The 48,057-nt window shown below is 71.2% G+C and carries 35 protein-coding genes, 1 tRNA gene and 2 rRNA genes; 24 read left to right on the top strand and 14 right to left on the bottom strand.

Annotation, left to right across the window (positions count from 1 at the left end):
- From AC069T_RS14180 to AC069T_RS14165, 4 genes are all read left to right on the top strand, one after another.
- Positions 1–96: ribosomal RNA gene (locus tag AC069T_RS14180) — 23S ribosomal RNA — on the top strand; the annotation flags it as partial.
- Between the two features lie 90 nt (positions 97–186).
- Positions 187–303: ribosomal RNA gene (rrf, locus tag AC069T_RS14175) — 5S ribosomal RNA — on the top strand.
- Between the two features lie 114 nt (positions 304–417).
- The gene (locus tag AC069T_RS14170) at positions 418–1,080 is read left to right on the top strand and encodes a DegT/DnrJ/EryC1/StrS family aminotransferase (RefSeq protein WP_478782997.1); all 663 of its coding nucleotides are present in this window, start codon (positions 418–420) and stop codon (positions 1,078–1,080) included.
- Between the two features lie 84 nt (positions 1,081–1,164).
- A tRNA-Thr gene (locus tag AC069T_RS14165) sits at positions 1,165–1,240 on the top strand.
- 94 nt (positions 1,241–1,334) lie between these two features.
- Here the strand turns inward: AC069T_RS14165 and AC069T_RS14160 are convergent.
- Positions 1,335–4,082 (bottom strand): SpoIIE family protein phosphatase, encoded by a 2,748-nt coding sequence (locus AC069T_RS14160; RefSeq protein ID WP_478782987.1) that lies wholly within the window; start codon positions 4,080–4,082, stop codon positions 1,335–1,337.
- A 343-nt stretch (positions 4,083–4,425) separates the two neighbouring features.
- On the opposite strand from AC069T_RS14160, the gene AC069T_RS14155 reads away from it, so the two are divergent.
- The 9 genes from AC069T_RS14155 to AC069T_RS14115 all read left to right on the top strand — a co-directional run bounded on the left by AC069T_RS14155 (position 4,426) and on the right by AC069T_RS14115 (position 19,150).
- Positions 4,426–9,921 (top strand): HAMP domain-containing protein, encoded by a 5,496-nt coding sequence (locus AC069T_RS14155; protein WP_478782986.1) that lies wholly within the window; start codon positions 4,426–4,428, stop codon positions 9,919–9,921.
- A gap of 338 nt (positions 9,922–10,259) precedes the next feature.
- Positions 10,260–10,943: a response regulator gene (locus tag AC069T_RS14150; protein ID WP_478782985.1), complete on the top strand. Its 684-nt coding sequence runs from the start codon at positions 10,260–10,262 to the stop codon at positions 10,941–10,943.
- Between the two features lie 179 nt (positions 10,944–11,122).
- Complete coding sequence (locus AC069T_RS14145; protein WP_478782984.1) at positions 11,123–13,876, top strand: DNA translocase FtsK; 2,754 nt, start codon at positions 11,123–11,125, stop codon at positions 13,874–13,876.
- Positions 13,877–14,140: 264 nt separating this feature from the next.
- Positions 14,141–14,995: a helix-turn-helix domain-containing protein gene (locus AC069T_RS14140; RefSeq protein WP_478782983.1), complete on the top strand. Its 855-nt coding sequence runs from the start codon at positions 14,141–14,143 to the stop codon at positions 14,993–14,995.
- 92 nt (positions 14,996–15,087) lie between these two features.
- On the top strand, positions 15,088–16,563 hold the full coding sequence (gene rimO, locus AC069T_RS14135; RefSeq protein ID WP_478782982.1) for a 30S ribosomal protein S12 methylthiotransferase RimO: 1,476 nt from the start codon (positions 15,088–15,090) through the stop codon (positions 16,561–16,563).
- Positions 16,560–17,258, top strand: coding sequence for a CDP-diacylglycerol--glycerol-3-phosphate 3-phosphatidyltransferase (gene pgsA / locus AC069T_RS14130; RefSeq protein ID WP_478782981.1), 699 nt, complete (start codon positions 16,560–16,562; stop codon positions 17,256–17,258). The genes rimO and pgsA overlap by 4 nt, the downstream gene beginning before the upstream one ends.
- Positions 17,255–17,800 (top strand): CinA family protein, encoded by a 546-nt coding sequence (locus AC069T_RS14125; protein WP_478782980.1) that lies wholly within the window; start codon positions 17,255–17,257, stop codon positions 17,798–17,800. Before pgsA ends, AC069T_RS14125 begins: the two co-directional genes overlap by 4 nt.
- A 109-nt stretch (positions 17,801–17,909) precedes the next feature.
- The gene (locus tag AC069T_RS14120) at positions 17,910–18,287 is read left to right on the top strand and encodes a helix-turn-helix domain-containing protein (RefSeq protein WP_037620346.1); all 378 of its coding nucleotides are present in this window, start codon (positions 17,910–17,912) and stop codon (positions 18,285–18,287) included.
- 392 nt (positions 18,288–18,679) lie between these two features.
- Complete coding sequence (locus AC069T_RS14115; RefSeq protein ID WP_478782979.1) at positions 18,680–19,150, top strand: Dps family protein; 471 nt, start codon at positions 18,680–18,682, stop codon at positions 19,148–19,150.
- Positions 19,151–19,914: 764 nt separating this feature from the next.
- Here AC069T_RS14115 and AC069T_RS14110 read toward each other — a convergent pair.
- The 3 genes from AC069T_RS14110 to AC069T_RS14100 form a co-directional block, all read right to left on the bottom strand.
- The gene (locus AC069T_RS14110; protein WP_478782978.1) at positions 19,915–20,676 is read right to left on the bottom strand and encodes an SDR family NAD(P)-dependent oxidoreductase; all 762 of its coding nucleotides are present in this window, start codon (positions 20,674–20,676) and stop codon (positions 19,915–19,917) included.
- A gap of 219 nt (positions 20,677–20,895) precedes the next feature.
- Positions 20,896–21,741, bottom strand: a complete 846-nt coding sequence (locus AC069T_RS14105) for an Fpg/Nei family DNA glycosylase (protein WP_478782977.1) — start codon at positions 21,739–21,741, stop codon at positions 20,896–20,898.
- 51 nt (positions 21,742–21,792) lie between these two features.
- Complete coding sequence (locus AC069T_RS14100; RefSeq protein WP_478782976.1) at positions 21,793–26,916, bottom strand: ATP-dependent helicase; 5,124 nt, start codon at positions 26,914–26,916, stop codon at positions 21,793–21,795.
- A 238-nt stretch (positions 26,917–27,154) separates the two neighbouring features.
- Between AC069T_RS14100 and AC069T_RS14095 the strand changes: the two genes are divergently transcribed.
- The 3 genes from AC069T_RS14095 to AC069T_RS14085 are packed head-to-tail and all read left to right on the top strand — an operon-like array spanning position 27,155 to position 29,354.
- Complete coding sequence (locus tag AC069T_RS14095; RefSeq protein ID WP_478782975.1) at positions 27,155–28,210, top strand: AraC family transcriptional regulator; 1,056 nt, start codon at positions 27,155–27,157, stop codon at positions 28,208–28,210.
- An 11-nt stretch (positions 28,211–28,221) separates the two neighbouring features.
- Positions 28,222–29,049, top strand: coding sequence for an AzlC family ABC transporter permease (locus AC069T_RS14090; RefSeq protein ID WP_478782996.1), 828 nt, complete (start codon positions 28,222–28,224; stop codon positions 29,047–29,049).
- Positions 29,046–29,354 carry an AzlD domain-containing protein gene (locus AC069T_RS14085; RefSeq protein ID WP_476750181.1) on the top strand — a complete coding sequence of 103 codons (309 nt, stop codon included), beginning with the start codon at positions 29,046–29,048 and terminating at the stop codon, positions 29,352–29,354. The genes AC069T_RS14090 and AC069T_RS14085 overlap by 4 nt, the downstream gene beginning before the upstream one ends.
- A gap of 86 nt (positions 29,355–29,440) precedes the next feature.
- Here AC069T_RS14085 and AC069T_RS14080 read toward each other — a convergent pair whose 3' ends face one another.
- Positions 29,441–30,397 (bottom strand): hypothetical protein, encoded by a 957-nt coding sequence (locus tag AC069T_RS14080; RefSeq protein ID WP_478782974.1) that lies wholly within the window; start codon positions 30,395–30,397, stop codon positions 29,441–29,443.
- A gap of 80 nt (positions 30,398–30,477) precedes the next feature.
- Here AC069T_RS14080 and AC069T_RS14075 point away from each other — a divergent pair, with 80 nt between their 5' ends.
- The 4 genes from AC069T_RS14075 to recX all read left to right on the top strand — a co-directional run bounded on the left by AC069T_RS14075 (position 30,478) and on the right by recX (position 34,439).
- Complete coding sequence (locus AC069T_RS14075; RefSeq protein WP_478782973.1) at positions 30,478–30,672, top strand: DUF3046 domain-containing protein; 195 nt, start codon at positions 30,478–30,480, stop codon at positions 30,670–30,672.
- 192 nt (positions 30,673–30,864) lie between these two features.
- A complete protein-coding gene (locus AC069T_RS14070; RefSeq protein WP_478782972.1) occupies positions 30,865–32,112 on the top strand; it encodes an AI-2E family transporter in 1,248 nt (415 codons plus the stop codon).
- Positions 32,113–32,435: 323 nt separating this feature from the next.
- Positions 32,436–33,557 carry a recombinase RecA gene (gene recA / locus AC069T_RS14065; RefSeq protein ID WP_478782971.1) on the top strand — a complete coding sequence of 374 codons (1,122 nt, stop codon included), beginning with the start codon at positions 32,436–32,438 and terminating at the stop codon, positions 33,555–33,557.
- A 3-nt stretch (positions 33,558–33,560) separates the two neighbouring features.
- Entirely contained in the window at positions 33,561–34,439 is an 879-nt protein-coding gene (recX, locus tag AC069T_RS14060) for a recombination regulator RecX (protein WP_478782970.1), read from the top strand.
- Positions 34,440–34,681: 242 nt separating this feature from the next.
- Here recX and AC069T_RS14055 read toward each other — a convergent pair whose 3' ends face one another.
- The 8 genes from AC069T_RS14055 to AC069T_RS14020 form a co-directional block, all read right to left on the bottom strand.
- Positions 34,682–35,149 (bottom strand): rhodanese-like domain-containing protein, encoded by a 468-nt coding sequence (locus AC069T_RS14055; protein ID WP_478782969.1) that lies wholly within the window; start codon positions 35,147–35,149, stop codon positions 34,682–34,684.
- A complete protein-coding gene (locus AC069T_RS14050; protein WP_478782968.1) occupies positions 35,146–35,673 on the bottom strand; it encodes a cupin domain-containing protein in 528 nt (175 codons plus the stop codon). The genes AC069T_RS14055 and AC069T_RS14050 overlap by 4 nt, the downstream gene beginning before the upstream one ends.
- Positions 35,674–35,748: 75 nt before the next feature.
- Complete coding sequence (locus AC069T_RS14045) at positions 35,749–35,820, bottom strand: putative leader peptide (protein WP_311710492.1); 72 nt, start codon at positions 35,818–35,820, stop codon at positions 35,749–35,751.
- Between the two features lie 380 nt (positions 35,821–36,200).
- On the bottom strand, positions 36,201–38,045 hold the full coding sequence (locus tag AC069T_RS14040; protein ID WP_478782967.1) for an FAD-dependent monooxygenase: 1,845 nt from the start codon (positions 38,043–38,045) through the stop codon (positions 36,201–36,203).
- A 418-nt stretch (positions 38,046–38,463) separates the two neighbouring features.
- Entirely contained in the window at positions 38,464–39,366 is a 903-nt protein-coding gene (locus tag AC069T_RS14035) for an amino acid ABC transporter permease (protein WP_478782966.1), read from the bottom strand.
- Positions 39,363–40,031, bottom strand: coding sequence for an amino acid ABC transporter permease (locus AC069T_RS14030; RefSeq protein WP_358851435.1), 669 nt, complete (start codon positions 40,029–40,031; stop codon positions 39,363–39,365). Before AC069T_RS14030 ends, AC069T_RS14035 begins: the two co-directional genes overlap by 4 nt.
- A 114-nt stretch (positions 40,032–40,145) precedes the next feature.
- Positions 40,146–40,988 carry a glutamate ABC transporter substrate-binding protein gene (locus AC069T_RS14025; protein ID WP_478782965.1) on the bottom strand — a complete coding sequence of 281 codons (843 nt, stop codon included), beginning with the start codon at positions 40,986–40,988 and terminating at the stop codon, positions 40,146–40,148.
- Positions 40,989–41,044: 56 nt separating this feature from the next.
- Positions 41,045–41,821, bottom strand: coding sequence for an amino acid ABC transporter ATP-binding protein (locus AC069T_RS14020; protein WP_478782964.1), 777 nt, complete (start codon positions 41,819–41,821; stop codon positions 41,045–41,047).
- A 284-nt stretch (positions 41,822–42,105) separates the two neighbouring features.
- On the opposite strand from AC069T_RS14020, the gene AC069T_RS14015 reads away from it, so the two are divergent.
- Positions 42,106–42,792 carry a response regulator transcription factor gene (locus AC069T_RS14015; RefSeq protein ID WP_478782963.1) on the top strand — a complete coding sequence of 229 codons (687 nt, stop codon included), beginning with the start codon at positions 42,106–42,108 and terminating at the stop codon, positions 42,790–42,792.
- A 9-nt stretch (positions 42,793–42,801) separates the two neighbouring features.
- On the top strand, positions 42,802–44,211 hold the full coding sequence (locus AC069T_RS14010; protein ID WP_478782962.1) for a sensor histidine kinase: 1,410 nt from the start codon (positions 42,802–42,804) through the stop codon (positions 44,209–44,211).
- A 71-nt stretch (positions 44,212–44,282) separates the two neighbouring features.
- Here AC069T_RS14010 and AC069T_RS14005 read toward each other — a convergent pair whose 3' ends face one another.
- Positions 44,283–45,281 (bottom strand): TAXI family TRAP transporter solute-binding subunit, encoded by a 999-nt coding sequence (locus AC069T_RS14005; RefSeq protein ID WP_478782961.1) that lies wholly within the window; start codon positions 45,279–45,281, stop codon positions 44,283–44,285.
- Between the two features lie 164 nt (positions 45,282–45,445).
- Here AC069T_RS14005 and miaB point away from each other — a divergent pair, with 164 nt between their 5' ends.
- On the top strand, positions 45,446–46,972 hold the full coding sequence (miaB, locus tag AC069T_RS14000) for a tRNA (N6-isopentenyl adenosine(37)-C2)-methylthiotransferase MiaB (RefSeq protein WP_478782960.1): 1,527 nt from the start codon (positions 45,446–45,448) through the stop codon (positions 46,970–46,972).
- A 133-nt stretch (positions 46,973–47,105) separates the two neighbouring features.
- Positions 47,106–47,825 carry a class III extradiol dioxygenase subunit B-like domain-containing protein gene (locus tag AC069T_RS13995; RefSeq protein ID WP_478782959.1) on the top strand — a complete coding sequence of 240 codons (720 nt, stop codon included), beginning with the start codon at positions 47,106–47,108 and terminating at the stop codon, positions 47,823–47,825.
- Positions 47,826–48,057 lie beyond the last annotated feature (232 nt).

The following is a 48,057-nucleotide window of genomic DNA, read 5'->3' as shown; positions in this document are numbered from 1 at the left end:
TAAGGCTCCCAGTAGACGACTGGGTTGATAGGCCAGATCTGGAAGCACCGCAAGGTGTGGAGGTGACTGGTACTAATAGGCCGAGGGCTTGTCCTCAGTTGCTCGCGTCCACTGTGTTGGTTCTGAAACCACGAACAACCCCGTTGTCGGGCCACGGCAATGGTGCGGTTGACAGTTTCATAGTGTTTCGGTGGTCATAGCGTGAGGGAAACGCCCGGTTACATTCCGAACCCGGAAGCTAAGCCTTACAGCGCCGATGGTACTGCAGGGGGGACCCTGTGGGAGAGTAGGACGCCGCCGAACAAATTTTGACAGAGCTGGTCCCCGAACTTCGGTTCGGGGACCAGCTCTTTTTTGTTGTGCGTCACTTGCAGTTCACGTTGCGCGACCACCATCCGGGGCATGGGTACTGCTGCAATGCTCAGGGCCGCGGGTGTCGGAGCTGGCGACGAGGTCATCGTGCCGGCTTTCGGGAACGTCGAGGTCGCCGAGGCCGTGACCCTCGCCGGGGCGATACCGGTGTTCGCCGACATAGATCCGGCGACGTACTGCCTGGACGCCCTCGCGGTCGAGGACGTGGTGACCCCGCAGACCGCTGCCGTGGTCGTCGTGCACCGCTTCGGGCGGCCGGCCGGCATCGCCCGCCTGCACGAGATCGGACAGCGGCACGGCCTCCTGGTGCTGGAGCAGGGCGAATCCGACGCACCGTACGACGAGATGCCGCAGCGCAGGGCGCGGGCCGCCTACCTCGACGCGCGACTCAGCGGAGTACGGACACCGGACGGCGCGGACGGGCACACCTACCAGCAGTACGTGGTGCGCGTGCCCGGCAACGGGCGGCCTGACCGGGACGCCTTCGCGCGGGCGGTGCGGGCCAAGGGCGTCGACTGCCGGGTACCGGTGAAGACGCCGGTACACCGCATGCCCGGGTTCCGCCGCGACGTCTGTCTCCCGGAGACCGAGCGCGCCGCGGACGAGACACTCGCCCTGCCCGTGAACGCGTCGCTGACCAAGCGCGAGATGCAGCGACTGGTCTCCGCATGCAATGCACTCGGAGGACTGCTGCAACCCGCCTTCTGATCACGGCGGACTGGTTGGGTCCACGGTTCTGTTCGGGGTATGATCTATTCCGTTGCCGCGAGGGAAACCTCGAAAAGGCGACAGGCCCCCATAGCTCAGTCGGCAGAGCGTCTCCATGGTAAGGAGAAGGTCAACGGTTCGATTCCGTTTGGGGGCTCCACACGAAAAGGCCTCCGCCCATCCGGGCGGGGGCCTTTTCTCGTTTCAGGGCTTCCGACGAATCGGACTTCCGGGTTTTTCGGACAATTCGTCGGTCAGTCCGTCTGCAGGCCCGGGACGCGCATCGCGAGAATCGCCATGTCGTCCGACGGGGCGTCCGAGGCGAAACGCTCCACCGCACGCATGATGCGCGCCGCCACCGCACCGGCCGTCAGCCCCGTACAGGTGGTGAGGACATCGGCCAGACCGTCGTCGCCGAGCATGCGGGTGCCCTCACGGCGTTCGGTGACCCCGTCCGTCACGCAGAGGAGCACATCGCCGGGATCCAGCGTCACCGTCTCCTCGTACAGCTCCAGGTCGTCCATGACCCCGAGCAACGGCTGCGGTTCCGCGGCCGGTTCGACCGTGCCGTCCTGGCGCAGGCGCAGCGGCAGCGGATGGCCCGCGCAGACCACCTTGAGGATGGCCGAGCCGTCTTCCTGCGGCCACAACTCCCCGTACAGGAGCGTCAGGAAGCGGCTGCGGGCGCCCTCGTCGAGGATCGCGGAGTTCAGGCGCTCCAGGACGGCCGGGCCGCCGAAGCCCTCGCGCGCGAGGAGCCGCAGCGCGTGCCGGGCCAGGCCCGTGACCGCCGCCGCCTCAGGGCCCGTACCGCAGACGTCGCCGATGGCGAAGCCGTAGGCGCCGTCGCGGATCGGGAAGACGTCGTAGAAGTCGCCGCCCACCTCGTTGCCCTCGCCGGCCGCGCGGTAGATGACCTCGACCTCCACGCCGTCGATCACGGGGAGTTCGGGCGGCAGCAGGCTGCGCTGGAGGGACTGGCTGATGGCAGTGCGCTCCGAGTACAGGCGGGCGTTGTCCAGCGCGAGCGCGGCCCGGCGGCTCAGGTCCTCCGCCAGCTCCAGGATCTCCTGGCGGAAGTGCTCGTCCGACGGCTTGCCGAGCGTGAGCATGCCGATGACACGGTTGCGGGCCACCAGCGGGAGGACGACGGTCTCGCCGCCGACCGCGGCGGCGGTGGCGAGGGTCGTGCCGATGCCGGAGCCCGACGACGGGGACTCGCCCAGGCCGAGACTGCGCATCGAGGTGCGCAGCGCCGTCTGGTGGGCCGCCTCGGCGGGGGCCGACCAGACGCGGGCGCCGGGAGTGGGGACCGGATCGGGCGGGGAGATCTTGGACAGCAGGGCCTTGAGACCGTCGATGCGCTCCTCGTCCTCGTGCAGGACGTACGAGAGATACGGGTCCGAGGACTGGTCGGCGATCGTGTAGACGGCGCACCAGGTGGCCAGCGTCGGGACCGTCATCTGGGCCATCAGGGCCAGCGTCTGGTCGCGGTCCAGGGTGCCGGCGAGGAGGTCGGAGGCCTCGACGAGGAAGGACAGGGAGCCGCGGCGCAGGCGTTCCAGCTCGCCGAGGCGGGCGGACTCGACGGCCAGCGCGATGCGGTCGGCGGCGAACTGGAGGCGCAGCGCCTCCTCGTTCGAGTACCTGCCGGGCGCTTCGGCGGCGACGCCGAGGGAGCCGGTGAGGCGGCCCTCGACCTTCAGGGGGACGGTGACGACCGAGCGCATCCCGGTGCCGTTCAGCAGGGGGACGGCACCGGGGACGGCCGCGAGGTCGTCGTGAACGGCCGGCATGCGGGCCGAGCCGTAGCGGCCGGGGCCCGCCTCGACGGGGACGCGGGCGAAGCGCTGACGGGCGGAGGGCAGGCCCGTCGAGGCTCGTACCTCCAGTTCCGTCTCGTCGTCGGTGGCGAGGAGCAGGAAGGCGGAGTCGGCGTCGAGCATGTCGCGGGCGCGCTCCACCGTGCGCTGGAGGAGGCCGTCCAGGTCGTCCGGGGCCGGAGAGCCGATGAAGACCTCGAACGGGTCGGTGGTCTGGCCCTCGCTCATCGTGCCGGAGTCGGCGGAGGCGCCGCGCAGCGGGGTCTGCAGGACGGCGCGTTCGTGATTGCGCACCAGGAGGCAGACCGTCGAGGGTTCGCCGGCCGTGTCGCGGACGCGCAGGTGGGACGCGTACACGGCGATCACGCGGCCGTCGGCGCCGCGGAGGCCGTAGCTGCCCTCCCAGCGCGAGAGCTGGAGTGCCTCGACGATGCCGGTGCTGGTCCCGGGGGTGTGCGGCCAGGCGGCGAGGTCCGTGAGCGGCTTGCCGGTGACCTGCTCCGCCGTGTATCCGAAGAGCTCCCCTGCGTCCTCGTTCCAGGCGGTGATGGCGCCGGTGCGGTCGATCTGGACGACGGCGACGCGTACCCGGCCGTCGGCGAGGGGGAGCAGCGCGGCGGGGAGGGCGGGACCGGCCGTGCGGGTGCCCACCGCGCGCTCGGGCAGGTCGAGCTGGAACCACACCCGCTTCCGGGTGGGCGTGTACTCGACGCCCCAGCGGTCGGCCAGGGCCCCGCAGAGCTGCAGGCCGCGGCCGCCCTCCCGGTCGGGGCTGCCCATGCCCGCGGAGGTCCCCTGGAGTGGGATCTCGCGTTCCGGGTAGCGGTCGGCCACCTCGATGCGTACGCCGTCGTCACTGCGCAGACACAGGACGTCGGCGGACGTGCCGGCGTGCACCACGGCGTTGGTGACCAGTTCGCTGGTGAGGACCACGGCGTCGTCGACGATGTCGGCGAAGCCCCAGCCCTGGAGGGTGTCACGAACGAAAGCGCGGGCGGTCGCGACCGATCGCCCCAGGGGCTCGAAGGTGGCGGCCGCGCGCGCGGTGATCACAGAACTCCTTGTCCGGTTGTCGGCGTGCAGGGCTCCGTGGTCTACCCGCTCCTGCCGGGGCAGGGGCTGGTCCCCCGTGGGCCGGGGATCCCGGGGTGCTTCCCCGGGATGCAGTCCGGTGGTCATGGTGCGGCGCCCCTCCGATGCCTGCCCGCTCGTGCTCGTGCCACCGCCCAGTCCGGACGGAACCGGCGTGGCTGGACAGCCGCATGCAAGGTTACTTACCTTCGCGGTCCGTGCGGATGCCGGTCGCCGGTGTTTCCGTCCGGAGGGTGTGCGGACGATGTGCGAAGCTGCCGAACTGTTATGGCCTGGTTCGGTCGGGGTGAAACACTGGGGAGGCTCCCTGGGAAGATCCGGGCAGGCAGAGGACCTTCCGAGTATGCCGGGCAGAGGTACGCCCGGTACGCCGAGCGGAAGTACCTGAGCACGCAGAGCAGTAATGGTCGACCCCTGCGGGAGGGACACAGTGGAGTCTGGCGCAGCGACGCGGGGCACGAGGACGCGCGCGAAGGACGGACAGTCCCCGAGCGGCGGGCGTACACCGCGCGGTGGTACGACAGCGGTGGACACGGCCGCCCTGAACCGGCTGCTGGCCGCCCTGGTCTCGATGCGGGACGGCAACTTCCGCAAGCGGCTGACGGTCTCCGGCGACGGCGTGATGTCCGAGATCGCGGCGGTCTTCAACGAGGTGGCCGACCGGAACCTCCAGCTCACCGGCGAGCTGTCGCGGGTGCGGCGCATGGTCGGACGTGAGGGCAAGCTCACCGAGCGGCTGGAGACGGGGGCCTGCGAGGGTTCCTGGGCGGCCGCGATCGACGCGTCCAACGCGCTCGTCGACGATCTGGTACGGCCCGTCTCCGAGGTCGGCCGGGTGCTGTCCGCGGTGGCCGAGGGCGATCTGTCGCCGCGTATGGAGCTGCGGGCGCAGGCTCCGGACGGCAACGGCCATCCGCTGCGCGGCGAGTTCCTCAAGGTCGGGCGCACGGTCAACAACCTGGTCGACCAGCTGTCGACGTTCACCGACGAGGTCACGCGGGTGGCCAGTGAGGTGGGCACGGAGGGCAAGCTGGGCGGGCAGGCGCGGGTGCGCGGGATGTCCGGTTCGTGGAAGGACCTCACGGACTCGGTCAACACGATGGCGTACCGGCTGACGGCTCAGGTACGGGACATCGCCCTGGTGACGACGGCGGTCGCCAAGGGTGACCTGTCCCGGAAGGTCACGGTTCATGTGGCCGGCGAGATGCTGGAGCTGAAGAACACCGTCAACACGATGGTGGACCAGCTGTCGTCCTTCTCGTCCGAGGTGACGCGGGTCGCCCGGGAGGTGGGCACGGAGGGTGAACTCGGCGGCCAGGCCCAGGTGCCGGGTGTGGCGGGAGTGTGGAAGGACCTCACCGATTCGGTGAACCTGATGGCCGGGAACCTCACGGCCCAGGTGCGCGGGATCGCGCAGGTGACGACGGCGGTCGCCAGCGGTGACCTGTCGCAGAAGGTGACGGTGTCGGCGCGCGGCGAGGTCGCGCAGCTCGCCGAGACGATCAACCAGATGACCGAGACGCTGCGCACGTTCGCCGACGAGGTCACGCGGGTGGCGAACGAGGTCGGCGGCGAGGGCCGGCTCGGTGGCCAGGCGAACGTGCCGGGTGCGGCGGGCACCTGGAAGGACCTCACCGACTCGGTGAACACGGTCTTCCGGAACCTGACCACTCAGGTGCGGGACATCGCCGCGGTGACGACGGCGGTGGCCAACGGCGACCTGTCGCAGAAGGTCACCGTCGACGTGGCCGGCGAGATGCTGGAGCTGAAGAACACCGTCAACACGATGGTGGACCAGCTGTCGTCGTTCGGTGCCGAGGTCACGCGCGTGGCGCGTGAGATCGGTGTCGAGGGTGAGCTGGGCGGTCAGGCGCAGGTGCCGGGCGCGGCCGGCACCTGGAAGGACCTCACGGACTCCGTCAACACGGCTTTCCGCAACCTCACCGGTCAGGTGCGCAACATCGCCCAGGTGACGACGGCGGTGGCGAACGGCGACCTGTCGCAGAAGGTCACCGTCGATGTGTCCGGCGAGATGCTCCAGCTGAAGAACACCGTGAACACGATGGTGGACCAGTTGTCGAGCTTCGCGGACCAGGTGACGCGGATGGCCCGGGACGTGGGGACGGAGGGCCGCCTCGGCGGTCAGGCCCGTGTGGACGGCGTGTCCGGTACGTGGAAGGAGCTGACGGACTCCGTCAACTTCATGGCGGGCAACCTCACCTCCCAGGTGCGGCAGATCGCCCAGGTGACGACGGCGGTGGCCAGGGGCGACCTGTCGCAGAAGATCGACGTGGACGCGCGCGGCGAGATCCTGGAGCTGAAGAACACCATCAACACGATGGTCGACCAGCTCTCCGCGTTCGCGGACCAGGTGACGCGGGTCGCCCGCGAGGTGGGTACGGAGGGCCGCCTCGGCGGTCAGGCGCAGGTGCCCGGCGTCGCCGGTGTGTGGCGTGACCTGACCGACTCCGTGAACGGCATGGCGGGCAACCTCACCGCCCAGGTGCGCAACATCGCGCAGGTCGCTACGGCGGTGGCCCGGGGTGACCTGTCGCAGAAGATCGACGTGGACGCGCGCGGCGAGATCCTGGAGCTGAAGAACACCCTCAACACGATGGTCGACCAGCTCTCGAACTTCGCCGAGCAGGTCACGCGCGTGGCGCGCGAGGTGGGTACGGAGGGCATCCTCGGCGGGCAGGCCGAGGTGCAGGGTGTCTCCGGCACCTGGAAGGACCTCACGCAGTCCGTGAACTTCATGGCGAACAACCTGACCATCCAGGTGCGCAACATCGCCGAGGTCACGACCGCCGTCGCCAAGGGCGACCTGTCGAAGAAGATCACCGTCGACGCGAAGGGCGAGATCCTCGAACTGGTCACCACGGTCAACACGATGGTCGACCAGCTCTCCAACTTCGCCGAGCAGGTGACCCGGGTGGCCCGTGAGGTGGGTACCGAGGGCAACCTGGGCGGGCAGGCGCGGGTGCCGGGTGTCACGGGCATCTGGAAGGACCTCAGCGACAACGTCAACGTGATGGCCAACAACCTGACCAATCAGGTGCGGAACATCTCGCAGGTCGCGACGGCGGTGGCCAACGGCGACCTCACCAAGAAGGTCACGGTCGAGGCGAGCGGGGAGGTCGCGCAGCTCGCCGACACCGTCAACACCATGGTGAAGACGCTGAGTTCGTTCGCCGACCAGGTGACCCGGGTGGCCCGTGAGGTGGGCACGGACGGCATTCTCGGCGGGCAGGCGCGGGTGCCGGGGGTGTCCGGCACGTGGAAGGACCTCACCGAGTCGGTGAACGGGATGGCGTCCAACCTGACCGGTCAGGTGCGCAACATCGCGATGGTCACGACGGCCATCGCGAAGGGCGACCTCACGAAGAAGATCGACATCGACGCGCGCGGCGAGATCCTGGAGCTCAAGACCACCATCAACACGATGGTCGACCAGCTGTCGTCCTTCGCGGAGGAGGTCACCCGCGTCGCCCGCGAGGTGGGCACCGAGGGTCAGCTGGGCGGCCAGGCGCGGGTCCGCGACGTCGACGGCACCTGGCGCGACCTCACCGAGTCGGTGAACGAGATGGCCGGGAACCTGACCCGGCAGGTGCGCGCCATCGCGCGCGTGGCGACCGCGGTGACCCGCGGCGACCTGAACCTGAAGATCGACGTGGACGCCTCGGGCGAGATCCAGGAGCTTCAGGACTACATCAACAAGATGATCGCCAACCTGCGCGACACCACCATCGCCAACAAGGAGCAGGACTGGCTCAAGGGCAACCTGGCGCGCATCTCGGCCCTGATGCAGGGGCGGCGCGACCTGGACGACGTGGCCTCGCTGATCATGAGCGAGCTGACGCCGGTCGTCTCCGCGCAGCACGGCGCGTTCTTCCTCTCCATGCCGCTGCCGGACGGCAAGGACGCGGGCGCCCAGGACGAGGAGGCGTACGAGCTGCGGATGCTCGGCTCGTACGGCTACTCGATGGGCTCCATGCCGACGTCGTTCCGGCCCGGTGAGGCGCTGATCGGGACGGCGGCCCAGGAGAAGCGCACGATCCTGGTGGAGAACGCGCCGAGCGGCTATCTGAAGATCTCCTCCGGGCTCGGTGAGGCGCCTCCGGCGCAGGTGATCGTGCTTCCGGTGCTCTTCGAGGGCACCGTCCTCGGGGTGATCGAGCTGGCGTCGTTCACGCCGTTCACGCACATCCAGAAGGACTTCCTGAACCAGATCGCCGAGATGATCGCGACGAGCGTCAACACCATCTCCGTCAACACGAAGACGGAGGTGCTGCTGAAGCAGTCGCAGGAGCTGACCGAGCAACTCCGTGAGCGGTCGGCCGAGTTGGAGAACCGGCAGAAGGCCCTCCAGGAGTCCAACGCCGAACTGGAGGAGAAGGCCGAGCTGCTGGCCCAGCAGAACCGTGACATCGAGGTCAAGAACACCGAGATCGAGGAGGCGCGGCAGGTCCTCGAGGAGCGCGCCGAGCAGCTCGCGGTGTCCATGCGCTACAAGAGCGAGTTCCTCGCCAACATGTCGCACGAGCTGCGTACGCCGCTCAACTCCCTGCTGATCCTGGCGAAGTTGCTCGCGGACAACGCGGACTCCAATCTCACTCCGAAGCAGGTCGAGTTCGCCGAGACGATCCACGGCGCGGGCTCCGACCTGCTCCAGCTGATCAACGACATCCTCGACCTGTCGAAGGTCGAGGCGGGCAAGATGGACGTCTCGCCGACCCGCATCGCGCTGGTGCAGCTGGTCGACTACGTGGAGGCGACCTTCCGCCCGCTGACGGCGGAGAAGGGGCTCGACTTCTCCGTGCGGGTCTCGCCGGAGCTGCCCGCCACGCTGCACACCGACGAGCAGCGCCTCCTGCAGGTGCTGCGCAATCTGCTGTCCAACGCGGTGAAGTTCACCGACTCGGGAGCGGTGGAACTGGTCATCCGGCCGGCGGGCGCGGACGTGCCGGTGGCCATCCGGGAGCAGCTTCTGGAGTCCGGTTCGCTGCGGGACGCGGACGGTGATCTGATCGCCTTCTCGGTGACCGACACCGGCATCGGGATCGCGGCGAGCAAGATGCGGGTGATCTTCGAGGCGTTCAAGCAGGCGGACGGCACGACCAGCCGCAAGTACGGCGGTACGGGTCTGGGGCTGTCCATCTCGCGGGAGATCGCTCGGCTGCTCGGCGGGGAGATCCACGCGCAGAGCGAACCGGGACGCGGCTCCACGTTCACGCTGTATTTGCCGCTGTACCCGAGCGAACTGCCGCCGCAGGGCTACGGGCAGCTGGCGCCGGCGCTCGGGGCCGGGGAGCTGCTCGCGTCCGAGGCGGAGCAGGCCGGGTCCGGCGTCGAGACGCCGGCCGAGGTGAGGTCGTACCAGGACACCCAGAACGGTCCCGCCGCGCTCTTCAGGCGGCGGCGCCGGGCGGTGCCCGCCGCCGAGCAGCGGCCGGGGCTCAGCGGGCCGTCGGCGGCCGGGGCGACGTCGGAGCGGTGGCAGGGTGACGGGCAGCAGCAGGAGTCACCGCGGCCGAGGTCGGGTATCCGCTTCGACAGCGAGAAGGTGCTCATCGTCGACGACGACATCCGCAACGTCTTCGCGCTCACCAGCGTCCTGGAGCAGCACGGTCTGTCCGTGCTGTACGCCGAGAACGGCCGCGAGGGCATCGAGGTGCTGGAGCAGCACGACGACGTGACGGTCGTCCTGATGGACATCATGATGCCGGAGATGGACGGGTACGCGACGACCACGGCGATTCGCCGGATGCCGCAGTTCGCGGGCCTGCCGATCATCGCGCTCACCGCGAAGGCGATGAAGGGGGACCGGGAGAAGGCCCTCGAGTCGGGTGCCTCCGACTACGTGACGAAGCCGGTCGATCCCGATCACCTGCTCTCGGTCATGGAGCAGTGGATGCGGGGGGAGTGACGCGGGCGGACCGCTACACCGAGTCAGCGGCAGGGGGACCGGGGCGGGGGATCCGGATCACCGCCGGGCCCGCCGTCGCACCCCTCCGCCCGCCCGGGCCCATGGTGGAACGCGCCCGACGTGCATGACTGACGGTGCTCGAAGTCGTGTAGAACCCGGGATCCGGGGAACCTTCTGGTCTCCCGCCGCGTTTCTGCTACGTGCAGAGTGACATCACGGTGACAGGGTGTGGCGACGAGCGGGGTGCGGCTACGATGACCGGCACAAGGACGGGCGGCGCAAGGGAGTCGTCCCCTGGGGCGGCGCCCGGTGCACTGCCGGGGCGAGGAGGGCGGGCCATGGTGCAGAAGGCCAAGATCCTCCTGGTCGATGACCGGCCGGAGAATCTGCTGGCGCTGGAGGCCATCCTCTCTGCGCTCGATCAGACACTGGTGCGGGCATCGTCAGGGGAGGAAGCGCTCAAAGCGCTGCTGACCGACGATTTCGCGGTCATCCTGCTGGACGTGCAGATGCCGGGGATGGACGGTTTCGAAACCGCCGCCCACATCAAGCGGCGGGAGCGGACGCGGGACATCCCGATCATCTTCCTGACCGCGATCAACCACGGCCCGCACCACACGTTCCGCGGGTACGCGGCGGGCGCGGTGGACTACATCTCCAAGCCGTTCGACCCATGGGTGCTGCGCGCGAAGGTCTCCGTCTTCGTCGAGCTCTACATGAAGAACTGCCAACTCCGTGAGCAGGCCGCCCTGCTGCGGCTCCAGCTGGAGGGCGGCGGCAAGGCGGCGCTCGGTGACGCCAAGGAGCCGGCCGGACTGCTCGCCGAGCTGTCCGCGCGGCTCGCGGCCGTCGAGGAGCAGGCCGAGGCGCTGTCCAAGCAGCTCGACGACGACTCCGCCGACGCCGCCGCGGTGGCGACCGCGGCCCATCTCGAACGCAAACTCACGGGTCTGCGCAGGGCCCTGGACGCCCTGGAACCCGGTACGGGGAGCGGCGCGCCGTCGGTGTCCTCGCAGAACTGACGCGCGGCACCCGCGGGTTGCCTGCCGGGGAGCAAGCCGTTCCCCGGCGCGGCTCGGCGTGACGCGAGGCGCGGAACCGGTGAACCGGCGTCAGTTTTGGTCCCCGGCAAGGGCGACACGAACGGGTGAAGCAGTAGGCACACGTGTCCGCTGTCGTCTCCACCGGTAACCTCACACCCATGGCCTCACGTCAGCCCGCAGCCAAGAAGCCGCCCGCGAAGAAGGCGGTCGTTCCGACGAGGGCTCCGGCGAAGAAGGCTCCCGCCAAAAAAGCCGTCCCGAGACGGGCGCCGGCCAAGAAGGCCGCCGTCAGGAAAGCCCCACCCCGGCCGGCGCCCAGTCCGACCGGGGGCGTGTACCGGCTCGTACGCGCCGTCTGGCTCGGCGTCGCGCACGCCGTCGGAGCGCTGTTCCGCGGCATAGGGGCGGGTGCCAAGGGACTCGACCCGGCGCACCGCAAGGACGGCGTCGCGCTGCTGCTGATCGGCCTCATGCTGATCACCGCGGCGGGCACGTGGTCGAACCTCCAGGGGCCCGTCGGCGAGCTCGTCGAGATGCTGGTGACCGGCGCCTTCGGCCGGCTCGACCTGCTCGTCCCGATACTGATCGGCATCGTCGCCGCGCGCCTCATCCGGCACCCGGAGAAGCCCGAGGCCAACGGCCGCATCGTCATCGGGCTGTCCGCCCTCGTGATCGGCGTGCTCGGCCAGGTGCACATCGCGTGCGGGGCGCCCGCGCGCAGCGACGGCATGCAGGCGATAAGGGACTCCGGCGGACTGATCGGCTGGGGCGCGGCGACCCCGCTGACGTTCACGATGGGCGACGTCCTCGCCGTACCGCTGCTGGTGCTGCTGACCGTCTTCGGGCTGCTGGTCGTCACGGCGACCCCGGTCAACGCGATTCCGCAGCGGCTGCGCCTGCTCGGCATGAAGCTCGGCATCCTCGCGTCCCCCGAGGACGCGGACGTCTTCGGCGAGGACGACGAGCGATACGACGAGCAGTGGCGCGAGGCGCTGCCGGCGCGCTCCCGGCGCCCGCGCGCCCCCGAGGCGTACGACCCGGACGGTGTCGAGCAGGAGGCGCTCACCAAGCGCCGGAGCCGCCCCCGGCGCTCCGCCGTGCAGCAGCCCGACATGGACCGCCCCATGGACGCAGTCGACGTCGCCGCGGCCGCCGCTGCCGCGCTGGACGGCGCCGTCATGCACGGGATGCCGCCCTCGCCGCTGGTGGCCGACCTCACGCAGGGCGTGAGCCCGGAGCGGGACGGTTACGAGGAGACGACGCCGGTCCCGGCCGCGCGTGCCAAGACCGCTCCGGCCGCGAGGCCCGGCGCGAGTGGCAAGCCGGCGAAGCAGGACCCGTTCAGGGCCGACGCCGTCGTGCCCGACCTGACCAAGGCCGCGCCCGAGACGCCGCGTGAACTGCCCTCCCGCGCGGAGCAGCTCCAGCTCTCCGGGGACATCACCTACGCGCTGCCGTCCCTGGACCTGCTGGAGCGCGGCGGCCCGGGCAAGACGCGCAGCGCCGCCAACGACGCCGTGGTCGCCTCGCTGTCGAACGTCTTCATGGAGTTCAAGGTCGACGCCGCCGTCACCGGCTTCACGCGCGGCCCGACGGTCACCCGCTACGAGGTCGAGCTCGGCCCCGCCGTGAAGGTCGAGCGGATCACGGCGCTCACCAAGAACATCGCGTACGCCGTCGCCAGCCCCGACGTGCGGATCATCAGCCCGATCCCCGGCAAGTCGGCAGTCGGCATCGAGATCCCGAACACCGACCGCGAGATGGTCAACCTCGGTGACGTGCTGCGCCTCGCGGACGCCGCCGAGGACGACCACCCGATGCTGGTCGCGCTCGGCAAGGACGTCGAGGGCGGCTACGTGATGGCCAACCTGGCGAAGATGCCGCACGTCCTGGTGGCCGGCGCGACCGGCTCCGGCAAGTCGTCCTGCATCAACTGCCTGATCACCTCGGTCATGGTGCGCGCGACCCCGGAGGACGTGCGCATGGTGCTCGTCGACCCCAAGCGCGTCGAGCTGACCGCGTACGAGGGCATCCCGCACCTGATCACGCCGATCATCACGAACCCGAAGCGGGCCGCCGAGGCGCTCCAGTGGGTCGTACGGGAGATGGACCTGCGCTACGACGACCTGGCGGCGTTCGGGTACCGGCACATCGACGACTTCAACGAGGCGATCAGGAACGGCAAGGTGAAGCTGCCGGAGGGCAGCGAGCGCGAGCTGAGCCCGTACCCGTATCTGCTGGTGATCGTCGACGAGCTCGCGGACCTGATGATGGTCGCCCCGCGCGACGTCGAGGACGCGATCGTGCGCATCACGCAGCTCGCGCGCGCGGCCGGCATCCACCTGGTGCTCGCCACGCAGCGGCCGTCCGTGGACGTCGTCACGGGTCTGATCAAGGCGAACGTGCCGTCCCGGCTCGCCTTCGCCACCTCCTCGCTCGCCGACAGCCGGGTCATCCTCGACCAGCCGGGCGCCGAGAAGCTGATCGGCAAGGGCGACGGACTCTTCCTGCCGATGGGGGCGAACAAGCCGACCCGTATGCAGGGCGCCTTCGTCACCGAGGACGAGGTCGCGGCCATCGTGCAGCACTGCAAGGACCAGATGGCGCCGGTCTTCCGGGACGACGTCACCGTGGGCACCAAGCAGAAGAAGGAGATCGACGAGGACATCGGCGACGACCTCGACCTGCTGTGCCAGGCGGCCGAGCTGGTCGTCTCCACCCAGTTCGGGTCCACCTCGATGCTCCAGCGCAAGCTGCGCGTCGGCTTCGCCAAGGCGGGCCGGCTGATGGACCTCATGGAGTCGCGGAACATCGTCGGTCCGAGCGAGGGCTCCAAGGCGCGTGACGTTCTCGTGAAGGCGGACGAGCTGGACGGAGTGCTGGCCGTGATCCGCGGGGAGACCGAAGGGTAGGGAAGCGGGGCGCACGGGCCGTCCGAGGGGTGGATCCGCGTCAGGCGGGTATTCGAACGTGACTTACCCGTAAGGGATCCGTGAGCAACCGTTTCCCTTCGGCGTACGTCAAGTTGAGCGAGGGGACAGGTACATGTCCCAGCATCAGGATGACCGGCCATTCTGATGGCGTACAAAGTCCCACCGCCCGGTTGCCCCACCCTTTCGTACCCCCCCTAGACTGAACCTCCAGCACAGGTGGCTACACGCTCGAAAGGCGCCCCCGTGTCCATCGGCAACTCCCCTGACGGCAACTCCCCCGAAGACGAGCGTCCGTTCGAAGACGATCGCGAGGCGGAACGCCCCTCGATCGGTCACGCCCTGCGGCAGGCGCGCATCGACGCCGGGCTGACCGTCGACGACGTCAGCACCGCCACCCGGGTCCGCATCGCCATCGTGCACGCCATCGAACAGGACGACTTCGCGCCCTGCGGTGGTGACGTCTACGCCCGCGGTCACATCCGGACCGTGGCGCGCGCCGTCCACCTCGATCCGGCCCCCCTCCTCGCGCAGTACGACGCCGGTCACGGCGGGCGCCCCGCCCCGACCCCCGCGGCCCCACTCTTCGAGGCGGAACGGATCCGCCCGGAGCGACGCGGGCCGAACTGGACCGCCGCCATGGTCGCCGCGATCGTCGCGGTGATCGGCTTCGTCGGGTTCACCATGGTCAAGGGTGGTGACGACGGGGACAGCACGGCGGCCCAGGTCGCCGAGGGGTCCACGCCCACGGCCGGCAAGACCGCGGCCAAACCCACCAGGAGCAAGCCCGCCGACCCCAAACCGGACCCGACCGACAGCGCCATCGCGGCGGCGCCCCAGGACAAGGTCACCGTCCAGGTCAGCGCCACCGACGGCCGCAGCTGGATCTCCGCCAAGGACCACAACGGCCGGATGCTCTTCGACGGACTGCTCAAGAAGGGCCAGTCGAAGACCTTCCAGGACAGCACGAAGATCAACCTCATCCTGGGTGACGCCGGCGCCATCCAGCTGTACGTGAACGGCAAGAAGATCGAGAACGACTTCCAGCCGGGCCAGGTCGAGCGCCTGACCTACACGAAGGGCGACCCCGAGGTCGGATAACCGGACCGAGGGGCAGCGCGCGCACGGGGTTGGCCATGATCGGCCAACCCCGTCGACGTGGGGCATCGGCGGGACGAAGTAGTCTTGAGTCCATGCCTGAACGCCGTACCGTCGCACTCGTCACTCTTGGCTGCGCCCGCAACGAGGTGGACTCGGAGGAGCTCGCAGGCCGTTTGGAGGCGGACGGCTGGCACCTCGTGGAGGACGCCGAGCAAGCCGACGTCGCCGTCGTCAACACCTGTGGTTTCGTCGAGGCCGCCAAGAAGGACTCCGTGGACGCCCTCCTGGAGGCCAACGATCTCAAGGGGCACGGCAGAACCCAGGCCGTCGTGGCCGTGGGCTGCATGGCCGAGCGGTACGGCAAGGAACTCGCCGAGGCGCTGCCCGAGGCCGACGGCGTACTCGGCTTCGACGACTACGCCGACATCTCCGACCGCCTCCAGACCATCCTGAACGGCGGCATCCACGCCTCGCACACCCCGCGCGACCGCCGCAAGCTGCTGCCGATCAGTCCGGCCGCACGGCAGTCCGCCGGCGACGAGGTGGCCCTGCCCGGCCACGGCGCGCCCTCGGACCTGCCGGCGGGCGTGGCCCCCGTCTCCGGCCCGCGTGCCCCCCTGCGCCGCCGCCTGGACGGTTCCCCGGTCGCCTCCGTGAAGCTCGCCTCCGGCTGTGACCGGCGCTGCTCGTTCTGCGCCATCCCGTCCTTCCGCGGCTCCTTCATCTCGCGGCGGCCGAGCGACGTGCTGAACGAGACCCGCTGGCTCGCCGAGCAGGGCGTCAAGGAGGTCATGCTGGTCTCCGAGAACAACACCTCGTACGGCAAGGACCTCGGCGACATCCGTCTGCTGGAGTCGCTGCTGCCCGAGCTCGCGGAGATCGACGGCATCGAGCGCGTGCGGGTCAGCTACCTCCAGCCCGCCGAGATGCGCCCCGGGCTCATCGACGTCCTGACCTCGACGCCGAACATCGCGCCCTACTTCGACCTGTCCTTCCAGCACTCCGCCCCCGATGTGCTGCGCTCCATGCGGCGCTTCGGCGACACCGACCGCTTCCTGGAGCTGCTCGACACGATCCGCGCCAAGGCCCCGCAGGCCGGCGTGCGGTCGAACTTCATCGTGGGCTTCCCCGGGGAGACCGAGGCCGACCTGGCCGAGCTGGAGCGTTTCCTCACGGGCGCGCGGCTCGACGCCATCGGCGTCTTCGGGTACTCCGACGAGGACGGAACCGAGGCGGCGACCTACGAGAACAAGCTCGACGAGGAAGTCGTCGCCAAGCGTCTCGCGCGCGTGTCGCGTCTCGCCGAGGAACTGGTCGCGCAGCGCGCCGAGGAGCGCGTCGGCGAGAGCCTCGAGGTCCTGGTCGAGTCCATCGACGACGAGGAGGGCGCGGTCGGCCGCGCCGCCCACCAGGCGCCGGAGACGGACGGCCAGGTGCTGTTCACGAGCAGCGCGGGCCTGACCGTCGGTCGTATGGTCGAGGCAAAGGTGGTCGGTACGGAAGGTGTCGACCTGGTGGCCGAGCCGCTCCCGGGCTCGTCCGCGGGGACCGAGGAGGCGGGCAGATGACCGGAGTCCCGGCATCCGCGGCGGACAGTTCCCCCAGCGCCCCGGGCACGCCCGGCGCTCCGGACGGAACGAAGCCGGTGCGAAAGCTGGGCGCTGCGGCCGTCGATCAGGCCAGCCTCTGGAACGTCGCGAATCTCCTCACCATGCTCCGGCTCGCACTCGTGCCGGGCTTCGTACTGCTGCTGCTGGCCGACGGCGGGTACGACCCCGTGTGGCGCGCGTGGGCCTGGGCCGCCTTCGCCGTCGCCATGATCACCGACATCTTCGACGGCCACTTGGCGCGCACCTACAACCTGGTCACCGACTTCGGGAAGATCGCCGACCCCATCGCCGACAAGGCGATCATGGGCGCGGCGCTGATCTGTCTGTCCTCGCTCGGCGATCTGCCGTGGTGGGTGACGGGGGTGATCCTCGGGCGTGAGCTCGGGATCACCCTGCTGCGTTTCCTGGTGATCCGCTACGGGGTCATTCCGGCCAGCCGCGGCGGCAAGATGAAGACGCTGGCGCAGGGCACCGCGGTCGGGATGTACGTGCTGGCACTGACGGGGCCGCTGGCGAGTCTGAGGTTCTGGGTGATGGCCGTGGCGGTCGCCCTGACCGTGGTGACGGGACTCGACTACGTAAGACAGGCCATTGTGCTGCGCAGGCAGGGAATCGCCGCGCGCCGGGCGACCGCCGGGGAGGCCGAGCGGTGAGTTCCGAGGCCGCTGAGGTGCTGCGACTACTCACGGTGAGGGGTGAGACGCTCGCCGTCGCCGAGTCGCTCACTGGTGGCCTGGTGGCCGCTGAGATCACCGGGACCCCCGGGGCGTCCAAGGCCTTCCGGGGTTCCGTCACCGCGTACGCCACCCCGCTCAAGCACGAACTGCTCGGGGTCGACGCCACTCTCCTGGCCGAGCGCGGCGCGGTGGATCCGCAGGTCGCGGCCCAGATGGCAGCCGGCGTCCGCAAGGCACTCGGCGCGGACTGGGGGATCGCGACCACCGGCGTCGCCGGTCCCGACAGCCAGGATGGACAGCCGGTCGGTACCGTTTTCGTCGCCGTCGACGGACCCTCGACGGGGAAAACGGATGCCGATGTTGGCGGGAAAGTGGCGTCCCTGCGGTTGAACGGCGACCGTGCGGAAATTCGTATGGAGAGTGTACGGAGCGTACTCGCGCTGCTCCTCGCGGAGCTCGCGGACGAACACACCGGAAACGAGCGGGCACAGGATACGGAACAGAACGGGGGGACTTGATGTTTGCAGCCCTGAGTGAACACGACATCGCTCCCCGCACGGCCGCGGCGCAAGGCGGTACGGTGGGGCGTGAAGGATGCGGCTACGCGGTCCGAGGAGGGAGCCACCGATGATTCTGCTCCGTCGCCTGCTGGGTGACGTGCTGCGTCGGCAGCGCCAGCGCCAGGGCCGTACTCTGCGCGAAGTCTCCTCGTCCGCCCGAGTCTCACTCGGCTATCTCTCCGAGGTGGAGCGGGGGCAGAAGGAGGCATCCTCCGAGCTGCTCTCCGCGATCTGCGACGCGCTTGACGTACGGATGTCCGAGCTCATGCGGGAAGTGAGCGACGAGCTCGCCCTCGCCGAGCTGGCACAGTCGGCTGCTGCCACCGAACCGGTGCCCGCACCGGTGCGTCGCCCGATGCTCAATTCCGTATCCGTGACCGGTGTGCCACCGGAACGGGTCACGATCAAGGCACCCGCCGAGGCCGTCGACGTCGTCGCGGCCTAGGGCCTGTCGTTTGGATCAGGCTGGCTGTGACCGACGGTTCGTCCTGACCGACCCGAGTGGGGTCTGGCGCGTGCAGCTGCAAGGCGGAGGAGGGAGTCGACGCGGAGCGTCGGCGACCGACGACAACGCCGCAGATGTGCGTGCCAGACCCCGCGACGCCGGCATGATCCAAACGACAGGCCCTAGCGGTCACGATCTCGCGGTCTGCACTGCACCACGTCAGCGAGAGCCCCGGCCGGGGCTTCTCCGGGGAGACCCGGAGGGGACCGGGCGGGGCTCTCGCTTTGCCGCGGGCGCGGCGGAACCCCGTTTGCCGGTGTGCCCGGGGGCGGTCATGGTGGAGAGGCGGTGGCTCGGGGCCGTACTGAGTGATCTTGAATCGGAGGATTCGGATGTACGTCGTGAAGAGCCCGTTGTCCGACGCGGACCTGAAGATCGTGTCCGAGGCACTGCAGGGCGCGCTGGTCGATCTGGTGGACCTCTCCCTGGTGGCCAAGCAGGTCCACTGGAACGTGGTCGGGCCGCGCTTCCGGTCCGTCCATCTTCAGCTGGACGACGTGGTGGCCAGTGCGCGGCTGCACTCCGACACGGTGGCCGAGCGTGCCTCGGCGCTGGGCGTCTCACCCGACGGCCGCGCGGCGACGGTCGCCTCCGGCAGCGGGATCGGGACCGTCACCGACGGCTGGGTCAAGGACGCGGACGCCGTGGGGACGCTCGTGGAAGCGCTGGGCGCCGTGATCACGCGGATGCGGGAGCGGGTGAAGTCGACGGAGAACCCGGACCCCGTCAGCCAGGACCTCCTCATCGGGATCACCGCGGATCTGGAGAAGCACCACTGGATGTTCCAGGCGGAGAACGGCTGAGGCCGGAGTGAAGCGCGGGCGATCCGGACCACCGGGGCCCGCCGGGCGCCGGAACCCGCCGGGTACGGGGCCGCGGCGGACCTCATGTGTGCGGGAACCCGCGCGCGTCCGTGGGCAGGGCGCGTCGTGGGCGCGTGGAGAAGAACGCCCGGCGTCCGATGCTGTGGCGCGCCGGGGTCCTGTCAGGAAGAGGCGCGTGTGTGCGTGCGGTGCGCCTCTGTGCCGGTGGTGCGCCCTCCCGGCCGGCGAGAGCGGCGGTCTAGCGTCGGGCCGGAGGTGGCCGCCATGGCAGGGCGGATAGCGCGCTGGGGGGCGACGCTGACGCTCGGGGGGCTGTGGTGGTGGGGGATCCTCCGGCTCGCGCTGGCTCCTGACGCAGGGGTGTGGGAGGGAGCCGTCGCGGCCGGAGGGTGGGGGCTGGGCCTGCTGCCCGTGCACTGCGCGCCGAAGGCGCGGGCTGCACGGGCGGTGGCCGCGGACCAGCAGGCGATACGGAGTTCCGGGACGGCCGGGACGGGGCGACCAGGGTCCGGGGGAGAGCGGGGGATGTAGGGCACGGGGGTGCGAGGTGCCGTGGTGCCGTGGTGCCGGGGGTGCTGCAACATCGCGGGGGGCGTTTGGGGAGCGGTGGGGGGCTGAGGGGTCGTGGGCGTCCGGCGGGGGCGGGCGGCTTGCGATGCGATGGGGGTGAGGTCGGGTCTTCTCCCGCCGAAAGCGCTGGGGACGTGCGTGGCTGTCCGGTACCCCCTTCGACTGTCCGTGGGTCACCAGGGCATGGCCACGCCGCCGTTCGGGCGGAGGATCTGTCCCGTGGTGAAGGACGAGGCGTCGGAGGCCAGGTGGAGGACGGCGTGGGCGACGTCCTCGGGTTCGCCGACCCGGCCCAGGGGTGACATCCGGGCCATGAACGCCTCGGTGTGCGCCTGCGCCTTCCCGTGCCGGTCGGTCATCGGCGTGCGGACCCAGCCGGGCGCCACGGCGTTCACGCGGATCCCGTGCGGGCCGATCTCCGTCGCCAGCGTCCTGGTGAGCTGGACGACGGCCGCCTTCGCCACGCCGTAGCAGAGCAGGCCGGGCCCTCCGGTGTCGACGGCGCCGGAAGCCATCGTGACGATGCTGCCCCGCACCTGCCGCGCGATCATGTGGCGAGCGGCTTCCTGGCAGGCGTACAGCACGCCCTTGAAGTTGACGCTCCACACCCGGTCGAGGTCCTCTTCCCGCGTCTCCAGGACCGGACTGCTGTGCATGATCCCCGCGACCGCCGCCATGACGTCGAGCCGCTCGCAGGACTCGACAGCCTTCCGCAGCCCGGTCCGGTCGGTCACGTCGAGCCGGTGGATGCGGGCGGTACCGCCCTCGTCCTCGATCAGGGCCGCCGTCTCGTGCAGGCCCTGCTCGTCGCGGTCCGCGCAGTGCACCCCGGCTCCCGTCCGGGCGAGCAGGACGGCACAGGCACTGCCGATACCGCTCGCGGCGCCGGTGACGAAGGCCGTGCGGCCGGTGAGGTCGTACGCCGTGAGGGGCATGGAAGGACGGTACGAGCATTTCTGACGGGGCGTCAATTAGGTGTGCGGGGTGGAGTCGTGCGGGGTGGGTGCGCGCCGGATGGGGTGTTGCGGGGTGCTGGGGATGGTCCGGGTGGTCCGGGCGGTCCGGGTGCTGGCCGGTGCGGTTCGGGGTCCGCCGGGTCGGGTGCGGTGCTGCCGGGTGTGGCCGTTCCTGAGGGGCCGTGATCCACCGGAGGTTCAGCGGGGTGCGGAGCGGGTCGAGGGTCCCGCGGCCCGGGGAGTCGTGCGCGGCGGTGTGGGGCCCGTCTGGCAGGACGGGCACCAGTAGGTGGGGCGCTCGCGGGAGCCGTCGCCCTGGTCGGCCAGACGGATACGGGTCCCGCACCGCAGGCACGGGCGGGACGCCCGCCCGTACACGAACAGCCGCTGCTCGCGCAGGCCCGTGGTCTGGCGGTCCGGGCGCTCCCTGTTGACCTCGAGGAGTTTCTGGGCGAGCGCCGGGAGGTAGGCGGTGCGCTCGGCGGGAAGCTCGCCGACGGGCAGCCAGGGGGTGACGCCGAGGAGGAAGCACAGCTCGCTCTTGAAGACGTTGCCGATTCCGGCGAGATTGCGCTGGTCGAGCAGGGCCTCGCCGAGGGCCCGGCCGGGCTCGCGCAACAGGTTGGCCAGGGCCGTGTCGGGGTCCCAGTCGGGGCCCAGCAGGTCCGGACCGAGGTGGCCGACCGCACGGTCCTCGTCGGCGGTGCGCAACAGCTCCAGTACGGGCAGCCGGTAGCCGACGGCCGTGCGGTCCGCGTTGCCCAGGACGGCGCGGATCTGGTGGGCGGGGCCGCCGGACCAGCGCCGCCCGTTCTCGAACACCTTCCAGGAGCCGTCCATACGCAGGTGCGAGTGGAGCGTCAGGCCGCCTTCGATCCGGGTGAGGAGGTGCTTTCCGCGCGGCGTGACGTCCAGGACGGCGCGGCCGGTGAGATCGGCCGTGGCCAACTTGGGCACGCGCAGGTCGGCGTGGGTCAGCACCTTGCCCGCGAGGGCGATGTGCAGTCGCTTCGCCGCCTGCCAGACGGTGTCTCCTTCAGGCATGGGTTCAAGGGTGGCACGGGTCGGGGGACAGCGCCGGTGGCGCCGGCTCACTCATGCGCGGATGCGCAGGCCGCGCGGGTTCGCGATGAAACCCGCTCCCTCCAGGAGGGTGCCGAAGGGGGAGGTGAGCGCCGAGGCGCCGTTGACCCGCTCGACGGTGACCGTGCCGAGGGAACCTGCCCGGGCGGCCGTGGAGAGGGCCTCCGCGGCCGCCCGGAGGCGCGGATCGTCCGTGGCGTCGGTCTCGGGCGCGGACGGCCAGGCCAGCAGGGTCTTGCCGCCTCGCTCCATGTAGAGGGTCAGCTCGCCGTCGACCAGGACGACCAGGGAGCCGGCCTTGCGGCCCGGCTTGTGTCCGGCGCCCGTCGGGGGCTCGGGCCAGGACAGCGCCGCGCCGTACGCGTTCGCGGGGTCGGCGGCTGCGAGGACCACGGCCCGGGAGGTTCCGTTCGACCGGTTCCGGCCGCCGGGCCCGCCGCCGTTCGCATAGGAGCCGTTCGCGTAACCGCGGCTTCCGGTGGGACGGCCGGGGAAGCCCGGGCCCGCCGAACGGGCGCCGGTGGCGAACGGGTCGGCCCCGTTCGGCGAGGCGAGGTCGCCGGGGAAGGTGAAGTCACCGGGGGCGCCGGAATCACCGGGAAAGCCTGACCCTGCCGGGCCGTCGGGGGAGTCGGGAGAGTCCGGGGGCTCGCCGAAGTGGTCGGGCGAGCCGGAGGGTACGGCGAAGTCGCCCGGGAAGTCGGGGGCGAGGTCAGGACCGAACCCGGGGGCGCCTCCGTCCGTCGCGGGGGAGGCGGGGCCGCCTCGGGACTCGGCGAGGAAGTCCGACCGGAAGTCGGAACCGCCCCGGGACCCCTTGGCGAAATCGGGCTGGTAACCGGGATCCGCGGCCGGGAAGCCGGACGAGAAGCCCTGGGCGGGCAGAGCTTCGCCCCGGTCACGCGCGTTCGCGGCCGCGCGCAGCCGGTCCACCGCACCGTCCATCGCGAACTGCGCGGCACCGAGGCCTTCCACCACGTAGCCGCGACGGGCCTGCCCGGTCTCCTCGAAGGCGGACAGGATGCGGTAGACCGCGGAGAAGCCGCCCTCGACGCCCTCCGCGGCGACGGCGCCCCGGGTCACCACTCCGTGGCGGTCGAGCAGAGTGCGGGCCAGGGCGTGGGCGCGCACTGTTGGATCGGCCTCGCGGTCGGGCAGCAGCGACCAGCGGCCGGCGACGGTCGGGGGGCCCGTACGGGACTGCGGGCGCGCCGCGCCGGTCAGGGAGCCGTACCGGCCGCGCGGGACCGAGCGCTTCGCGCGGTGGGCCGTGGAACCGGCGGTGCGCCCCGAGCCCAGGACGGAACGCATCGGCGCGAGGGTGTCGTTCGTCAGGCGGCCGGACCAGGCCAGGTCCCAGACGGCGTCGGCCAGTTGGGGATCGGTGACGTCGGGATGGGTGGTGGCGCGGACCTGGTCGGCGATCTGGCGGAAGAACAGTCCGTAGCCTCCGGAGAGGGTGCCCAGGACGGACTCGTGGAGGGCGGTCAGCTCAAGCGGGTGTGGTGAGGGCAGGAGGAGCGGGGCCGCGTCCGCAAGGTAGAGCGAGACCCAGCCGTCCTTTCCGGGCAGTGCGCCGGCGCCGGCCCAGACGACTTCCCCGGCTGCGGTGAGCTCGTCGAGCATCGCGGGTGTGTAGCTCGCGACGCGGGACGGCAGGACCAGCTTCTCCAGAGCGGACGCCGGCACCGACGCGCCCTGCAACTGCTCGACGGCACGGACCAGTCCGTCGACACCGCGAAGGCCGTGTCCGCTGTCGACGTGCTGCCACTGGGGCAGGAACTGGGCGAGCGCGGCGGGCGGCACCGGCTCCAGCTCGTGGCGCAGAGCGGCCAGGGACCGGCGTCGCAGCCGGCGCAGGACGGCCGCGTCGCACCACTCCTGACCGATGCCCGCCGGATGGAACTCCCCCTGCACGACACGTCCGCTGGCCGCGAGCCGCTGCAACGCCCCCTCGGTGACGGCCGTGCCGAGCCCGAAGCGGGCCGCGGCGGCGGCGGACGTGAACGGGCCGTGGGTCCGGGCGAACCTGGCGAGGAGATCACCCAGCGGGTCCTTCACCGGCTCGGTGAAGGCCTCCGGGACACCGACGGGCAGTGCCGTGCCCAGCGCGTCGCGCAGACGGCCGGCGTCCTCGATCGCCGCCCAGTGGTCGGCCCCCGCGACCCGGACCCCGATGGCGCGACGGGCCCCCGCCAGATCCCGGGCCCACTGCGGTTCGGCGCCGCGCTCGGCCAGCTCGGCGTCCGTGAGCGGGCCGAGCACGCGCAGCAGGTCCGCGACGCCTTCCACGTCCTTGATGCGGCGGTCCTCGGTGAGCCACTGGAGCTCCTGCTCCAGCTCGGTCAGCACGTCGGCGTCGAGCAGCTCGCGCAGCTCCGCCTGGCCCAGCAGCTCGGCCAGCAGCCGAGAGTCCAGGGACAGGGCGGCGGCGCGGCGCTCGGCGAGGGGCGAGTCGCCCTCGTACAGGAACTGGGCGACGTAACCGAACAGCAGCGAGCGGGCGAACGGCGACGGCTCCGGAGTGGTGACCTCGACCAGGCGCACCTTACGGGACTCGATGTCGCCCATCAGTTCCGTCAGGCCCGGCACGTCGAAGACGTCCTGGAGGCATTCGCGGACCGCCTCCAGGACGATGGGGAAGGAGCCGAACTCGCTCGCCACCTGGAGCAGCTGGGCTGCTCGCTGACGCTGCTGCCACAACGGGGTGCGCTTGCCGGGACTGCGGCGCGGCAGCAGCAGCGCGCGGGCGGCGCACTCGCGGAACCGCGACGCGAAGAGTGCCGAGCCGCCGACCTGGTCGGTGACGACCTGGTCGACCTCGCCCTTGTCGAAGGTGACGTCGGCGGCGCCGATGGGGGCCCGCTCGGCGTCGTACTCCCTGCCGAGCTTGACGGGCTCCTGGTCGAGGAGGTCCAGGCCCATCAGGTCGGCGTCGGGCAGCCGCAGCACGATGCCGTCGTCGGCGTGCATGACCTGGGCGTCCATGCCGTACCGCTCGGACAGCTTGGCGCCGAGCGCGAGCGCCCAGGGGGCGTGCACCTGGGCGCCGAACGGGGAGTGCACGACGACCCGCCAGTCGCCCAGTTCGTCACGGAACCGCTCCACGACGATGGTGCGGTCGTCCGGGATGTGCCCGCAGGCCTCACGCTGCTCGGCCAGGTACGACAGGACGTTGTCCGTGGCCCAGTCGTCGAGTCCGGCGGCGAGGAGCCGCAGACGGGCGTCCTCCTTGGAGAGGGAACCGACCTCGCGGAGGAACGCGCCGAGCGCGCGCCCCAGTTCGAGGGGCCGGCCCAGCTGGTCGCCCTTCCAGAACGGCAGCCGGCCGGGGACGCCGGGCGCGGGCGAGACCAGGACGCGGTCGCGGGTGATGTCCTCGATGCGCCAGGAGCTGGTGCCGAGCGTGAAGACGTCACCGACCCGGGACTCGTAGACCATCTCCTCGTCGAGCTCACCGACCCGGCCGCCGCCCTTCTTGGGATCGGCGCCCGCGAGGAACACGCCGAAGAGACCGCGGTCCGGAATCGTGCCCCCGGAGGTGACGGCGAGGCGCTGGGCGCCGGGGCGGCCGGTGATCGTGCCGGCGACCCGGTCCCACACCACGCGCGGACGCAGCTCCGCGAAGGCGTCCGACGGATAGCGGCCGGCGAGCATGTCGAGCACGGCCGTGAACGCCGACTCCGGAAGCGCGGCGAAGGGCGCGGCGCGGCGGACCGTGGCGAGGAGGTCGTCGAACTGCCAGGTGTCGAGGGCGGTCATGGCGACGATCTGCTGGGCCAGCACGTCCAGCGGGTTGGCGGGGACCCGGAGGGACTCGATCGAGCCGGTGCGCATCCGCTCGGTGACCACGGCCGCCTGGACGAGGTCGCCCCGGTACTTCGGGAAGACGACGCCCGTGGAGACCGCGCCCACCTGGTGACCGGCCCGGCCCACACGCTGGAGGCCGGAGGCCACGGAGGGGGGCGACTCCACCTGGATGACCAGGTCCACCGCACCCATGTCGATGCCCAGCTCGAGACTGGACGTCGCGACCACCGCGGGCAGGCGCCCCGCCTTGAGGTCCTCCTCGACGAGCGCGCGCTGCTCCTTGGAGACCGATCCGTGGTGGGCGCGGGCGATGACCGTGGGAGCACCCTGGGCCGCGCCCGATCCGCCCATCAGCTGGGCCGGGGAGTGGTGCTCGTCCAGGGGCTCGCCGGTCGCCCGCTCGTAGGCGATCTCGTTGAGCCGGTTGCACAGCCTCTCCGCCAGGCGGCGGGAGTTGGCGAACACGATCGTCGAGCGGTGGGACAGGACGAGGTCGGTGATCCGCCCCTCGACGTGCGGCCAGATGGAGGGCTTCTCGGCTCCCTCCTTGCCGTCGGCGACCGGGGAGCCGCCCAGCTCGCCGAGGTCCTCCACCGGGACGACGACGGAGAGGTCGAACTCCTTGCCGGACGGCGGCTGGACGATCTCCACCTTGCGGCGCGGTGACAGATAGCGCGCGACCTCGTCGACGGGGCGCACCGTCGCCGACAGGCCGATCCGGCGTGCGGGCCTGGGCAGCAGCTCGTCGAGACGCTCCAGGGAGAGCGCCAGATGCGCACCGCGCTTGGTGCCCGCGACGGCGTGCACCTCGTCCAGGATCACCGTCTCGATGCCGGTCAGCGCGTCGCGCGTGGCCGACGTCAGCATCAGGAACAGCGACTCCGGCGTCGTGATCAGGATGTCGGGCGGGCGGGTGGACAGGGCCCGGCGCTCGGCGGGAGGGGTGTCTCCGGAGCGGATGCCCACCTTCACCTCCGGCTCGGGCAGGCCGAGCCGGACCGCCTCCTGCCGGATGCCGGTCAGGGGGCTGCGCAGATTGCGCTCCACGTCGACGGCGAGGGCCTTGAGCGGTGACACGTACAGCACCCGGCAGCGCTTCTTCGGGTCGGCCGGTGGCGGGGTCGAGGCCAGCTGGTCGAGCGCGGCGAGGAAGGCGGCCAGGGTCTTGCCGGAGCCGGTCGGGGCGACCACGAGCACGTCCGAGCCCTCACGGGTCGCCTTCCACGCCCCGGCCTGGGCGGCGGTGGGCGCGGAGAAGGCCCCCGTGAACCAGCCACGGGTCGCGGGGGAGAAGCCCTCGAGGGCTCGGTGTGCAGAGCTCGCCATGCGTCCATCCTGCACCCGACCACTGACAATGCGCCTGACCTGCGAAAACGGGGTGTGGGTGCGGCGTGGACAGATGGCCGGGCGGCGAGGGCCGCCGACAGCCCGCTCCTGGGCCGGTTCGACCCGTCGCCGGGCGCGGTCCCTGGCAGCGGTCTGCTGAGCCTCGGCCCGGCCCGTGGCCGCCCGCCCGCGTCGCACCGCCCGGGATGGCTTCGGCGCATGGCGCAGAATGGAGGACATGGCGGGTTCCGGGGAGCGGGCACGGCACTGGCAGTACGCGGAACTGCCCGGTGTCGACCTGCTGCGGGCCAGTTACGTCGAGAAGATCTTCGTGCGGCACACCCACGAGAACTTCGTGATCGCCGCCATCGCCGACGGCGTCGAGGTCTTCCACCACGGCGGCGCCGACCGGTACGCGGGCCCCGGCTGCCTGGCCCTGGTCAATCCGGACACTCCGCACACGGGCCGCGCCGGCGTTCCCGAAGGCTGGCGGTACGGGGCCGTGTACCCGTCGCCCGGACTGGTGGCGGAGATCGCCGCAGAGACCACGACCATCCGCGGAACCCCCGGCTTCACGAGTCCGGTGCTGGACGATCCGTACGCCGCCGGCCTGGTCCACCAGGTGCTCCGGGCAGCCGACGAGGGCAACGCACTCGCCGCGGACACCCTGCTGCGGGTGGCGGTGACCCGGCTCCTGCGGCTGAACGGCGGGCCGATGCCGCACCGGGTCGTACACACCGCGGGTGCCCGCGTCGCCGCACGCGCGCGTGCCGTGCTGGAGGAGCGGATGGCAGATCCGCCGTCCCTGGAGCGGCTCGCCGCCGATCTCGGCGTCAGTCCCTTCGCGCTGCTGCGGGCGTTCCGGGACACCTACGGGATGCCGCCCCACACCTGGCTGACCGACGCCCGCGTCCGACGGGCACGGCACCTCCTGGACGCCGGTACCGCCCCCGTGGAGGCCGCCGTCGCCGTCGGCTTCACCGACCAGCCGCACCTGAACCGCCACTTCACCCGGATCGTGGGTGTGCCCCCCGGCGCGTACCAGCGCGAGCGCAAGAACGTACAAGACCGGCAGGGAGACCCGCTCCTATCGTCAGGGGCGTGGGAGAACAGTCGGCGACCGCAGACATACGCAGCCAGAACGGACCGGACGACCTCGGCGGCCGGGACGGCCGGGACAACCGGGACCGCCATGGCGGGCAGAACAAGCAGGCCGGTGAAGCAAGCCAGGAAGGCCGCCAGAACGGTGAGCCAGGCCAGGAAGGCCGGCAGACCGATGAAGGAGGCCAGGTAGGAGGGGGCGGACTGGACGCTGAGCGGGTCGGGAAAGCCGACTCTGCCGTCGTGCGCGACGCGCTCGGGGTCGGGGTCGCCGTCGGACTGTCCGGGTTCGCCTTCGGGGTGACCTCGGCGGGCAGCGGGTTGACGCTGCTGCAGACCTGCGCGCTCAGCCTTCTGGTGTTCACCGGTGCCTCGCAGTTCGCCCTCGTGGGCGCGCTCGCCGCCGGGGGCAACCCGCTGACGGCGGCTGCCGGAGCGTTCTTCCTGGGCGTGCGGAACGCGTTCTACGGACTGCGTCTCTCGCAACTGCTGGCCCTCCCGCGCGCGGTGCGGCCGTTCGCCGCGCAGTGGGTCATCGACGAGACCACGGCTGTGGCCCTCGCCCAGCCCACGCGGCGCGGTGTCCGCATCGGGTTCACGGTCACCGGACTCACCCTCTACGTGCTGTGGAACCTCACCACACTGCTGGGCGCGGCCGGTGCCGAAGCCATCGGCGACACCGACGCGTGGGGGCTGGACGCCGCCGGGCCCGCCGTCTTCCTGGCGCTTCTCGCACCGATGCTCAAGTCCGCGACCGAGCGCACGGTGGCGGGCCTCGCCGTCGTCCTGGGGCTCGGTCTCCTGCCCGTCCTGCCCGCCGGCGTGCCGGTCCTGGTGGCCGCCCTGGCCGCCCCCGCCGTCCTCTGGGCGACGGGACGCCGGTCGACGACCACCGCCGGCGACGCACAGCAGAAATCAGAACGGGCAGCGCCGCAGGACGCGCCGCAGGAAGCACACGGGGCAGCGCCGCAGGACGCACACGGGGCAGCACCGCGGGAAGCACCCGAGAAGGCACAGAAGGAAGAACGTTGAACATCTGGATCGCGATCGGCGCGACCGCCGTCGGCTGCTACCTCGTCAAGCTCCTCGGGCTGCTGGTCCCCGCGGGCCTGCTGGAACGCCCCCTCGTCCAGCGCCTCGCGGCGCTCCTGCCGGTCGCCCTCCTCTCCGCTCTCACGGCCCAGCAGACCTTCGCCGACGGGCACGCGCTGGTGCTGGACGCCAAGGCCGCCGGACTCGCCGCGGCCGCGGTGGCCCTGATCCTGCGGGCGCCCTTCCTTCTCGTCGTCCTGGCGGCCGTGGTGGTGACGGCGGGAGTGCGGGCGCTGACGGGCTGACGCCGCGGCTCGCAGCCCGCACGCACGCACGCGTACGACCCCGCCACGGGCCGACCGCCACGGGCCGGGGCGCCCCACGCCGGCCCTCAGTCGACGGCCCGCCCGTACGCCCGCAGGGTGCGCAGTGCCTCAATGGTCACCATGGGGCGGCACTCCAGGGCCGTGCCCGGTGCCCACTGGCGCCAGCGGACCGGCCAGCCGCCGTCCTCCTGCTGCTCGCCCGTCAGCCGGTCCAGTGAGCGGGCCATCTCGTCGTCCGTGAACCACGCGCGCGCGAGCGAGTCCGGAGTACGCGCGTAGTCGTACGGGAAGTGATGCTCGCCCGGTGCGTAACCGGGTGCCACCGGGTACGCGGCGGGACGCGCCGGGTCCAGAACCGCGAGCCGGTGCTCGCGCACGAGGCGGCCCAGCCGGTCGGCGGCAGCCTCCGCGCGCGAACGGTCGGGCACCGAGTCCAGGAAGGCGACCGCGGCCTCGACCTCGTACGGATGGGACTTCTCCAGGGACTCCACCGCCTGCCAGCAGAAGTCGGTGGCCCGGAACAGCCACGCGTGCCACACCTCGTTGCGGTGCAGCAGACCCACCACGGGGCCGGTGGCGAGAAGGTCGCTCGGCGGATCGTCGACGACCGGCACGAACGGAGCGGCCGGATAGCCGCGCTGGCTGGGATGGACCGTGGGCAGGGCACCGTCCGGTGTCGCCACGGAGGTCAGATAGCGGCAGACACGCTCCACCCGCTGTCCGCCGCACCGCCCGACGGAGTCCAGGACGCGCAGCGCGTGAGCCGTGTGCAGGGGCTGGCTCACGGGACCGCGCAGATCGGGCTCGAGTGCGTGACCGTACCCCCCGTCCTCGTTGCGGTACGCGGCCAGTGCCGTCTCCACCGCGTCGGCGCCCCGGTCGTCGCCGTCGTCGAGGAAGTGGTATTCGAACCGGCGCTGCTCCAGCACGCGCGCGGTGAGCCAGACGAAGTGCTCGGCGCGCGCGAGCGGGGTCCGCGCCGGGGGCGGCGGGGGGAGTGGGGATGCTCCTGATTCGTCCATGGGGCAGACCGTAGGACGGAAAGCGTTTCCGGCAAGGGGTACCGGCCGGGGCCCACCCTCAGGGGCGGGATACTGGAGTCATGCGGTTGACGGTCTTCTGGCAGCGAATGGCGGATCACTTCGGAACGGGGTACGCCGACACCTTCGCGCGTGATCACGTGATGACGGAGCTCGGCGGGCGCACGGTGCACCAGGCGCTGGACGCGGGCTGGGAGGCCAAGGACGTGTGGCGCGCGGTGTGCGCGACCATGAACGTCCCGCACGAGAACCGCTGACGCGAGGCAGCCGGAGCCCGTCCGAGGTGGGCGACGGGGATCGCGAAAGCAGCAGGAGCGGTCCGAGGTGGGGCGACGGGGACCGTGAAGGCCGAAGCCGAAGTCCGTGGCGAGTCGTAACCGAAGCGGCTGAAGGGTCACGAGATCGGACGGTGGGGGCCGATTGTCGGTGGCGTGGGCGAGACTTGCTCCGTGGCCCCGACAGACGAGACCTCGCAGGTCGCCCCGCATCAGTCGCCGCTCGGTTCGACGCCGCCCGCAGGCCCACCGGCCGGGGACGCCGCCGAGGGGGGCGGACGCATGCCCCGCTGGCTGCCGCGCGCCATGGTGCTCGCCCTTGCCCTGGTCGCCGCCTTCCAGCTGGGCAGTTGGGCGTTCCACCAGCTCACCGGCCTGCTGATCAACATCCTCATCGCGTTCTTCCTGGCGCTCGCCATCGAGCCTGCGGTGAGCTGGATGGCCGCGCACGGCATGCGCAGAGGACTGGCCGCCTTCCTGGTCTTCCTGGGCGTGATGATCGTGACCGCCGGCTTCATCACGCTGCTGGGCTCGATGCTCGCCGGTCAGATCATCAAGATGGTCGAGGGCTTCCCGGCGTATCTCGACTCGGTCATCAACTGGATCAACACGACCTTCCACACCGAGCTCAGACGGGTGGACATCCAGGAAGGCCTGGTCCACTCGGACTGGCTGCGGAAGTACGTGCAGAACAGCGCCACGGGTGTCCTCGACGTGTCCGCGCAGGTCCTGGGCGGCCTCTTCCAGCTGCTGACGGTCGCGCTGTTCTCGTTCTACTTCGCCGCCGACGGGCCGCGGCTGCGACGCGCACTCTGCTCGGTACTGCCGCCGGCCCGCCAGGCCGAGGTGCTGCGCGCCTGGGAGATCGCCGTCGACAAGACGGGCGGGTATCTGTACTCGCGCGGTCTGATGGCGCTCGTCTCCGGCGTCGCGCACTACATCCTGCTGCAGGCCCTGGGTATCCCCTACGCGCCCGTGCTCGCCGTCTGGGTCGGCCTGGTGTCCCAGTTCCTGCCCACCATCGGCACGTATCTGGCGGGCGCGCTGCCGATGCTGATCGCCTTCACGGTCAACCCCTGGTACGCGCTCTGGGTGCTGCTCTTCGTCGTGGTCTACCAGCAGTTCGAGAACTACATGCTGCAACCCAAGCTGACCTCCAAGACCGTGGACATCCACCCCGCGGTCGCCTTCGGCTCGGTCATCGCGGGCACCGCCCTCCTCGGTGCCGTCGGCGCGCTGATCGCCATCCCGGCCGTCGCGACGCTCCAGGCGTTCCTGGGCGCCTACGTGAAGCGGTATGACGTCACGGACGACCCGCGGGTCCACGGGCACCGGGGGCGGCGGCCGGGCAGCCTCCTGAAGCGCGCGCGAACTGCGCGGAGGCGGCGGGAGACGGAGTCCGGGGAGGAGCCCGCCCCGTAACGGCCGCAGGGGCTCAGGGCGCACCGGCCCTGTGCGCCGAGGCGTGATCCAGTCGCTGTCCGGGCACGCGGGGACGGACAGCGGGGGCGCGCCCGGGACGCGGCGGAGGACGGTCATCCGGTCGCCGCGCAGCCGCGTGGTGCGCTTGACACTAAAATCGAACATCCATTCTTATGGAGTCTCGGGCAGGGCTTTCGGCGGGGGTTTAAGGCAGAAGTGTCCGAGTTATCCACAGGGCGGGCGGGCGTCGAGGCGCATTGTCAGTGGCAGGCGTTAGCGTCTTTGACGTGAAGCGATCGACTCAAGCAAATCGGGTGGAACCCATGGCAGGAACCGACCGCGAGAAGGCGTTGGACGCCGCTCTCGCACAGATTGAACGGCAATTCGGCAAGGGCGCGGTGATGCGCCTGGGCGAGCGGCCGAACGAGCCCATCGAGGTCATCCCCACCGGGTCGACCGCGCTCGACGTCGCCCTCGGCGTCGGCGGCCTGCCCCGCGGCCGAGTGGTGGAGGTGTACGGACCGGAGTCCTCCGGTAAGACGACCCTGACCCTGCACGCGGTGGCCAACGCGCAGCGGGCCGGCGGCCAGGTCGCGTTCGTGGACGCGGAGCACGCCCTCGACCCGGAGTACGCGAAGAAGCTCGGCGTCGACATCGACAACCTCATCCTGTCCCAGCCGGACAACGGTGAGCAGGCCCTCGAGATCGTCGACATGCTGGTGCGCTCCGGCGCGCTGGACCTCATCGTCATCGACTCCGTCGCCGCCCTGGTGCCGCGCGCGGAGATCGAGGGCGAGATGGGCGACTCGCACGTGGGTCTCCAGGCCCGTCTGATGAGCCAGGCCCTCCGGAAGATCACCAGCGCGCTGAACCAGTCGAAGACCACCGCGATCTTCATCAACCAGCTCCGCGAGAAGATCGGCGTGATGTTCGGCTCCCCGGAGACCACCACCGGTGGCCGGGCGCTGAAGTTCTACGCCTCGGTGCGTCTCGACATCCGCCGCATCGAGACGCTGAAGGACGGCACCGACGCGGTCGGCAACCGCACCCGCGTCAAGGTCGTCAAGAACAAGGTCGCGCCGCCCTTCAAGCAGGCCGAGTTCGACATCCTCTACGGGCACGGCATCAGCCGCGAGGGCGGCCTGATCGACATGGGCGTGGAGAACGGCTTCGTGCGCAAGGCCGGCGCCTGGTACACGTACGAGGGTGACCAGCTCGGCCAGGGCAAGGAGAACGCGCGCAACTTCCTCAAGGACAACCCCGACCTCGCCGACGAGATCGAGAAGAAGATCCTGGAGAAGCTCGGCGTCGGTGTGAAGCCGGAGAAGCCCGCCGAGCCGGCTGCGGACGCGGTGGTCCCGGCCGCTGCGGACGACGCCGCGAAGACGGTGCCGGCCCCCGCGGCCAAGACCGCCAAGTCCAAGGCCGCGGCGACGAAGAGCTAGTCCGTGACACGGCGAACCGACTGGGCCGAGTACATCCCACCCGTCGCCCCCGAAGGGCAGCTGTCCCCCAGGGACGGCACCCCGTCCCCGGACGGCGACGGGTGGAAGGGCCGCAAGGGTTACGGCGACGACCACGGCAGTGACGGGCCGTACGGCGCCGGTTCCGGCGACGGGGCGGAGCCTGCGGACGGCGGGGGATCGCCGTCGGGCGGTCCGCGCCGCGGCGGTGGCCGGTACGGAGGCGACGGGGGTCCGCGCGGGGGCGGACCAAGCCGTGGCCGTCGACGGCGCGGAGGCTTCGGCGATCCGTCCGGCGACTCCTCCGGCACCCAGGACGGAGGCCCCCCTTTCTCGTCGAGGGCCGAGCAGGGGGAGCCCCCGCGGGACCCGGCTGAGCAGGCGCGGGCGATCTGTCTGCGCCTGCTCACCGGGACCCCGCGCACGCGAAAGCAGCTCGCGGACGCGTTGCGCAAGCGAGAGATCCCCGATGACGTGGCGGAGGAGGTGCTGTCCCGGTTCGAGGAGGTCGGACTGATCAACGACGGTGCCTTCGCGGAAGCCTGGGTGGAATCCCGGCACCACGGCCGAGGGCTGGCCAGGCGGGCACTCGCGCGTGAGCTGAGGACGAAGGGGGTGGACTCGACCCTCATCGACGAGGCCGTCGGGCAGCTCGACCCCGAGCAGGAGGAAACGACCGCGCGAGACCTCGTGGACCGCAAGCTGCGCTCCACGCGCGGCCTCGACCGCGACAAGCGGCTGCGCCGCCTCGCCGGCATGCTCGCCCGCAAGGGCTACTCCGAGGGGATGGCCCTACGAGTGGTCCGACAGGCGCTGAAAGAAGAGGGCGAGGACACGGAGGGACTGGGGGACGAGGGCTTCTGACCTCCCGAGGGGAGGAGGGGACTGGAGGACGGCCTGCTCGCGGCGACGCGTGGTCGATGCCGCCCGTTCCCGAGCCCGGGTGCTGGACGGTTCGGTCTGTCCCAGGCGCCTCCGAGGGGACGCCGCCTGCCTCGCCGGTCCGGCCACGTACCGACCCTCCACCAGGGAACGCAGTACGCAGAGGCGAGCGCCCCCTTACGACCAGGGACGCCCGTCCTCGCGTACGACGCCGGTACGCCCGTCTAGGACGCCGGTACGCCTGCCTCCGACGCCGGTACCGCCGACGATGTCGCCGTCTCCTCGTCCGAGGGGGTTGTCACGGGGAACCCGGCCGCCTTCCACGCCTGGAAACCACCGACCAGGTCGGTGGCCCGGTGCAGTCCCAAATGCCGGAGGGAGTCCGCGGCGAGACTCGACGCGTAGCCCTCGTTGCAGACGACCACGACCCGCAGATCATGGCGCGTGGCCTGCGGGGCGCGGTGGCTGCCCTGGGGGTCGAGACGCCACTCCAGTTCGTTGCGCTCGACGACGAGGGCGCCGGGGATCAGTCCGTCACGCTCGCGCAGGGCCGCGTACCTGATGTCGACCAGCAGTGCCTCGCCCGCCCCGGCGGCAGCGTGCGCCTCCTCCGCCGACACCCGGTCGAGCCCTTCGCGGACCCGCTCCAGCAACTCGTCGATGCTCACCGGGCGTTCAGGATGCGCGCTCACTGCCAGTCCTCCGGACGTTCGACCTGCTCGAGGCGCAGCAGCTGGCCCGTACGGCTGTAGCGGCGGATCTGCGGCAGGGGCGGATAGTACGCGTGGACGGAGATCGCGTGCTCCTCGGTGGACTCGTTGAGCACCTCGTGCACATGGTGCCGGCCGAAGGAGCGGCCCTTGCCGGCCGTCAGGCGCCGCTCGCGGTCCACGCCTTCGGTGAGTTCCAGAGTCCGCCAGCCGTCGGTCGGCAGCCGGGCGGCCAGTGAGTTCTCCTTGAGCGCCCCCGACGCGGTGAGGAAGGCGCCGACCGAGTCGGCGTGGTCGTGCCAGCCGGTTCCGGTGCCGGGGGGCCAGCCGATCAGCCAGGCCTCGCTGCCGCCGGGGCCCTCGAGGCGCACCCAGGTACGGCCTTCGGGGTCGAGGGGCAGGGAGGCGATCAGTGCGGCGTCGGCGGCGGTGCGGCGCACGAAGTCCAGCAGCTCGGCCTGGGTGGGGGTGTGCGGGGGTGCGGAGACAGAAGGTGACACAGACACGGGTACCGTCCTGGGCTTTTCGCGTGGGCGCGTGCCGCACCGCGGACGGTGGGCACGCAGGAAGACGAGGCGAATTCAGCAGGACGGACGACACACGCAGCCCGCATAGCGGACGAGGTCCATATGGACCCTCCGCCACAGGTGCACGCAGGTGTCGGTCACGCTCGCGAGTACACCATGACCGGGCGGGCTGTTCAACTCACTGTCAGTATGTGGACCGGGCGGCGACTCGGAGGTGCGGAGGGTTCCCGGACGAGCCCGGACGAGCCCGGACGCTCACCGGGAGTAGGGCACCCGCCCGGACTCGAACCCTGCCCGAGCCCGGCCAACACCCCGCCTGAGCCCGGCCAGAACCCTGATCGAACCCGACCCGGCCCAACCCCGGCCAGAACCCAGATCGAACCGGCCCGAACCCGGCCCGAGCGCGACCCGAAGCCGGCCCGAGCCCGGCCCGAGCCCGGCCCGAACCCGGCCCGAGCGCGATCCGAGCCTGGCCCGAGCCCTGCTCGAACTGCCCGAGCCCGGGTTCAGCGCCGGCTGGCCGCCGCCTCCGCCGTCGCCTCCACATCGGCATCCGCATCGGCATCGGCATCGGCTCCGGTCTTCGCCGGCCCGCCCAGGGTCGCCTCCGCGGCCGCGTAGAGGTCGGCAGGGCGGACCCCGCTCAGGGCCGTGACCAGGTGGCCGTCCGGACGGACCAGCAGCACGGTGTGCGCGGCCGCGCCCGGATAACTCTCCGCGACCAGCAGCTCGGCAGGATGCGGCAGCGCCGTGACGGCGGCCGCGAGCCGGGGCATGATCCCGGCCGACACCCAGTGCTTGCGCTCCCACACGCCCGTTCCCGGCGCGATCAGCACCACCAGCAGGACCGCGCGCCCCAGCCGGTCCCGCAGCCGCACGAAGGAACCGTCCTCCGCGGTCACCCGGACATCGGTCACGGGCGCGCCCGGCGCCGTGGCCACCGCGGCCGTCGCCTCGGCGTGCGGAGGCGCGAGCGGCGAATCGTCATACGTTCCCGGCGCACCCAGAGGTCCGCGCCCCAGGTGACCGTCGGTGAGCAGCGCGTCGTGTCCGCGGGCCGACCCGGGGACGTACGAACGCAGTCCACCGCCCCCGCGCAGGACCGGAAGTGCCTGGTCGGCGGCGCGCAGCCGGGCGGCCACGACGGCGCGGCGTTCCGCCTGATAGCTGTCGAGCAGCGCCTCGTGCGGTCCGTGATGCCAGGCCAGCGCGAGCTTCCAGGCGAGATTGTCGGCGTCCCGCAGGCCTTCGTCCAGGCCCTGGGTGCCCAGCGCGCCGAGGAGGTGCGCGGCGTCCCCGGCGAGGAAGACCCGGCCGACGCGCCACCGGCGGGCGAGACGGTGGTGGACGGTGTGGACGCCGGTGTCGAGCAGCTCGTACGGCGGTGGGGAGCCGCCGCTCCAGCCGCCGAGGGTCTCCCTGATGCGGGCCACCAGCAGTTCGGGGGTGACCAGGTCCTTCCCGGGCGGCAGCAGCCAGTCCAGCCGCCACACCCCGTCCGGGAGGGGACGTCCGGTCACCTCGCCCGCCGAGGGACCCGACGTCCGCCACGGGGGCATCCGGTGCAGGACCGCCTCCCCGGGCCAGGGAAGCTCCGTGCGCAGCGCGGCGACGGCGTGCCGCTCCACGGCCGTACGGCCCGGGAAGCGGATGTCCTGGAGCTTGCGGACGGTCGAGCGCGGGCCGTCGCAGCCGACGAGGTGACTGCCGCGCCACCAGGTGCCGTGGGGGCCGCGGGTGTGGGCGGTGACTCCTGACGTGTCCTGCTCGACGGCGTCCAGCCGGCTGTTCACGGCGACCTTGATGAGCGGCTCGCCCGCGACGGCCTCGCGCAGGGCGGCGGTCAGGACGTGCTGTGCGATGTGCAGCGGGGCGAACAGTTCGGTGCCGCCGAGCAGCTGCGCGCCGCCGAAGCCTCCCGCGCCGCCGGGCGGCCGCGCGCCCAAGCCTCCCGCGCCGCCTGCCTCCTGTGCACCGCCGAAGCCACCGAAGCCGTCGGCACTTCGCGCTGAAACCGGCCCCGGCGCCGGGACTTCGGCACCGCCGGGGCTCCGGGCGGCGCTTCCCGGCATCACCCTGCCGTCCCCGTCGAAACTGATCTCGCGCATCACCTGCTTGCGCCGCATCGACCGCCATCCGGCCCAACGGAAGCCGTCCGCGTCCAGCGGGAACCCGGTCAGCCGGTCGACGAGCGCGGCGGTGTCCTCGCGCAGTACGACGGTGCGTGCCAACCGCTGTGCGTCCTTGCCCGGGCCTTCGTCGAGGACCACGGAGGGGACTTCGTGGCGGGCCAGCGCCAGGGCGAGCGCAAGCCCCACGGGCCCCGCGCCGACGATGATCACCGGGTCCATGACGCGGTGCCCCCTGCCCGGAGCGGTGTCCTCGACGACGTACGGAAACAGGCAGTTGGAGCGGGGTGCACGATCACAGAACGTATGCAACCCATTGCCGGTGCTTGCGTCAAGTGACGGAGGCGGTGGCTCCCCGGCCGGTCGGCACGCGATGACGTGATCGAGGCCGAGTCGGCGTGCCGCAACGGTTCCGCTGCGGCACGTGACGTATGGCGGCCTTCGGCTGGACGGTTGTCCCGGGGCTCTCTCACGCCGACTGCCGAGAGGCCGGATGTGTCCGCAGGGACATCTCTTGACGGCTGCCGACAGGCCGGATGCGCCCGCACGGACATCTCTTGACGGCGAACGCGGAACTCCGGGCGACGGTGGGCAGGCGTCGTGATGGCGCCGCCGGCCGCCCGGAGATCCGTCCGTCCGATCAGGCGGAAGCGCCGGTCCCGAAACCGCCGCCCACCTCGGCGGCGTTGAGCTCGTCCACGTCCTTGGCCCCGAGAACCGCGCCCGTGCCCTTCTTGCTGTGCCGCAGCCTGCCCTCCAGCCAGCCGGCGAAGGTGGTGAGGATGAAGTTCAGCACGATGTAGATGATGGCCACCACGATGAAACTCGGGATGACGTTGGCGTAGTTGGCAGCCAGCGTCGCGCGCGAGTTGAGCAGCTCGGTGAATCCGATCATCACACCGCCAAGCGCGGTGTCCTTCACGATGACGACGAGCTGGCTGACGATGGCCGGCAGCATCGCGGTGACGGCCTGCGGAAGCAGGATGCTGGTCATCGTCTGGCTCTTGCGCAGGCCGACCGCCATGGCGGCCTCCGACTGTCCCTTGGGCAGGGAGAGGATGCCGGCCCGGACGATCTCGGCGAGCACCGAGGCGTTGTAGAGCACCAGGCCGGTGACCACCGCGTAGAGCGGCCGGTCCTCGCTGCTGATGCCCGCGGAGCGGACGTAGAGCTCGTAGACGAAGAGCATCAGCAGCAGCACCGGGATGGAGCGGAAGAACTCCACCACCGCACCGGCGGGGATGCGTACCCACCGGTGGTCGGACAGGCGGGCGATACCGAAGAACGCGCCCAGCGGAAGAGCGATGACCATGGCCAGCGCCGCGGCCTTCAGGGTGTTCGCCAGACCCGGCAGCAGATAGGTCGTCCAGGCCTGGGACGTGGTGAACGGCTCCCACAGCGACCACTTCAGCTGGCCCTTGTCGCTCATGGTCACCCAGATCCACCACAGGACCAGGGCGAGGAGAACGAAGAAGACCACCGAGAAGATCACGTTGCGCCGCTTGGCGCGGGGGCCGGGAGCGTCGTAGAGGACGGAGGTCATCGCTTCACCGCCAGTCGCTTGCTCAGCCAGCCCAGGATGAGACCGGTGGGCAGGGTCAATAGGACGAAACCGAGCGCGAAGACCGCGCCGATGGCGAGTGTCTGGGCCTCGTTCTCGATCATCTTCTTCATCAGGAGAGCTGCCTCGGCGACGCCGATGGCGGCGGCCACGGTGGTGTTCTTGGTGAGCGCGATCAGGACGTTCGCCAGGGGGCCGATCACCGAGCGGAAGGCCTGCGGCAGGACGATGTACCACAGCACCTGGCTGAAGCTCAGACCGATGGCGCGGGCGGCCTCGGCCTGCCCGACGGGCACGGTGTTGATGCCGGAGCGGATCGCCTCGCAGACGAAGCACGCGGTGTACGCGACCAGTCCGAGCACCGCCAGCCGGAAGCTCAGGGCATCGAAGTCGTCGGGCACGCCCATCGTCATACCGAAGATGTCGGCGAGGCCCAGTGAGGTGAAGACGATGATGACGGTCAGCGGGATGTTCCGGACGATGTTCACGTAGGCGGTGCCGAACCCACGCATCAACGGGACCGGACTGACCCGCATCGCGGCGAGCAGGGTGCCCCAGACCAGGGAGCCCACGGCGGAGAGGGCGGTGAGTTTCACCGTCATCCAGAACGCCCCGAGGACGTCGTAACCTTCAAGAAAGTCGAACACGATCTCCCGCGCTTCCGGGTGTGTGGAGTACGTGGCTACGGGGCGGGCGCGGCGCGCCGCCGCCGTGATCGCGGCGGGCGGCGGCGCGCCTGCAGAAACCCTGCGTGACCTGCGTTACTTGACGACGACGCCGATCTTCGGGGCCTGCTCGTTCTTGTAGTTGGCCGGACCGAAGTTCGCCTTCACGGCCTTCTCCCAGGCGCCGCTGCTGACCATCTTCTCGAGAGCGTCGTTGATCTTCTTCTCGGTCGCGGCGTCGCCCTTCTTGATGCCGATGCCGTAGTTCTCGTTGCTGAGCTTGAGGCCCGCGAGCTTGAACTGGCCCTTGTACTTGTCCTGCGCGGCGAAGCCCGCGAGGATCGAGTCGTCGGTCGTCACCGCGTCCACGGCACCGCTCTGCAGGCCGGCGATGCACTCCGAGTAACCGCCGCGCTGCTGCAGCTGGGCCTTCGGCGCAATGGTCTTCTGGACGTTCTGCGCCGAGGTGGACCCGGTCACGGAACACAGCTTCTTGCCGTTGAGGTCCGTACCCTTGGTGATCTTGGAGTCAGCCTTGAGCAGCAGGTCCTGGTGGGCCAGCAGGTAGGGGCCGGCGAAGTCGACCTTCTGCTTGCGCTCGTCGTTGATCGAGTAGGTGGCCGCGATGAACTTGACGTCGCCGCGGGCCAGCGCGTTCTCGCGGTCGGCGCTCTTGGTCTCGACGAACTCGATCTTGTCGTCCTTGTAGCCGAGCTCCTTGGCCACGTAGGTGGCGACGTCCACGTCGAAGCCGGAGAAGGACCCGTCCGGCTCCTTCAGGCCCAGGCCCGGCTGGTCGTACTTGATGCCGATCTTGATCGTGCCGCCGCCGCCGGAGCCCGAGCCGCTGTCGTCCTTGTCGTCGCCGCCGCACGCGGTGGCGGACAGGGCGAGAGCGAGCACGGCGGCCGAGGCGGCGGTGACCTTGCGGAGCTTCATGTGGAACATCCTTTGAGTGATGAAGAGATGCGGCGGTGACGGGAAGATGCGGGCCGTCAGTGGTGCAGGATCTTCGACAGGAAGTCCTTGGCCCGGTCGCTGCGGGGGTTGCTGAAGAACTGGTCCGGCACAGCCTCTTCGACGATGCGCCCGTCGGCCATGAACACCACTCGGTTGGCAGCCGAACGAGCGAAGCCCATCTCGTGGGTGACGACGACCATGGTCATGCCGTCCCGCGCGAGCTGCTGCATGACCTCCAGGACCTCGTTGATCATCTCGGGGTCGAGTGCCGAGGTCGGCTCGTCGAAGAGCATGACCTTCGGGTCCATCGCCAGCGCCCGCGCGATCGCGACCCGCTGCTGCTGGCCGCCGGAGAGCTGGGCGGGGTACTTGTCCGCCTGCGTGCCCACGCCGACGCGGTCGAGCAGCCCGCGGGCCTTCTTCTCGGCGACCTTTCTGTCGGCCTTGCGGACCTTGATCTGACCCAGCATCACGTTCTCGAGCACGGTCTTGTGCGCGAAGAGGTTGAAGGACTGGAAGACCATGCCCACGTCGGCACGCAGCCGGGCGAGAGCCTTGCCCTCCTGGGGCAGCGGCTTGCCGTCGATCGCGATGTCGCCCGAGTCGATCGTCTCCAGGCGGTTGATGGTGCGGCACAGGGTGGACTTCCCGGACCCGGAGGGCCCGATGACCACGACGACCTCGCCACGGGCGATCGTCAGGTCGATGTCCTGGAGCACGTGCAACGCGCCGAAGTGCTTGTTGACGCTCTTCAGGACGACCAGGTCGTCGGTCCCGGCCACGGCGTCCTTGGCCACCGATACTTCGGTCATCGCTCTGGGGCTCCGTCCTCCTCGGTTTCGGTGGACAGTAGTGACCCCGCGCGACCAGCGTCATTACATCTGAGGGGAAATTGAGCATAACGATCCGGTAGCGTCCGGGCACCAGGAGTGACGGCGGCAGGCGGAGCGCGTACCGGCTGGGTAACGGAAGCCTCCCACGACCGGAACTCCCTTGACGTCGTCGTCGTCCATCGGCGTGACTGCCAGGGTGCACACGCGTGTGCCCACCGACCGAGCTGGGACCGTACGACCGATGAACCGGAGGGGGCCGGAAGATGAGATTGCTCCTCGTCGAGGACGACAACCACGTCGCCGCCGCCCTGTCCGCCGTCCTGGCACGGCACGGCTTCCACGTCACGCACGCCCGCAGCGGCGAGGAAGCCCTGCAGGCGCTGGTCCCGGAGGGCCCCGGATTCGGCGTGGTCCTGCTCGACCTGGGCCTGCCCGACCAGGACGGCTACGAGGTCTGCGGCAAGATCCGCAAGCGCACCAGCACCCCGGTGATCATGGTCACCGCCCGTGCCGACGTGCGGTCCCGGATCCACGGCCTCAACCTCGGCGCCGACGACTACGTGGTCAAGCCGTACGACACCGGTGAACTGCTGGCCCGTATCCACGCGGTCGCCCGGCGCACCGTCCCCGAGGACGCCTCGGTCACCGGCGCGAGCGCCCTGCGCCTCGGCGCCGTACGCATCGAACTCCCCACCCGCCAGGTGAGCGTCGACGGCTCGGTCGTCCAGCTGACCCGCAAGGAGTTCGACCTGCTCGCGCTGCTGGCCCAGCGCCCCGGAGTGGTCTTCCGCCGCGAGCAGATCATCAGCGAGGTGTGGCGCACCAGCTGGGAGGGGACCGGGCGCACCCTGGAGGTGCACGTCGCGTCCCTCCGTGCCAAGCTGCGCATGCCGGCGCTGATCGAGACCGTGCGCGGAGTCGGGTACCGGCTCGTCGCTCCCGCGTCGTAGCGTGCACCGGTGCGCACTCGCCTCCTCCCGCTGCTCATCGTCCTGATGGCCGCCGTGCTGCTCGCGCTCGGCATCCCGCTGGCCGTGAGTGTGGCGGCCGCCCAGCAGCAGAAGGTGGTCGTCGACCGCATCGACGACACCGCCCGTTTCGCGGCCCTCGCGCAGTTCGTGACCGACCGCCCCACCGGCTCCCGGGTCGTCTCCTACGACGAGCGCCGCGAGATCCTCGGCAGGGAACTCAAAACGTACAACGACGTGTACGGCATCAAGGCGGGCGTCTTCTACCGCAACGACGAAGCGCCCATGGCCAACGCCCCGGAGAGCTGGTACGTGCCCGAGGAGGGTGAGGGCCGCGACGCGTTCGACGAGGCGTTCCTCGGACGCCGCAGCCACGACCCCGAGCAGGTCTGGCCGTGGCAGCGCCGCCGGCTCGTCGTCGCGTCCCCCGTCATCCGGGACGGCGACGTCATCGCGGTCGTCGTCACCGACTCGCCCACCGGGCAGCTGCGTTCGAGGACGCTGCGCGGCTGGCTCCTGATCGGCGCGGGCGAGATCGCCGCCATGCTCCTCGCCCTCGGCGCCGCGCTGCGCCTGACCGGCTGGGTCCTCAAGCCCGTACGGATCCTGGACGCCACCACCCACGACATCGCCACCGGACGGCTGAAGTCCCGGGTGGCGGCGGCCGGGGGACCGCCGGAACTCAGGCGCCTGGCCCGGTCGTTCAACGAGATGGCCGACAACGTCGAGGACGTCCTGGAGCAGCAGCGCGCCTTCGTCGCCGACGCCTCGCACCAACTGCGCAACCCGCTCTCGGCGTTGCTGCTGCGCATCGAGCTGCTCGCTCTCGAACTGCCCGAGGGCAACGAGGAGATCGCCTCGGTCCGTACCGAGGGCAAGCGCCTGGCCCAGGTCCTGGACGACCTCCTCGACCTGGCGCTCGCCGAGCACGCCGAGGCCGACCTGTGTCTCACGGACATCGGTGAGCTTGCGGCCGAGCGGGTGGCGGCCTGGGGGCCGGTCGCCGACAGCAAGGGGGTGCGGCTGACCGGCACCTGCCCGGCCACCACCGCCTGGGCCGACCCGATCGCCCTGTCCAGCGCCCTGGACGCGGTGATCGACAACGCGCTGAAGTTCACCCCCGAGGGCGCGGGCGTCGAGGTGGTGGTGGAGTCGAACGGCAGGATGTCGAAGGTGACCGTCACCGACGCCGGCCCGGGTCTGACCGACGAGGAACTCGCCCGCGTCGGAGACCGCTTCTGGCGCAGCGCCGGGCATCAGAACATCAAGGGCTCGGGCCTTGGCCTGTCCATCTCGCGGGCGCTGCTGTCGGCGGGCGGCGGCTCGATCGCGTACGCCCGTCACGAGCCGCACGGGCTCCGGGTGACGGTGACGGTGCCGCGGACCCGACCGGCCTCCTGACAGCCGGGATTCCGGAGCCGTACGGCTTCACCGGGCGGCAGAGCGCCACGGCTTCACCGGGCGGCAGAGCCCTACGGCTTCACCGAGCGGTAGTAGCGCTGTGCTCCCTCGTGCAGTTCGAGCGGGTCGGTGTACAGGGCCGTGCGCAGGTCCACCAGCTGTGCCGCGTGCACCTCCAGACCGATGGAGTCACGGCTGTCGATCACGGTGCGGGTCAGTTCCTCGGTGAGTTCCGTGTCCATGTCCTCCCGGGTGATGAGGAGGTTCGCCACCGCCACCGTCGGCACCGGGGAACCGCGCTGCGCCTTGGGGTAGGCCGTGGCGGGCATGACCGCCGCCCGGTAGTGGCGGGGCGCGCCGCTCTCGGCCTGGAGGTTCTCGACGACGCGGCCGTCGATCGGGACCAGCCGGATGTCGAGGCGGTCCGACAGCGTGGTCACCGCGCTCGTCGGAAGCCCTCCGGACCAGAAGAAGGCGTCGATGCGGTGCTTCTCGAGCTGCTGGGGCATGGTCTTTATGCCGTCCGGCAGCGGCTCGATGTCCTTGCGCGGGTCCAGGCCGGCCGCCTCCAGCACATGGTCCGCGATGAGCCGCACGCCGGAACCGTCCGGCCCCACCGCAACCCGCCTGCCCTTCAGGTCCGCCACCGACTGCACGGACGAGCGCAGCGGGACCACAAGGTGCACGTAGTCGTCGTAGAGCCGGGCGCAGCCGCGCAGCCCGGCCGCGCCCTTCCCCTTCCGGTCGATGTACGTCTGCACGGCGTCGGCCGCGGCGATGCTGAAGTCGGCCTCGCCCGTCGCGACCCGCTCCACGTTGTCCTGCGACCCGTCGCTGTTCCGCAGCGTCATCTCCAGGTCGGGCATGTCCTTCGCGGCCGCCTGCCGGAGGAGGTCCCCGTACGTCTGGTAGACCCCGGTCGGTGTTCCCGTGCTGAAGTCGATCCGCCCGCCCGGCGACTCCTCGCCCAGCGGGAGCAGCCACCACAGCAGCAGCCCGAGGGCCACGAGAGCGGCCGCCGAGCCGAGCAGGGCGGGCCGTCTGCCGGTACGCGCGAGTGCCTGGAACATGCGCGCGATCCTGCCAGCCCGGACGCCGTGGTGGCCAGGCACGAGGCGGCCGGTCCGTCCCGGCGCAGCCCGGACGGGCCCCGGCGGACCGCGGCCACCCGGCCTGACGGCCGCCGGGACGCAGCCGGACCGGAGGCACTCCGGGCACCGCCTACCCTTGTCACATGAGCAGCAGCGACCGGAGCCAGGCAGTGGACGTTCAGGAATCGAAGACCTACGAAGTACGCACCTACGGGTGCCAGATGAACGTCCACGACTCCGAGCGGCTCGCCGGACTGCTGGAGGGCGCCGGGTACGTCCGGGCGCCCGAGGGCTCGGACGGTGACGCGGACGTCGTCGTCTTCAACACCTGCGCGGTCCGTGAGAACGCCGACAACCGGCTCTACGGCAACCTCGGCCGCCTCGCCCCGATGAAGACGAAGCGCCCCGGGATGCAGATCGCCGTCGGCGGCTGTCTCGCGCAGAAGGACCGCGACACCATCGTGAAGAAGGCGCCCTGGGTGGACGTCGTCTTCGGCACGCACAACATCGGCAAGCTGCCCGTCCTGCTGGAGCGCGCCCGCGTCCAGGAGGAGGCGCAGGTCGAGATCGCCGAGTCGCTGGAGGCGTTCCCCTCCACGCTGCCGACCCGCCGCGAGAGCGCGTACGCCGCGTGGGTGTCGATCTCCGTCGGGTGCAACAACACCTGCACCTTCTGCATCGTCCCGGCGCTGCGCGGCAAGGAGAAGGACCGCCGCACCGGCGACATCCTCGCGGAGATCGAGGCGCTGGTCGCGGAGGGCGTCTCCGAGATCACGCTCCTCGGGCAGAACGTGAACGCCTACGGCTCCGACATCGGCGACCGCGAGGCGTTCAGCAAGCTGCTGCGGGCCTGCGGGAAGATCGACGGCCTGGAGCGCGTGCGCTTCACCTCGCCGCACCCGCGGGACTTCACCGACGACGTCATCGCGGCCATGGCCGAGACGCCGAATGTGATGCCGCAGCTGCACATGCCGATGCAGTCCGGCTCGGACACGGTCCTGAAGGCGATGCGCCGCTCGTACCGGCAGGAGCGCTTCCTCGGGATCATCGGCAAGGTGCGGGCCGCCATCCCGCACGCGGCGATCACCACCGACATCATCGTGGGCTTCCCCGGCGAGACCGAGGAGGACTTCGAGCAGACCCTGCACGCCGTGCGCGAGGCCCGCTTCGCGCAGGCGTTCACCTTCCAGTACTCCAAGCGCCCGGGCACCCCTGCGGCCACCATGGAGGGGCAGATCCCCAAGGAGGTCGTCCAGGCGCGCTACGAGCGTCTCGTCGCCCTCCAGGAGGAGATCTCCTGGGACGAGAACAAGAAGCAGGTCGGCCGCACGCTGGAGCTGATGGTCGCCGAGGGCGAGGGCCGCAAGGACGGCGCCACGCACCGCCTCTCCGGCCGCGCCCCCGACAACCGTCTGGTGCACTTCACCAAGCCCGACCAGGACGTGCGCCCCGGTGACGTGGTCACCGTCGAGATCACGTACGCCGCCCCGCACCACCTGCTCGCCGAGGGCGCCGTCCTGGACGTCCGGCGCACGCGCTCGGGGGACGCCTGGGAGAAGCGCAGCGCCGCCGGGGCCGCCAAGCCGGCGGGCGTGCTGCTGGGCCTGCCGAAGATTGGCGTTCCGGCTCCGCTGCCCGTGGCCACGGGCAGCGGGTGCACCCGCGACTGACGGGGACGAAGGAACGACGGGGAGGGTCCACCGGGCGCGGTCCTTCCCCCGAGCACAGCCCGGCCGACGTCGGCGCACACAGCCCCTACGGGACTCGGCGCCCACCGGTCACTGAAGGCGTACGCTGCCGATCATGCTTGTTGCCGCCGCTGCCTGCCCCTGTCCGCCGCTGCTGGTGCCCCCGGTCGCCTCGGGCGCGGCACCCGAGCTGGACGCCGCGCGCGCAGCGTGCACGGATGCGCTGGGCGTACTCGCCGCCGCGCGCCCCGATCTGCTCGTCGTCGTCGGACCGGCCGGGCAGAGCGCGCGCGGGCCGTATCCGGCGGGTACGCCGGGATCCTTCCGCGGGTTCGGTGTGGACCTGCACGTGCGCCTCGGGGGAGGCGGGCCGGGCCCGGGCGGGACGGAGCGGGAGCTGCCGCCGTCGCTCGCCGTCGCCGCCTGGCTGCTGGACCGCACGGGCTGGGCGGACGCCCCGCTGGAAGGCCTCGGCGTGGGGGAACCACTGGCGGCCGAGCGGTGCTTCCAGGCCGGGCGGGACATCGGTGCCCGGGCGGACCGGGTGGCGCTGCTGGTCATGGGCGACGGCAGCGCGTGCCGGACGCTCAAGGCGCCGGGCTATCTCGACGAGCGCGCCGCCGGCTTCGACGCGGAGGTCGCCCGCGCGCTGGCCGCTGCCGACGTGGCGGGCCTCAAGACGCTGGACGCCGAGCTCGCGTACGAGCTCAAGGCGTCCGGGCGCGCACCCTGGCAGGTCCTTGCGGGCGCGGCCGAGGAGGCGGGCCTGGGCGGCGCCCTCCTGTACGACGACGCTCCCTACGGAGTCGGATACCTGGTGGCCGCCTGGTCGTGAGGGGTCGGCGCGCCAGGTGGCGCGTTTGTGTGTCCCGGCGGAGGCGGACGCACGCGAGGCGGACGCACGCGAGGCGGACGCACGCGAGGCGGACGCACGCGAGGCGGTGCCTGCTGAGCGGGGCGACGGCTCGCAGCGCGGGGGGGGGGGGGGGGGGGGGGGGGGGGGGGGGGGGGGGGGGGGGGGGGGGGGGGGGGGGGGGGGGGGGGGGGGGGGGGGGGGGGGGGGTGTA

Source organism: Streptomyces sp. NPDC043867 (assembly GCF_056435845.1).
The sequence above is the reverse complement of the archived record's forward strand: the minus strand, read 5'-3'. Positions and strand labels throughout refer to the sequence as shown.

Excerpts from the sequence above, each read along its gene's own strand:
- AC069T_RS14170 (WP_478782997.1), top strand. The coding sequence starts at position 418 with ATGCTCAGGGCCGCGGGTGTCGGAGCTGGCGACGAGGTCATCGTGCCG.
- AC069T_RS14160 (WP_478782987.1), bottom strand. The coding sequence starts at position 4,082 with ATGACCACCGGACTGCATCCCGGGGAAGCACCCCGGGATCCCCGGCCC.
- AC069T_RS14150 (WP_478782985.1), top strand. The coding sequence starts at position 10,260 with ATGGTGCAGAAGGCCAAGATCCTCCTGGTCGATGACCGGCCGGAGAAT.
- AC069T_RS14145 (WP_478782984.1), top strand. The coding sequence starts at position 11,123 with ATGGCCTCACGTCAGCCCGCAGCCAAGAAGCCGCCCGCGAAGAAGGCG.
- rimO (WP_478782982.1), top strand. The coding sequence starts at position 15,088 with ATGCCTGAACGCCGTACCGTCGCACTCGTCACTCTTGGCTGCGCCCGC.
- pgsA (WP_478782981.1), top strand. The coding sequence starts at position 16,560 with ATGACCGGAGTCCCGGCATCCGCGGCGGACAGTTCCCCCAGCGCCCCG.
- AC069T_RS14120 (WP_037620346.1), top strand. The coding sequence starts at position 17,910 with ATGATTCTGCTCCGTCGCCTGCTGGGTGACGTGCTGCGTCGGCAGCGC.
- AC069T_RS14115 (WP_478782979.1), top strand. The coding sequence starts at position 18,680 with ATGTACGTCGTGAAGAGCCCGTTGTCCGACGCGGACCTGAAGATCGTG.
- AC069T_RS14110 (WP_478782978.1), bottom strand. The coding sequence starts at position 20,676 with ATGCCCCTCACGGCGTACGACCTCACCGGCCGCACGGCCTTCGTCACC.
- AC069T_RS14105 (WP_478782977.1), bottom strand. The coding sequence starts at position 21,741 with ATGCCTGAAGGAGACACCGTCTGGCAGGCGGCGAAGCGACTGCACATC.
- AC069T_RS14100 (WP_478782976.1), bottom strand. The coding sequence starts at position 26,916 with ATGGCGAGCTCTGCACACCGAGCCCTCGAGGGCTTCTCCCCCGCGACC.
- AC069T_RS14095 (WP_478782975.1), top strand. The coding sequence starts at position 27,155 with ATGGCGGGTTCCGGGGAGCGGGCACGGCACTGGCAGTACGCGGAACTG.
- AC069T_RS14080 (WP_478782974.1), bottom strand. The coding sequence starts at position 30,397 with ATGGACGAATCAGGAGCATCCCCACTCCCCCCGCCGCCCCCGGCGCGG.
- AC069T_RS14075 (WP_478782973.1), top strand. The coding sequence starts at position 30,478 with ATGCGGTTGACGGTCTTCTGGCAGCGAATGGCGGATCACTTCGGAACG.
- recA (WP_478782971.1), top strand. The coding sequence starts at position 32,436 with ATGGCAGGAACCGACCGCGAGAAGGCGTTGGACGCCGCTCTCGCACAG.
- AC069T_RS14040 (WP_478782967.1), bottom strand. The coding sequence starts at position 38,045 with ATGGACCCGGTGATCATCGTCGGCGCGGGGCCCGTGGGGCTTGCGCTC.
- AC069T_RS14035 (WP_478782966.1), bottom strand. The coding sequence starts at position 39,366 with ATGACCTCCGTCCTCTACGACGCTCCCGGCCCCCGCGCCAAGCGGCGC.
- AC069T_RS14025 (WP_478782965.1), bottom strand. The coding sequence starts at position 40,988 with ATGAAGCTCCGCAAGGTCACCGCCGCCTCGGCCGCCGTGCTCGCTCTC.
- AC069T_RS14020 (WP_478782964.1), bottom strand. The coding sequence starts at position 41,821 with ATGACCGAAGTATCGGTGGCCAAGGACGCCGTGGCCGGGACCGACGAC.
- AC069T_RS14015 (WP_478782963.1), top strand. The coding sequence starts at position 42,106 with ATGAGATTGCTCCTCGTCGAGGACGACAACCACGTCGCCGCCGCCCTG.
- AC069T_RS14005 (WP_478782961.1), bottom strand. The coding sequence starts at position 45,281 with ATGTTCCAGGCACTCGCGCGTACCGGCAGACGGCCCGCCCTGCTCGGC.
- miaB (WP_478782960.1), top strand. The coding sequence starts at position 45,446 with ATGAGCAGCAGCGACCGGAGCCAGGCAGTGGACGTTCAGGAATCGAAG.
- AC069T_RS13995 (WP_478782959.1), top strand. The coding sequence starts at position 47,106 with ATGCTTGTTGCCGCCGCTGCCTGCCCCTGTCCGCCGCTGCTGGTGCCC.